48 protein-coding genes, 1 tRNA gene and 1 pseudogene (1 of these 50 running past the window's edge) are annotated in these 57,671 nt (G+C 65.0%); 14 read left to right on the top strand and 36 right to left on the bottom strand.

Annotation, left to right across the window (positions count from 1 at the left end):
* Positions 1-1,906 carry the 3' portion of a putative bifunctional diguanylate cyclase/phosphodiesterase gene (locus MRAB57_RS19610; protein ID WP_077088820.1) on the top strand. 395 nt of this gene lie to the left of the window's left edge, so only the last 1,906 of its 2,301 coding nucleotides appear in the window; the start codon falls outside the window, past its left edge; its stop codon occupies positions 1,904-1,906.
* Here MRAB57_RS19610 and MRAB57_RS19605 read toward each other — a convergent pair.
* The 3 genes from MRAB57_RS19605 to MRAB57_RS19595 all read right to left on the bottom strand — a co-directional run bounded on the left by MRAB57_RS19605 (position 1,893) and on the right by MRAB57_RS19595 (position 4,609).
* Positions 1,893-2,468, bottom strand: a complete 576-nt coding sequence (locus tag MRAB57_RS19605; RefSeq protein ID WP_077088819.1) for a TetR-like C-terminal domain-containing protein — start codon at positions 2,466-2,468, stop codon at positions 1,893-1,895. The two genes, MRAB57_RS19610 and MRAB57_RS19605, sit on opposite strands and share 14 nt — an antisense overlap.
* 142 nt (positions 2,469-2,610) lie before the next feature.
* A complete protein-coding gene (locus MRAB57_RS19600; protein ID WP_077088818.1) occupies positions 2,611-3,147 on the bottom strand; it encodes a GNAT family N-acetyltransferase in 537 nt (178 codons plus the stop codon).
* A 16-nt stretch (positions 3,148-3,163) separates the two neighbouring features.
* Entirely contained in the window at positions 3,164-4,609 is a 1,446-nt protein-coding gene (locus MRAB57_RS19595; RefSeq protein ID WP_108638110.1) for an MFS transporter, read from the bottom strand.
* 529 nt (positions 4,610-5,138) lie between these two features.
* Between MRAB57_RS19595 and MRAB57_RS19585 the strand changes: the two genes are divergently transcribed.
* The 8 genes from MRAB57_RS19585 (at position 5,139) to MRAB57_RS29255 (ending at position 22,890) form a co-directional block, all read left to right on the top strand.
* Positions 5,139-5,519 carry a hypothetical protein gene (locus MRAB57_RS19585; protein ID WP_077088816.1) on the top strand — a complete coding sequence of 127 codons (381 nt, stop codon included), beginning with the start codon at positions 5,139-5,141 and terminating at the stop codon, positions 5,517-5,519.
* A gap of 4 nt (positions 5,520-5,523) precedes the next feature.
* Positions 5,524-6,231 (top strand): Type 1 glutamine amidotransferase-like domain-containing protein, encoded by a 708-nt coding sequence (locus MRAB57_RS19580; protein ID WP_077088815.1) that lies wholly within the window; start codon positions 5,524-5,526, stop codon positions 6,229-6,231.
* A gap of 75 nt (positions 6,232-6,306) precedes the next feature.
* Entirely contained in the window at positions 6,307-16,233 is a 9,927-nt protein-coding gene (locus MRAB57_RS19575) for a BTAD domain-containing putative transcriptional regulator (RefSeq protein ID WP_083743636.1), read from the top strand.
* Between the two features lie 287 nt (positions 16,234-16,520).
* Positions 16,521-17,999 carry a condensation domain-containing protein gene (locus tag MRAB57_RS19570; protein WP_077088813.1) on the top strand — a complete coding sequence of 493 codons (1,479 nt, stop codon included), beginning with the start codon at positions 16,521-16,523 and terminating at the stop codon, positions 17,997-17,999.
* A gap of 3 nt (positions 18,000-18,002) precedes the next feature.
* Positions 18,003-19,373 carry a WS/DGAT/MGAT family O-acyltransferase gene (locus tag MRAB57_RS19565; RefSeq protein WP_077088812.1) on the top strand — a complete coding sequence of 457 codons (1,371 nt, stop codon included), beginning with the start codon at positions 18,003-18,005 and terminating at the stop codon, positions 19,371-19,373.
* Between the two features lie 125 nt (positions 19,374-19,498).
* Positions 19,499-20,470, top strand: a complete 972-nt coding sequence (locus tag MRAB57_RS19560) for a LacI family DNA-binding transcriptional regulator (RefSeq protein ID WP_077088811.1) — start codon at positions 19,499-19,501, stop codon at positions 20,468-20,470.
* Positions 20,471-20,528: 58 nt separating this feature from the next.
* On the top strand, positions 20,529-21,965 hold the full coding sequence (locus MRAB57_RS19555; RefSeq protein ID WP_077088810.1) for an aldehyde dehydrogenase family protein: 1,437 nt from the start codon (positions 20,529-20,531) through the stop codon (positions 21,963-21,965).
* Positions 21,966-22,221: 256 nt separating this feature from the next.
* Positions 22,222-22,890 (top strand): chitin-binding protein, encoded by a 669-nt coding sequence (locus MRAB57_RS29255; RefSeq protein WP_077088809.1) that lies wholly within the window; start codon positions 22,222-22,224, stop codon positions 22,888-22,890.
* 9 nt (positions 22,891-22,899) lie between these two features.
* On the opposite strand, the gene MRAB57_RS19545 is transcribed toward MRAB57_RS29255, so the two are convergent.
* From MRAB57_RS19545 to MRAB57_RS19495, 11 genes are all read right to left on the bottom strand, one after another.
* Entirely contained in the window at positions 22,900-23,331 is a 432-nt protein-coding gene (locus MRAB57_RS19545) for a nuclear transport factor 2 family protein (protein WP_077088808.1), read from the bottom strand.
* On the bottom strand, positions 23,328-23,654 hold the full coding sequence (locus MRAB57_RS19540; protein WP_077088807.1) for a putative quinol monooxygenase: 327 nt from the start codon (positions 23,652-23,654) through the stop codon (positions 23,328-23,330). The genes MRAB57_RS19545 and MRAB57_RS19540 overlap by 4 nt, the downstream gene beginning before the upstream one ends.
* Before the next feature lie 4 nt (positions 23,655-23,658).
* On the bottom strand, positions 23,659-24,588 hold the full coding sequence (locus MRAB57_RS19535) for an NAD-dependent epimerase/dehydratase family protein (protein ID WP_157900636.1): 930 nt from the start codon (positions 24,586-24,588) through the stop codon (positions 23,659-23,661).
* A 1-nt stretch (position 24,589) separates the two neighbouring features.
* Complete coding sequence (locus tag MRAB57_RS19530; protein WP_077088805.1) at positions 24,590-25,096, bottom strand: nuclear transport factor 2 family protein; 507 nt, start codon at positions 25,094-25,096, stop codon at positions 24,590-24,592.
* On the bottom strand, positions 25,089-25,529 hold the full coding sequence (locus MRAB57_RS19525; protein WP_077088804.1) for a hypothetical protein: 441 nt from the start codon (positions 25,527-25,529) through the stop codon (positions 25,089-25,091). Before MRAB57_RS19525 ends, MRAB57_RS19530 begins: the two co-directional genes overlap by 8 nt.
* Before the next feature lie 107 nt (positions 25,530-25,636).
* Positions 25,637-26,314 carry a TetR/AcrR family transcriptional regulator C-terminal domain-containing protein gene (locus tag MRAB57_RS19520; protein WP_083743463.1) on the bottom strand — a complete coding sequence of 226 codons (678 nt, stop codon included), beginning with the start codon at positions 26,312-26,314 and terminating at the stop codon, positions 25,637-25,639.
* A gap of 84 nt (positions 26,315-26,398) precedes the next feature.
* Positions 26,399-26,710, bottom strand: a complete 312-nt coding sequence (locus tag MRAB57_RS19515; protein ID WP_083743462.1) for a DUF3761 domain-containing protein — start codon at positions 26,708-26,710, stop codon at positions 26,399-26,401.
* Positions 26,711-26,817: 107 nt separating this feature from the next.
* On the bottom strand, positions 26,818-28,056 hold the full coding sequence (locus MRAB57_RS19510) for a DUF7373 family lipoprotein (protein ID WP_077088802.1): 1,239 nt from the start codon (positions 28,054-28,056) through the stop codon (positions 26,818-26,820).
* 2 nt (positions 28,057-28,058) lie between these two features.
* Complete coding sequence (locus MRAB57_RS19505) at positions 28,059-28,550, bottom strand: Rv0361 family membrane protein (protein ID WP_077088801.1); 492 nt, start codon at positions 28,548-28,550, stop codon at positions 28,059-28,061.
* A gap of 19 nt (positions 28,551-28,569) precedes the next feature.
* Entirely contained in the window at positions 28,570-30,249 is a 1,680-nt protein-coding gene (locus MRAB57_RS19500) for a serine/threonine-protein kinase PknH/PknJ (protein ID WP_077088800.1), read from the bottom strand.
* Positions 30,250-30,302: 53 nt separating this feature from the next.
* Positions 30,303-31,358, bottom strand: coding sequence for an alpha/beta hydrolase fold domain-containing protein (locus MRAB57_RS19495; RefSeq protein WP_077088799.1), 1,056 nt, complete (start codon positions 31,356-31,358; stop codon positions 30,303-30,305).
* A 102-nt stretch (positions 31,359-31,460) separates the two neighbouring features.
* On the opposite strand from MRAB57_RS19495, the gene MRAB57_RS19490 reads away from it, so the two are divergent.
* Positions 31,461-31,531 (top strand) — tRNA-Cys (locus tag MRAB57_RS19490).
* 12 nt (positions 31,532-31,543) lie between these two features.
* Here the strand turns inward: MRAB57_RS19490 and MRAB57_RS19485 are convergent.
* The 13 genes from MRAB57_RS19485 to MRAB57_RS19425 form a co-directional block, all read right to left on the bottom strand.
* On the bottom strand, positions 31,544-32,686 hold the full coding sequence (locus MRAB57_RS19485) for a zinc-binding dehydrogenase (RefSeq protein WP_077088798.1): 1,143 nt from the start codon (positions 32,684-32,686) through the stop codon (positions 31,544-31,546).
* Between the two features lie 53 nt (positions 32,687-32,739).
* Complete coding sequence (locus MRAB57_RS19480; RefSeq protein ID WP_077088797.1) at positions 32,740-33,141, bottom strand: YchJ family protein; 402 nt, start codon at positions 33,139-33,141, stop codon at positions 32,740-32,742.
* On the bottom strand, positions 33,101-33,913 hold the full coding sequence (locus tag MRAB57_RS19475) for a hypothetical protein (RefSeq protein WP_245835961.1): 813 nt from the start codon (positions 33,911-33,913) through the stop codon (positions 33,101-33,103). The genes MRAB57_RS19480 and MRAB57_RS19475 overlap by 41 nt, the downstream gene beginning before the upstream one ends.
* Positions 33,910-34,791, bottom strand: coding sequence for a vWA domain-containing protein (locus MRAB57_RS19470; RefSeq protein WP_077088796.1), 882 nt, complete (start codon positions 34,789-34,791; stop codon positions 33,910-33,912). The genes MRAB57_RS19475 and MRAB57_RS19470 overlap by 4 nt, the downstream gene beginning before the upstream one ends.
* Positions 34,788-35,756, bottom strand: a complete 969-nt coding sequence (locus MRAB57_RS19465; RefSeq protein ID WP_077088795.1) for a hypothetical protein — start codon at positions 35,754-35,756, stop codon at positions 34,788-34,790. Before MRAB57_RS19465 ends, MRAB57_RS19470 begins: the two co-directional genes overlap by 4 nt.
* Positions 35,747-36,220: a hypothetical protein gene (locus MRAB57_RS19460; protein ID WP_077088794.1), complete on the bottom strand. Its 474-nt coding sequence runs from the start codon at positions 36,218-36,220 to the stop codon at positions 35,747-35,749. The genes MRAB57_RS19465 and MRAB57_RS19460 overlap by 10 nt, the downstream gene beginning before the upstream one ends.
* A complete protein-coding gene (locus MRAB57_RS19455; RefSeq protein WP_077088793.1) occupies positions 36,210-37,076 on the bottom strand; it encodes a DUF58 domain-containing protein in 867 nt (288 codons plus the stop codon). The genes MRAB57_RS19460 and MRAB57_RS19455 overlap by 11 nt, the downstream gene beginning before the upstream one ends.
* A gap of 7 nt (positions 37,077-37,083) precedes the next feature.
* Positions 37,084-38,085: an AAA family ATPase gene (locus MRAB57_RS19450; RefSeq protein ID WP_077088792.1), complete on the bottom strand. Its 1,002-nt coding sequence runs from the start codon at positions 38,083-38,085 to the stop codon at positions 37,084-37,086.
* Between the two features lie 38 nt (positions 38,086-38,123).
* Positions 38,124-38,942: a formate/nitrite transporter family protein gene (locus MRAB57_RS19445; protein ID WP_077088791.1), complete on the bottom strand. Its 819-nt coding sequence runs from the start codon at positions 38,940-38,942 to the stop codon at positions 38,124-38,126.
* A 101-nt stretch (positions 38,943-39,043) separates the two neighbouring features.
* Positions 39,044-39,964, bottom strand: coding sequence for a TPM domain-containing protein (locus tag MRAB57_RS19440; RefSeq protein ID WP_077088790.1), 921 nt, complete (start codon positions 39,962-39,964; stop codon positions 39,044-39,046).
* Positions 39,965-40,003: 39 nt separating this feature from the next.
* A complete protein-coding gene (locus tag MRAB57_RS19435; protein ID WP_077088789.1) occupies positions 40,004-40,543 on the bottom strand; it encodes a hypothetical protein in 540 nt (179 codons plus the stop codon).
* A 29-nt stretch (positions 40,544-40,572) separates the two neighbouring features.
* The gene (locus tag MRAB57_RS19430; protein ID WP_077088788.1) at positions 40,573-41,313 is read right to left on the bottom strand and encodes a TylF/MycF/NovP-related O-methyltransferase; all 741 of its coding nucleotides are present in this window, start codon (positions 41,311-41,313) and stop codon (positions 40,573-40,575) included.
* A gap of 14 nt (positions 41,314-41,327) precedes the next feature.
* Complete coding sequence (locus MRAB57_RS19425) at positions 41,328-42,230, bottom strand: DUF4436 domain-containing protein (RefSeq protein WP_077088787.1); 903 nt, start codon at positions 42,228-42,230, stop codon at positions 41,328-41,330.
* 309 nt (positions 42,231-42,539) lie between these two features.
* On the opposite strand from MRAB57_RS19425, the gene MRAB57_RS19420 reads away from it, so the two are divergent.
* A complete protein-coding gene (locus MRAB57_RS19420) occupies positions 42,540-43,808 on the top strand; it encodes a sensor histidine kinase (protein WP_077088786.1) in 1,269 nt (422 codons plus the stop codon).
* Positions 43,809-43,817: 9 nt separating this feature from the next.
* Here the strand turns inward: MRAB57_RS19420 and MRAB57_RS19415 are convergent, their stop codons facing one another.
* The 3 genes from MRAB57_RS19415 to MRAB57_RS19405 all read right to left on the bottom strand — a co-directional run bounded on the left by MRAB57_RS19415 (position 43,818) and on the right by MRAB57_RS19405 (position 46,983).
* On the bottom strand, positions 43,818-44,621 hold the full coding sequence (locus MRAB57_RS19415; protein WP_077088785.1) for a crotonase/enoyl-CoA hydratase family protein: 804 nt from the start codon (positions 44,619-44,621) through the stop codon (positions 43,818-43,820).
* Between the two features lie 159 nt (positions 44,622-44,780).
* Positions 44,781-46,253, bottom strand: coding sequence for an aldehyde dehydrogenase family protein (locus tag MRAB57_RS19410; protein WP_216823748.1), 1,473 nt, complete (start codon positions 46,251-46,253; stop codon positions 44,781-44,783).
* A gap of 61 nt (positions 46,254-46,314) precedes the next feature.
* Complete coding sequence (locus MRAB57_RS19405; RefSeq protein ID WP_077088784.1) at positions 46,315-46,983, bottom strand: TetR/AcrR family transcriptional regulator; 669 nt, start codon at positions 46,981-46,983, stop codon at positions 46,315-46,317.
* Positions 46,984-47,071: 88 nt separating this feature from the next.
* Between MRAB57_RS19405 and MRAB57_RS19400 the strand changes: the two genes are divergently transcribed.
* Positions 47,072-47,578: a nuclear transport factor 2 family protein gene (locus tag MRAB57_RS19400; RefSeq protein WP_108638108.1), complete on the top strand. Its 507-nt coding sequence runs from the start codon at positions 47,072-47,074 to the stop codon at positions 47,576-47,578.
* Position 47,579: 1 nt separating this feature from the next.
* On the opposite strand, the gene MRAB57_RS19395 is transcribed toward MRAB57_RS19400, so the two are convergent.
* The 4 genes from MRAB57_RS19395 to MRAB57_RS19380 form a co-directional block, all read right to left on the bottom strand.
* Entirely contained in the window at positions 47,580-48,785 is a 1,206-nt protein-coding gene (locus MRAB57_RS19395) for a cytochrome P450 (RefSeq protein ID WP_077090702.1), read from the bottom strand.
* A gap of 22 nt (positions 48,786-48,807) precedes the next feature.
* Positions 48,808-49,668, bottom strand: a complete 861-nt coding sequence (locus tag MRAB57_RS29675; protein WP_425436765.1) for a macro domain-containing protein — start codon at positions 49,666-49,668, stop codon at positions 48,808-48,810.
* 89 nt (positions 49,669-49,757) lie between these two features.
* Positions 49,758-50,963 carry a fatty acid desaturase family protein gene (locus MRAB57_RS19385; protein ID WP_077088782.1) on the bottom strand — a complete coding sequence of 402 codons (1,206 nt, stop codon included), beginning with the start codon at positions 50,961-50,963 and terminating at the stop codon, positions 49,758-49,760.
* Positions 50,964-51,292: 329 nt separating this feature from the next.
* On the bottom strand, positions 51,293-51,952 hold the full coding sequence (locus MRAB57_RS19380) for an HAD-IA family hydrolase (RefSeq protein WP_077088781.1): 660 nt from the start codon (positions 51,950-51,952) through the stop codon (positions 51,293-51,295).
* Between the two features lie 459 nt (positions 51,953-52,411).
* Between MRAB57_RS19380 and MRAB57_RS19375 the strand changes: the two genes are divergently transcribed.
* A complete protein-coding gene (locus MRAB57_RS19375; RefSeq protein WP_157900635.1) occupies positions 52,412-53,335 on the top strand; it encodes a class I SAM-dependent methyltransferase in 924 nt (307 codons plus the stop codon).
* Positions 53,336-53,401: 66 nt separating this feature from the next.
* Here MRAB57_RS19375 and MRAB57_RS28635 read toward each other — a convergent pair.
* Together MRAB57_RS28635 and MRAB57_RS19370 are read right to left on the bottom strand one after the other, a co-directional pair.
* Positions 53,402-53,803 (bottom strand): annotated as a pseudogene (locus MRAB57_RS28635) (cytochrome P450); the annotation flags it as partial.
* 76 nt (positions 53,804-53,879) lie between these two features.
* Entirely contained in the window at positions 53,880-56,429 is a 2,550-nt protein-coding gene (locus MRAB57_RS19370) for an excinuclease ABC subunit UvrA (RefSeq protein ID WP_077088779.1), read from the bottom strand.
* Positions 56,430-56,614: 185 nt separating this feature from the next.
* Between MRAB57_RS19370 and MRAB57_RS19365 the strand changes: the two genes are divergently transcribed.
* Positions 56,615-57,433 (top strand): alpha/beta fold hydrolase, encoded by an 819-nt coding sequence (locus tag MRAB57_RS19365; RefSeq protein ID WP_077090701.1) that lies wholly within the window; start codon positions 56,615-56,617, stop codon positions 57,431-57,433.
* Positions 57,434-57,671: the final 238 nt, after the last annotated feature.

The raw sequence follows: 57,671 nt of genomic DNA, 5'->3' as shown, positions 1-57,671 counted from the left end.
CCTGCTGCTCGACGGCATCCTTGTCGCGGCGTCGCTGTTCGTTGTGTTGGCCATTCTGGTGGCGAGCCACTTCGGCCAGCCCACGCGAATTGTCAGCCTCCCGCGGATGACGCTGGCCGTCGCCACGGCCGTGTACCTGGGGCTCGTGGTCATGTCGGTCATCACCCTCCGCAAAGCCGACGCGGGCCCCAGACTCTCAACGACGCTAATGACGCTGGCGTGGACGGTGATCGCGGTGGCCGGGTTCATCCGCATCTGCAACGACCATCCCGAACAGGTGCCCACAAACCTCGTCATCCTGGGGTGGGCTTGCGGAATGTACTTCATGTCGCTGTCCGCAATTACGTCACGGCCAGGGCCGAACCTCGACCTCGGTTTCTCTCAGCCATCAAGGCTGTCGACCTGGCTGCCATATGTACCCGTCTTGCTGGCGATCGTCGTTGCGACTGTGCACTTTTGGCCCGAAGACCGGGGCGAGGCGTTCATCTTCGGGGTGTGGGTGCTGTTGTTCCTCACCACGTTGACCCGGCATCTGCTTCTGCTGAACCGGAAGGGAAGTCTGCTCACCGCAGTAGCCGACGCCGCGCTGCGGGATCCTCTGACCAGGCTCGCGAATCAGAGACTGTTCGACGATCGGCTGGCGCATGCGGTGCGGCTACACGTGCACCATGCCATTCCGGTCAGCGTGCTGACGGTCAGCGTCGACGACTTCAAACTGGTCAACGATTCGCTCGGCTACGCCGTCGGGGACGAGCTGTTGCGCAGCGTCGCTGCGCGCATCCAGGCCAACATCCGGGCCAACCACACCGTCGCGCGGATGAGTGGCGATGAGTTCGCCATCCTCGTCGAGGACCGCCCCAATGTTGCCCTGCAGGTGGCGGAAGGGCTGGCTCTGTCCTTCAACGAACCCCTCACCATCAAGGACCACCGCATCGACATTCGGTTGAGCATCGGCGTGACGTCGGCCGTGTCCGGGCTCGGCGCCCCGCTCTTGCCCGGCGATCTGCTCAAGCAGGCCGATGCCGCGCGCCACTGCGCCCAACTCGCGAGCTCGACCAACGTGCGGACATTCACCCCCGACATGGATGCTCAGCTCGAGGACGACCCGGCGCACGACGATGCCATCGCCCGCCTGCAACTGTTGGGAGAGCTGCGCCGCGCCATCGACGACGGTCTGCTGACCCTGCTCTACCAGCCGAAATTCACCATGCTGACCGGTTCGGTCTGCGGTGTTGAGGCGTTGGTGCGCTGGCGGCACCCCCGCTTCGGCGTCCTGGAGCCCGCCGAGTTCTTACCCCTGGTCCGCGACCACGGATTGATGGACGCACTCACCGACCTGGTGCTGTCCCGGGCGGTCGCCGATGCCTCGGAGTGGTATGCGGCAGGCGCCGTCGTTCCGGTCGCGATCAACTTGTGGGCGCCCTCCGTCGACGAGGACACCCTGCCCGACCGCATCCTGTCCGTGCTCGACGCGCACGCGATGGCACCCAACTCGCTCACCATCGAGATCACCGAAGATCTGTTGGTGGCGGACCTTTCGAAGGCCCGCACGGTGCTCAATCGCCTGCGCGAGGCCGGCATCCGAGTGGCGATCGACGACTTCGGCAGTGGCTACGCGACTCTCACCTATCTGCGCGAGCTGCCGATCGACGACGTCAAGCTCGATCGGCAATTCATCGCGCCGATCGTGCACGACGAACGCGCCGCGACCATCGCCCGCTCGATCATCGAGTTGGCCAGGGCCTTCGGCATCTCATGCATTGCCGAGGGCGTCGAAGACTGGGAAACGGCCCAAAAACTCAGGGAATTCGGCTGCGATGCCGTGCAAGGAAACTTCTTCTCGCGCCCGTTGCCCGCGTCCGAGATCCCGGACGTCGCGCCGAGCGGGCAACTTATGGCGCAGTAGCGACCGCGCGACAGACCAGCTCGGCAAGGTTGCGGCAGTACTCCTCGTCGACGGGTTCGCCGGTGAACAGTTCGCGCATATTGATTGGTGCGAACAACAACTCCAACAGGCTGAGAGCGTCGACCCCGTCCCGTAATTCGCCGCGTTCCCGGGCACGTTCAACGACGACGCGCAGATTGTCCGAGCGTGCCCGCCAGGCTTCTTTTCGGATGCGCGCCGTCGGAAGGTTGGGATTGGCGATGATGTGGGCGAGCTGCAATCCGCGTCCGGTCTCCGACGTCACGTAGTCGGCCATCCAGGTCGCCAGGGCCAGCAGGTCGGTATGCAGCAAACCCGTGTCGGGTAATTCGAATCTTTCTGTACTGGGCCAGCCGAGCAGCACTTCCAACACCAGCCGGTCGGCGGTTGGCCAATGCTGCTGAATCAGCTCCGGATCCAGCCCGTGTCGGTCCGCCAGCGCCACGATGCTGAAACGGTCCACACCCCAACGGATTAGTTCGTCACAGGCCGCGTCGAGTACGCGCTTACGAAAGTCCTCCGGCACGGGCACGTCAGCCGACATGCGATTCTGGCACCTTCTCTTTCGTCGCCGCTACGGCGGCTGCATTGGACGCAAGCCTGCGTCCGTTGCCGGGTAACCAAATTTCGCGACGGTAAAACGTATGTGGCACAACAAGGCTCAATTAGTCGACGGTCCAATAACTTCAGCTGATAAGGCCGGGAGCCTTTTCTGCGTCGTCCGCACCGGATAAATCGAGCTGCAGCCATGCCACGTCGTGCCACCGGTCGAGTTTCCATTCGACGCGCCGATATAGGCCGGCGTTCACAAATCCGAAGGATCGATGAAACTCATTGCTGGCCTCGTTGGGTTGGGTGATGCCGGCGAACGCCCGCCGATATCCGCGTTCGGTGAGCCGCTGCAGCAGCCGCGTGTAGAGCTTGCGGCCCCCGCCCTCACGATGGCGGTCGGGGTCGACGTAGATGCCCGTCTCGGCCGACCACTGGTAGGTGGGGAGGCGATACAAGGTGTGCCCGTAAGCGAAGCCGATGGCCTGACCGTCGTCCTCGAGAATCAGCCATTCGTGGGTCGTGCGCGCCGCGGTAATGCGCGCGGCCATTTCCTCCACGCTGGGGACCTCAAGTTCCCAACTGATCGCGGTGTTCTCGACGTAGGGGCGATAGATCGCGATGCACGCGGCCGCATCCTGCGCGGACGCCTGCCGCACACCGCTCACGTCCATGCCAGCAGTGTGCCAGTCACCGACGGAGATCGGGCTGCAGATCCGCGTGCACCTCATGCTGATCCAGGCACAGGGCCGCGACCTCACAGGGCACCGGCTCGTCGGGAACGGGCCGGTCGCGGACGAGCGCGGCACAGATCATCGCCGCGACGAAGAACAAGATCGCGCTGACATGCAGCACCCGCGAGAAGCTGGCGTCGGTCAGCGTGCCGGCCGCGACCAGCCCCACCGAGGCCACCGCCGTCAACGCCGAGGTCCGTCCCACGACGTTCTGGATCGCCGCCGCGATCCCGCCGTGCTGGGGCGCTACGGCCGACAGATTGAGCGACGTCAGCGGTGTGATGGTGAGGACCAGACCGGTGGCCACCACGAACATCCCCGGCATCAGGCGGGTCGTGACGTTGAAGCAGTCCGCGGAGGGGTGGATCAGCAGCAGCCCCACCCCGGCCAGCACCGAGCCGCCCATGACGAAAACCCGGGGGCCATAGCGCGCGGCCGCGATGCCGACGTACTTGGCGAAAAGGAACGACAGGATCGGGGTGGGCAACGTCACCAGCCCCGCGGCGGTGGCCGAGTAGCCGGCCACCTCCTGGGTGTACAGCGCGATTGCAATCGAGCCCATGGTGAGCCCGCCGTAGACGAACGCGGTGGCCAGGTTGGCGCCGGCAAAATTGCGAATCCTGAACAGCCCCAAGGGCAACATCGGCGCAGGGGCGCGGCGTTCACAGACCACGAACACCACCAGCGCGACGACCCCGACGATCAACGACGCGTTGACGAGCACGCTGTCCCATCCACGGTGCTGGGATTCGATCAGCGCGTAGACCGTGGCCGTCAGCCCGAGCGCCGATGACGCGGCCCCGGCGACGTCGACGCGAGCGCGTTCGGCGGGTCCGGGCATCGGGCACAGCCAGAACGTGAGCCCGAAGCCGACGGCGATCGGGATCGCCGACAGCAGATAGATCCAGCGCCAGCTGAGGTAGTCGACGGCCAGCCCGCCCATCAGCGGGCCCAGCGCGAAGGCGGTACCGGTCCACGCGGTCCACGTTCCGATCGCGGCGGGCCGGTCGGCGGGGTCGAAGGCCGAGTTGATCAGCGCGACGGAGCCGGGCACCAGAAACGCACCGCCGAAGCCTTGGACGATGCGGCCGAGGATCAACATCAGCGGCGATGTGGCGCTGGCGGCCAGCACGGCGCCGGCGCCAAAGGTGGCCAGCCCGAAGCGCATTACCGGTATTCGCCCGAACAGATCGGAGATGGAGCCGGCCGGCAGGACGGTGGCCGCCAGCGCCAGCAAGTAGGCGCCGACGACCCACTGTTGCAGATAGAGCCCTCCGCCAAGGTCGCGTTGCATGGCCGGCAGTGCCAGGTTCACTACGGCGCTGTTGAGAAACGCAACCATCGACACCATGATCGCCACCACGAGAACTCGGGTCGTCGGAGCGGCGTCGCGTATGTTCACCTGCGATCCTGCGAGGGCACTGTCACCTTTGACTTCGCGCATGAAGGCGCCGGCGGATTACTCCGCCGGCGCCAAAGAATTTCAGTGCGTCGGTACTACCGGCCGCCGCCGGCGCCACCGCCGGAGACCTTGCCGCCGCCAGCGCCGCCGCCCGACACCTTGCCGCCGCCAGCGCCACCACCGAATCCGCGGACCACCAACATGGTTCCTCCTTGCAAGACGATCACCTGTCTCCTCCCAATAAGGAGACACTGGGTGACGGGCTTAGGCTACCCGGCACTTTCACCGCCACAAAGGTTAAAAATCCACATTTGAAATAACGTCAAAACTGCTGATACCAACCGGTTCTGCGGGCGCCAACGGGCAGTGAATTGTTCACCTACCGACCTTGAGAATTCTCGGCGAATTTGTTTATTCGTCACCGTCGGGCGGCGATTCCGCGGCGCCGGCTACTCGCTCGGCCAGAACCGATGGCGCATGATTGACGCTTACTGCCGTCTTGAGCCATCCACCGTGAGGAAAGACCGCGATGCACGACGACGAGGTGCGCACCGCCCTGCAAGCCCACTGGGCGGCGTCCGACGAAAACGAGTTCACGACCGAACACGAGATCTACCGCGAGGACGCGGTTCTCGAGTATCCGCAATCAGGCGAACGCATCCGCGGCCGGCACAACATCCAGGCGTCGCGCGAGGCCCAGCCGAACGCCAAACGCTTCACCGTGCGCCGCATCCAGGGCGGCGGCAACCTGTGGATCAGCGAGCTGGTGCTGCGCTACGACACCGAACCGTTCTACGTGGTCAGCGTCATGGAGTTCGACGGCGTGCAGGTCGTCCGCGAGACGCAGTACTTCGGCGAACCGTTCGAGCCGGGGCCGTCTCGCGCGCAGTGGGTCGAACGGATCGAGTGACACGGTGACCGAGACCGCCCCGCAGCTGCAACCGCTTTATCTGCTGGCCGACAGCCAGCTGCTGTTCTGGAAGCGGCAGGGCCGACCGCTGCTGCAGTCGGCGCTCGACGGCCTGGCTCGCGACACACCCCTGCGCGCCGCCTACATCGGTGCGTCCAATGCGGATCGCCCGGAGTTCTACGAGATCTTCGAAGGCGCGATGGACGACGTCGGGATCACCGAGCGCCGCATGATCCTTTCCTCGTTCGGCCCAGACGACCGCGATTTCCTGGAGCGCGCCCAGCTGATCGTTCTCGCGGGCGGCGACGTGCGGCTGGGCTGGACCACGTTCGAGGAAAGCGGCATGAAGGAAGCCATCGTCGGCCGCTACAACCAAGGGGCGGTCCTGGTGGGCATCTCCGCCGGCGCCGTGCAGCTCGGACGATACGGAATCGTCGAGAAAACCGACTCCCCCGCGACCGAATTGCTCGAGGTGTTCTCGCTGGTACCGGTGGTGATCGACACGCACGACGAGGCAACCAACTGGGAGCGGCTGTCGGGCGCGATTCACACCCTGCAGGGCGCGGCCACCGGGATCGGAATCCCATCGGGCGGCGGGGTCATCGCGCACCCGGACAACACCATCGAGCCGCTGCGTCGTGCCACGCACGAGTTCTTTTTCGACGGCACGCAGGTCACGGACTCTTTGCTGTTCGCTGATGACGGCGACTGACGCCTTGAGATTTGCCAGCGCGGCCTTTACTCGTTCTTGACTGCGCATTGAATTGTCTTACGGACGATGTCCTACATGAGTACGCTTCCATGCGTGGAACTGGGGGTTTTGGGACCTCTCCAGGTCCGACAGGATGGCACGCCCGTCGCGATCCCGGGCGCTAAGCCGCGCGCCATCCTCACGATGCTGGGTTTGCACAGCGGTTCGGTCGTCTCGGCCGCCACGCTGGTCGAGCTGCTTTGGGACCGCGACCCGCCCCGCACCGCCGACAAGGCCCTGCAGACCCATATCTCCGCGCTGCGCCGCACCCTCGGCGACGGCCTGGTGCTGACCGAGGGCATGGGCTGGACCCTGGCCGGAACCGAGGTGGATGCGTCGCGATACACCTTGGCCGCTCGGTTGGGCCGGCACGCCGCCGCCGCGGGCGACGCCGGCCAGGCCGTCGCGCGCCTCGAGGAGGCGTTGGCGCTGTGGCGCGGCACTCCCGAGCTGCCCGACAGCCATCGGGGGGTGTCGGAGAAGACGCGCTGGATCGAACGTCATGCCGCGCTCGTCGAGGATCGGGCCGACGCGCTGCTGGCCACCGGGCGGGCCGCCGAGATCGTCGGCGAGCTGGAGGCCTCGGTGGCCGACGCGCCGCTGCGCGAACGGCGGTGGGGGCAGCTGATGCTCGCCCTCTACCGCGCCGGCAGGCAGGGTGACGCGCTGGCCGCCTATCAACGGGCGCGGTCGCTGCTGGCCGACGAGCTGGGGATCGATCCCGGCCCGGAGCTTCGGCGGCTCGAGACTGCGATCGTCGCACAAGCTCCATCGCTGGATACGCCTGTGGCACAACAGCTTCCGTCGGTGATGCGGGCCGTGACCTTCCTGCTCACCGACATCGAAGGATCGACGGCCGCCTGGGAGGCAGACGCCGACGCGATGGCGGTGGCGCTGGCGCGCCACGACGAGCTGGTCGAGCAGGTGGTCACGTCGCGGGGGGGAAAGCTGATCAAGACGCGCGGCGAGGGTGACGCGACGTTCTCGGTCTTCGACCGCCCGTCCGCCGCCGCCGCGGCCGCCCTCGAGTTGCAAGAGGCGATCGGCCACGAGCCCTGGGAGTTGCGCGAGCCCATGCGGGTTCGGGTCGCGCTGCATACCGGCGAGGTCGAGCTGCGCGACGGCGATTACTTCGGGCGGGCGGTGAACCGGGCCGCGCGGCTGCGGTCGCTGGCCGAGGGCGGCCAGATCCTGTGCTCGGGTGCGACCGCCGAGCTGGTCATCGATTCGCTGCCCGACGACGTGCTGCTCACCGACCTGGGGATGCGCAAGCTGAAAAACCTTCCGCGTCCCGAGCACGTCTTCGAGCTGCGGCTGGAAACCGCCGACGATCGTCCTGAGCTGTCGACGGGGGAACCGCCGATGGAGCGTCCCGCCCTTCCCCCGGTGCTCGTCGGCGCCGGCCCGTTCGTCGGGCGCGGCAACGAGCTCGAACAGCTGCTGCTGGCATGGCAGACCACCCTCACCAGCGGCGCGCACACGGTGCTGATCGCCGGCGAACCGGGTGTGGGCAAGACGCGGCTGTCCGGCGAATGGTCTCAGCAGGCATACGCACAGGGAGCGGTCGTGCTGTACGGCCGCTGCGACGAGGACCTCGGTGCGCCGTATCAGCCCTTCGCGGAAGCCCTGCGGTCGCTCGTCCCCTGCATCGGCGCCGGCCGGCTGCGCGCGGTGCGCGGCGTCGAGGCGCTGCTCCCACTGGTCCCCGGGCTGGCCGACGTCTTGCCCGATGTCGCGCCGCCGGCCCGCTCTGACCCCGATACCGAACGCTATGCACTTTTCGATGCCGTCGTCGCATCCCTGGAAATCGCTTCCGCGGCGGCTCCGGTCGTCCTGATACTCGACGACCTGCATTGGGCGGCCAAGCCGACGCTGCTCTTGTTGCGGCATCTCCTGCGCTTCGGCGACCACGCGCGCGTGCAGATCGTCGGCACGTACCGCAACACCGACCTTGACCGCTCGCACCCGTTGGCAGCGACGCTCGCCGACCTGCACCGCGACGGCACGGCCAACCGGCTCAATCTCAGTGGCCTCGACGAGGACGATGTGACCGCCTACGTCGCCGAAGCAGGCTACGACGACGAGGAACTCGCCCACGCATTGGCGTCGGTGACGGGCGGTAACCCATTCTTCCTTATCGAGGCTTTGCGCCACGTCGATGAGAGCGGCGGCGTCTGGGATCAGAGCACGTTGCCCCAGGGAGTACGAGAAGCCGTGAGCCGCAGGCTATCCCGGCTCCCGGCGGACACCAACAAGGCGCTCGCCGCAGCAGCGGTCGTGGGCAGCCGGTTTGCCTTGGAGTTGGTAGAGCAGGTAACCGAGCAAGACCTCGTCGACGCGTTCGACGAAGCGTGTAAGGCCGGCATCGTCATCGAAGAGCCAGGCGGTTACTACCGGTTCAACCACGCCCTCGTGCGGCAGTCGCTGCTCGCCGAGCTGGCATCCGTGCGCCGCATGCGGCTGCATCAGCGCATCGCCGCCACGCTGGAGACCCAATCCGGCTCCGACGACGAGCTGCTCGCCGAACTGGCTTACCACTACTTCGAATGTGCTTGGGCGGGAAACGCGGTCAAGGCGGTCGAGTACTGCCGCCGGGCCGCCGACCAGGCGATGGCACGGCTCGCGTATGAAGGTGCGGCCGACCTCTACGACCGGGCGCTACACGCGCTGGAAGAGATCGACGACGAGCTGCCCGACCGCGGCGATCAGGTCGCCGAACTGTTGGTGGCGCGGTGCGAGGCTCTGCTCGCCGCGGGCGACGTGGCTTCGGCATTGGGTGCGGTCTCGCAATTGCAAGACGCCACAGTCGATTCGGTCCGGCTGTCGGCGTGGGCGACATGCTTCGACGGCGAGCTGTCGATGCTGATTCACCCCGAGCGGTTGGACCAAGTGGAGACCGCGTTGGGCGCGGCTGCCGCAAAGCTGGCCGAACTAGACGATGCCGCGGGCGAAGCCAAAGCGCACACCGTCCGGGCCGGGTGCCTCGCACGGCTGGGCAGGATTGGCGACGGCGAAGTAGCCCTGGACGACGCATTGACCGCGGCCCGACGCGCGCGAGAGCATCGGCGCGTCAATGCGGTGCTGGCCCAGGCGCCGCTTGCGGCGTTGTGGGGACCCAACCCGGTCCCGCGCGCGGGTGGGCGATGCCTGGACGTGGTACGGCTGCTGCGGATTACAACCGACTCGCCCGCGGTCGAGGCGACGTCGACCCGCTGCCAGGCCGTGTTGGAGGGGTTCCGCGGACGCACCGCGGCGGCCCGACGGATGATCGAATCGGCCCGCCGCTCGGTTACCGAGCTCGGCCTGCGTCATGCCCTTGTCGAGGTCGAGCAGTTCGCCGGCATCGTCGAGCTCGTCGCCGACGATCCCGCCGCCGCGGAGTCACATTTGCGTAAGGCCTACAACGGTTTTCGCCGAATGGGCCTCGACGCCGACACCGCCGAGACGGCCGCGCTGCTGGGTCGCACCTGCCTGGCGCTGGACCGAGACGCCGAGGCCGACGAATTATGTTCGGAGAGCGAGCGTCTGGCCGGCCACGCGTTGAAGGCGTCGATCGCCTGGCGGACGTTAAGGGCGAAACTACTGGCGCGCCAGGGCGACCACGCGGAGGCACGCCGAGTGGCCGAGGCCGCGGTGAGTCTGGCCGAGCGGACCGACGCCTTGGTCGACCACGGCGACGCATGTCTCTCGCTGGCAATAGTTTTGGAGGCCGCCGGTGATTCACCGGGGGCCCGAGCCGCCGCAGAGCGCGCGGCCGATCTTTATGAACGAAAAGGGGCTGCCGCGCTGGCTGACAGGGCCCGTGGCGTTCTGGGCGCGCCGGTGGTGCCGACCGCACCGGCCCCGCCCGAAGCACCGAGTGTCGGGACCAATGCTTGCGTGCTGGTGGCCGACCAGGTAATCGCCTTGGTCAACCGCGAGGCATTGGACGAGGTCGAGCAGCTGTTTGCCCCACGCGTCTCGGTCGAGAATCGCCGGAAGATCGTCGGGTTTGCGAGGCGGGAGATGCCGTCGGGCCAGTGGCCGCGAGATATGCGAAATTATCTGCAGTCGGGCATCGTGCGATACCGCCACACGCCGGTCGCGATCCGTGGCGAGCGTGTTGCCCTCTTGCGACTCGAAGCGGGCACTGCGGACGCGAGTTCCGGTGCCCCGCAGGACGAGATGCTCCAAGTAATCGGCCTTGACGAGGACGGCCGAATCGCTCTGGAAGTCTCATTCGACGTCGAAGACATCGACGCCGCGACGGCAGAACTCGACTCCGCGCATGCCCGGCTCGAGCTCGACACCGAATGCGTGCGAGTGGGCGAACGTGTGATAGCCGCCATTCATCGCAAGGACTGGGATGAGTTCGAGCGGCTCTTCGCACCCAATGTCTCGATCGAGAGTCGCCGCAAGATCGTCGGCTTTAGGGTCCCATCGGTGGTGGCGCGACGTGAGTTAAGGCGTGATGTCGAGATGGGCGCCACGCGGATCGACTATGTCATGGTCGCCGCACGAGGCGAGCGGCTAGCTCTGTCTCGATTGGTGTCGAGTACCGCCGATACAAGCCCTGGAGCGCCGCACGACGAACTTCTCCAGCTATACGGCCTCGACGAGGAGGGGCGAGTCGCGCTGCAGGTGTGGTTCGACGTCGAAGACATGGATGCCGCGATCGCCGAACTCGATGCCGCGCATGCCCGGCTGGAATTGGACAACGCGTGTACGCGAGTGATTCGCAAGATAGATGCCGCATACGATCGCGAAGCCTGGGGAGAGATCGAGCAGCTGGTCGCAGCTGTCATCTCGTTGGAGAGCCGTCGGAAGATCGTCGGTCTCGAACCTCACGAAGATTCCTATGACGAATGGGAAAGGCAGGCCAAACAATTCCGCGAAATCATGGCTCCGGTGCGCCACCGCCACGTGATTCTCGCCGTCCGTGGCGAGCGCCTCGCTCTCACCCGGCTGGAAGTGGGACCTGCAGATCTGAGCCCTGGGGCCCCGCGGGACGAATTTCTGCAGCTATACGGAATCGACAAGACGGGCCGCCTTGCACTGCAGATGTGGTTCGACGCCGAGGACATCGACGCCGCGACAGCCGAACTCGATAAAAGGCATGCACGGCTCGAGGGCGAGGACCGCGAGGCACCACGGCTGGAAAACGAGACAAGTCAAATGGCCGAACACCTCGTGGCTTGCTTCACGGCGCGCGAGTGGGACGCCATGACGGAAGTGCTGGCCGACGACTTTCGCTATGACGATCGCCGTCACGTCGTGGGAGCGGGAATCCGCCATGGTCGCGGCTCCTACGTCTCAGACTTGCGGACAGCCGCCGACCTGTGGGTCGCAAACATACCGACTGTCATCGCCACCCGCGGGGAGCGCCTTGCCCTCGGAAGTCTTCGCTTCACGGGCCGCGAAAAGGGGTCCGAGGAATTCCTCTCCGATCTGCTCATCATCGCCGAGACCAACACCGACAATCTGATCGTCGCAATCGTCACGCTCGACCACGACGACTTCGACGCCGCCATCGAGGAGCTCGACGCCCGCTACATCGCCGGCGAAGCGGCGGCGAACAGGAGCACCTGGTCAGCGATTACGAGGGCCTACGCCGCAATCGACCGGCGTGAGCTCCCGTCAACGACGGCGCAATGGGTGAACATCGACCACCGAAAAGGGAGGGCATTCGCACCGGGCGATTTGATCCCCTACGTCCAAGCGACCTGGGACACCACGCCGCAATCCAGGATTCATATCGAGGCCGTGCACCGGCTGACCGGTCGCGGGGCGGTGGTCACCAACGCAATGACCGGTAGCTCGCGAGACGGCTTCGACGCCGAGTGGCGCGAAGTATTTCTTCTGACTCTCGAGGGCGACAATATCGACCGCTGCGAACTGTTCGACGAGGCAGACCTGGACGCAGCGATCGCGAAGTTCGAGGAATTAAGCAGGCCGACACCGCGGTTGGAGAACGCGGCGAGTCGAGCGAACACACGCATGCATGCGTACTTCTCGGCCGGCGACTGGGACGGCGTGGCGGCCACGCTAGATGACGACGTTTGCGCCGAAGATCGCCGTCGGGTGGTGAATGCAGAGACACAACGGGGGCGAGGTCTCGCGATCGACACCCTGCGGCAGGCCGCCACACTCGGGGTCACGCACGCGACGTCGAACGTCGTTGCGACCCGCGGAGAGCACCTCGCCCTCACGCGTGCGCGATTCTCGCAGGACGACGCGATGCCGGAGACATTCCACGTCGAGGTTCTCCAGCTAATCGAGAGTTCACCCGACGAACGGTTAACGGCGATCGTCATGTTCGACCTAGAGGACTTCGAGGGCGCCGCCGCCGAACTCGACGCCCGATACCTCGCCGGCGAAGCGGCCGAGTACGCGCCGACATGGTCGGTCATCGCTAAGTCCTTTACATCGATGAATCGGCGCGAACTGCCCTCGACCACACCGAATTGCCAGAGCATCGATCATCGCCGCGCGGCGACGTTTGCGCCTGGCGATGTGCTCGCATACATCCAGGCCGGATTCGACCTCGACGAACACATGTCCCGCTACTTCGAGACTGTGCACCGGCTGAACAACCTCGGAGCTGTCGTCACGTATGCCGCGCACGGGACTTCGCGAGAAGGTCTTGATGCCGAGTGGCGCGGGGTCACCGTCTACGCAATCGACGGCGACATGTTCAGCCGCGTCGAGATTTTCGACGAGGCCGACCTCGACGCCGCGCTCACGAGATTCGAGGAATTGCAACCGAATTCACGGCGACTGGAGAACGCGGCCAGCCGCGTTACTGAACGCTTCCTGAGGTGCTTCGACGCCCGCGATTGGGACGTGGTCGACGCGATCGTGGCCAGCGACATGTGCCATGACGATCGCCGCCGGATCGTGGGTGCCGGGGTCCGGCATGGTCGGGACGCCCAGGTCGAAGACATGCGGGTGCTCGCTGACATGGGAATGCACGCGACGGCCGAGGTCATAGCGATCCGCGGGGAACGCCTCGTTCTCAGTCGTAATCGTGGCTTGAACATCGATTCTCAGCCGGAGGCCTTCCTCATGGACGTGATCGATGTTGCCGAGATCGACAGCGACGGACGGATCATCGCACTCATCACGTTCGATCCCGGCGACATCGATGCGGCGTTCGCCGAACTCGATGCTCGCCACCTCGCCGGCGAAGCCGCACCGTACGCACGCATGTGGCAGCTCGCGATCGACACCCTCGCCGAGGTCAATCGTCACGAGGTAGGGCCGATACTGAGGTCCCTCGCATACCAGGACCATCGACGAGTTCCCTTCGCGGCGGAGGGTTTCGGAAGGGCCGTCGAGGCGCTTTGGGCTCTCGTACCCAATGCCCGCTACTGGATACCCGTGATCCATGCGCTCGATGCCCATGGGATCGTAGCCAGCCTCGTCATCGAAGGTACGGATGTGCACGGGGGCGAACTGCAGTGGACCCGAACCCTTGTGCAGCTCCTCGACGAACCGCGGTTCGAAGTTTACGAAGAAGACGATATCGAGGCTGCGCTTGCGAAGTTTGAGGAGTTGCGGCCGCGGCAGCGGCGACTGGAAAACGTGGCAACTCGAGTGAACGAGCACATTTGGGCATGCATCGCCGCCCGCGACTGGGACGCGACAACCGCGAGCATGGCCGACAACATGCGCCACGACGATCGCCGGCGGATGGTGGGTGCTGGAGTCTTGCAGGGTCGGGATGCCCAGATGCAGGACATGCTGGCGATCGCCGAGATCGCTGGGCGTCCCACGATTGAGGTCATCGCAACCCGCGGGGAACGCCTCGCACTCACTCGTGCCCGCTTCGAGCCGCAGGCATTCCTCATCGAGCTGCTGGCCGTTATCGAGAGCGATGGCGACGAACGTTTGGCGGCGATGGTCGCGTTCGACCTCGACGACATCGATGCGGCCTTCGCCGAACTCGACGCCCGCTACCTCGCCGGCGAGGCGGCCACCCATGCGCAGACGTGGTCGGCGATCGCAGGAATCAGTGCCGCCTTCAATCGGCACGAACTTCCCCCGATGACACCGGATCCGGTTTACGTGGATCATCGACAACTCGCATGGGCCGAGGGGATCGATCTGGCCGCAGCCATTCGTGGCTTCTGGGACATCACTTCAGACGCCAGGGCGTACATCGAGGCGGTGTATCGACTGGACGACCGCGGAGCCGTCTTCACCCAAGTGCTCAAGCTCACCTCAAATGAAGGCTTTGACGCCGAGTTGCCGATGATTTACTGCTTCACCGTCGAAGGCGACTTGATCAGCGGCGTCGAGGTTTTCGACCTGGCCGACATCGACGCCGCACTCGCGCGATTCGAGGAATTGCACCCGCAGACGCAGCGGCCGCAGAACGCGGCGAGCCGCCTGCTCGAAAATTACCTGGCCGACTTCGCGATCCGTGATTGGGCCGCTATGGAAGAACGACTGGCGGAGGATTTTTTCTCAGACGACCGCCGTCGCATCGCCAACGCTGGTATCCGACGCGGTCGGGATGCCGAGATGGCGAATTGGCGGGCGACCAGCGAGGTATGGATGACCAATGCCAACTCGTTAATGATTGCGACTCGCGGCGAGCGCCTCGTACTCGGCCGTTTCACCTTCACCGACCACGACCAGCAACCGGACGCGTTCCAAGCCGCCGCCCTGGCCGTCGTCGAGATCAACAAGGACGACCAAATTGCGGCGAGTATCACGTTCGACCCCGACGATGCCGATACGGCCTTCGCCGAACTCGATGCCCGCTACCTCGCCGGCGAAGCGGCCAACCATTCGGCCACCTGGTCGGTCGTCATGGATGCCTATGCCGCACTCAATCGAGGGGAAATCTCGCCGACGGCAACGGACTTCGTCGACATCGACCATCGGTCGGGTGCAACGGTCGGACCTGGGGACCTGAAGGCATGTCTCCGTACCGCGCTCGAAGAGACGGTGCACGACCACATCTACGTCGAGGCTGTCCATCGACTGACCGACGTCGGAGCCGTCGTCAGCCAAAAGACTTCCGGGACCTCACGCGAGGGCTTCCATGCCGAGTGGCCAATCGCCGCCGTCTTCACAGTCAAGGATGATTTGCTCAGCAGAACCGAAATGTTCGACGAGACTGCCGTCGACGCTGCAATGGCCCGATTCGAAGAATTGCAGCCACGGACTCGCCAACTCGAGAATGCGGTAAGCCAAGTGGTAGAACGGTTTTGGTCGTGCTTGGCGACCCAAGACTGGGCCGCGATGGCCGAGACGATGGCCGACGATTTTTCGTCGCATGATCGCCGTCGGGTTGTGAACGCCGGTGTTCTGCATGGTCGTGATGTCAACATCGCAAACATGCGAGCGGTCGCCGACGTCGGGTTCGAGGGCCTCACGTCGTCAGTCATCGCGACGCGGGGCCAACGTCTCGCCCTCGCTCGTATTCGGTCCTCGGCCCATGGGTTTGAAGCCGGGGAGGTCAGCGCCGACATGCTCGGCACCTTTGAGGTGGACGCTGACAACCGGCTCACCGCGGGCGCCATCTTCGACTCCGACGATATCGACGCGGCCCACGCCGACCTCGACGCCCGCTACCTCGCCGGCGAAGCGGCCAGTAACTCGGCCACATGGTCACTCATCACGGGGCTGTACGCGGACTTCAATAGGCAAGACCTTCCCACAGCGGACTGGATTACCATCGACCACCGACGCGGTTCGCCATTCGCTTCCGGCGACTTGGCTGCATCGATCCGCGCGTCATTGGACCTCACGCCAAACCTCCGCATCCGTGTCGAGTCGGTGCACCGGCTCAGCAATTTAGGTGCGCTCGTCACCAATGCTTCAAGTGGGACGTCGCGCGAAGGCTTAGACGCCGAGTGGCGGATGGTCCAACTGCTGACAAATGAAGACGGCCGGATCAACCGTCTCGAGATCTTCGACGAGACGGACCTGGACGCCGCGCTCGCCCGGTTCGAGGAACTACAGGCGGGGTAACCACCGATACCCCTATTTTGGCAGGTCAGACCGCTTCCCCAGCGGCGAGAAGCTGTGAACTTGAAATTCTTGTCAAAACCACACGAATTAGGCATCTGTGTACTAGCGTCCACTCCAGCGACATCGGGGGTTCGAGGGGCGCCATAAGTTGAGCCCAACTTATGGCACGTCACATAAATTCCAACGCGAAAGCGATTTGGGCTGCGCGAAAAGCCATGCGAGGGTGGCTTTTTGGGTGCTCCCATGCCGCGTAACGAATATTGGCATGACGCGGAGCGAGGCTGAAAATGGTCGCACTCGGAAATATCAGCGAATGGCAGCCGCCAAGCGGTCCACTCACCATGTGGTCGGCCGTGCCGGCGGCGCGCGAGGCCGCTCGCACTGCCCGGCGAAGCGATCTACCGCCCAGTTACCAGCAGGTACAACATCTTTGGTCTTCCTTCCACGGCACAGCCATGAACCGGCAGCTACCGCGGCTGATGGTCGTCTCGTGGGAAATGCCTGGCACGTGTGACATTGCGGCAATGACCGCGGCGGTCAATGCGCACGTCCATCGTCACGACACCTACCACAGCTGGTTCGAATTCGAGAACGGCGCCATCATCCGCCGCACCATCGACCGCACCGCCGTCATCAATCTCGCCCCCACGTCACTGGGACATAAGACGACCGAGCAAATGCGCACGCACGTCTTGACGACGACGCCGGAAACGCTCGAATGGGGTTGCTTCACCTTCGGCGTCATCCAGCACGCCGACTACTTCTCCTTCTACGCCAGTGTCGACCACCTGCACATCGACGGCCTGTCCGCGGGCCTGATCTTCTTCGACATTCACCTGATGTATCAGGAACTGTGCGGCGGCGGGCGCGAGCACACTCCCCCGACGCCTTCCCAGGTGAGGAGTTACCGCGACTACGTAGCCCGGCAACGCGAGAAGGTCGGGAGTCTGACCCTGTCGTCCTCCCAGATCAAGGACTGGATCGCGTTCGCCCGCGAGACCGATGGCAACTGGCCGAGCTTCCCGCTGCCCCTTGGTGACACGTGGACCCACAGCAGGGGCGATCTGCTGACTGTCGAGTTGTTGGACGCGGCCGCGACGGAGGCTTTCGACCAAGCGTGCCACGCGGCCGGAGCGCGGTTCATCGGCGGAGTTCTGGCATGCGCCGCGTTGGCCGAGAGTCAACTGACCGGCACGGAGAACTACCACGGCTTCACCGCCAGGGACACCCGCACGCCGGGCATCGACACGATGACGGTGGGTTGGTTCGCAAGCATGGTTCCCGTCAGCGTGCCGACCACGAGCCACTCGTTCGCCGAGGCCGCGCGGGCAGCCCAGAAGTCGTTCGACGCGGCCAAAGACCTTGCCGGAGTGCCGGTTGAGCGGGTCTTGGAGTTGGCGACACCAGACGAGTTGGGCATCAAACTGCCCACTTGCTTGCCGATGATGTTGTCGTTCCTCGATTTTCGCAAGATCCCCCTCGCCGGGTTGTGGGCGGAGACGAACTTCGGCACCTACGGAGACAGCCTGTCCCACGGTGGGATCAACATGTGGATCAATCGGCATGCCGAAAGAACCACGGTGACGCTTTCCTTCCCAGACAACGAAGTAGCGCGCGAGTCGGTGCACCGCTACATCGCGACGTTGAGCCAGATGTTCGGGCGAGCGGTAAATACTCCGTACCAGCCGGGCGTCGTTGCGAACGACGACATTTCCGACGTGCTGGCCGCCCTAGCGCCGAATACAGATGATGACGAGGCGGCTTAGGCCATGACTAATGTGCTGGATCTGACCGACCAGACCCTGTTCCTCGGCGAGCGGGCGACCAGCACCACCAATGTGCTGCAATGCATTTGGGTATACGACCGCGGCGTCGACGTCGACGGTCTGCGCCAGTTTCATCGCCACCTCCAACGGGGGCGACTATGCCGCCGCATCGAGTGCTCGCCGTTGCCATTCGGTCGCCATCGCTGGGTAACGGCCACTGAGCAGTCGGATCTCGAGATCGTCGCGACACCGCGTCCGCGCAGCGAAATCGACGCCTGGTGCAGCGAGCAAGCCAGTAAGCGGCCCGATGCCGAGCACGGAGCCGGATTCCACCTTGCCGTGCTGCCCTTCACCGATGGCGGCGCCGCAGTGAGTTTGGTTGTGCCGCATTGCCTCACCGACGGTGTCGGGCTGTGCGAGGCGCTGGCGGATGCGGCGGTGGGCCGTGAGGACACAATCCGTTGGCCCGCAGCGGCATCACGGCGGCGGTGGCAAGCGATGCGACAAGACGCGCGCCAAACCAGCCGCGACATACCCAAAATCGGCGGCGCCCTTTTCGGCGCGGCACGATTGGCCCGGCGTGGCCGCGACAATGGCGTCGCGGTCACGCCACCCAAACGGCGACCCGCGCCACCGCGCGAACCTGAGGAGCCCGCCACACTCCCGTTGACGACGATCTTCATCGACGCCGACCAGTGGGATGCCCGCGCACACGCCCTCGGGGGGACCAGCAACGCGCTGCTCGCGGGATTGGCTGCCCACCTCGCCCGCGGCGTAGGGAGAGTCGCCGCGGACGGCACGGTCACCGTCGGGATGCTCGTCAACGAGCGCACCCCGGGCGATACGCGCGCCAACGCGATCTCCAGCGTCGACATTCCAGTCGACCCCACTCCCGTCACCACGGACCTGCACGGGCTCCGCGGCGACATCAAGCACGCGCTGATCCGCCATCAGGATGTGCCCGACGAGCGGTGGGTACTGCTGCCCCTCGTTCCCCTGGTGCCAAAGCGGGTCTTCAAGCGATTGCTGAGCGTGGCCACCGGCAGCGCGACCACCGTCGCCTCGTCCAACCTCGGTGTCATCGACCCGGACGCCAACCGACCGGACGGCACGGACGCTGACCACTTCGCCATAAAGTCGCTGTACGTGGGAGTCACCAACTCGACGATGCACCGCACCAACGGCACTCTCGGGTTGGCGTCGGGACGAGTCCGCGGGCAGATTTTCATCTCGATCCTGAACTACGAGCTGGACCGGACCAACTCGAACGAGGAGTTGCGACAACGTGTTTCAGCCGCGCTGAAAGACTTCTCGCTGACCGCGACACCGGGCTGGCATACCAGCAGCGATTCGACTTCCGCGCTGGCGGGGTAATTCCGTCACCGACGCGACCTGAAATCATTGACAGGCCGTGATGTAATCCAGGCCGGTAGTCTGCCTACACGCCGAGTAAGGTGAGTCGGATTTAGTCGTCGCACGAGGTCAGCCGGGAGGTCGATCTGAGCGTGAAGGGTAGGCCCACCAAGGCCGACGTTGCGCGAAGGGCGAACGTGTCGACCGCGACCGTCAGTTACGTGCTCAATAACACTGTCGGGCGCACCATTTCGGTGCAGACACGCGCCGCGGTCCACAATGCGGCCGCCGAACTCGGCTACCGCCCCAACCTCGCCGCCCGCAATCTCGCCCGCGGCAAGAGCGGCGTGATCCTCTACATCGTGCCGAGCCTCGCCGGCGGCGAGATGCCCATGCAGGTGGGCACACACATGACCACCGAGTTGACCCGTCGCGGCATCATGCAGGTTCAGCTGTTCGAGACCGAGCAAGCCGACACCATCGCCGACGCCATCAACCAGCTCCAGCCGATCGCGGTGACAAGCTTGTTCCCCTTGGGCCGCAAAGCATCCCACGCGGTCCAGGACGCCGCCATCCCCCACATCTGCGTCCACACCCAGCCGGGGCTCGGGGATCCGCAGTATTCGGTCGGGCAGATGCGTGTCGACCATCTCGTCGAACGGGGCCATCGCAATCTGGCGTTCGCCTACTCGGGCGACCGTCGGTGGCGTGCGCTTGGCGACTACTGGATCGACGGCGTCCGGCGCGCCGCGCGCCAGCACGGGCTGCCCGACGTCGTCGTGGCGGCGGTGACGCCCGACGACAGCGCCACGGTGGTCCGTGATCTCCACGCGGCCGGCGTCACCGCGGTCTGCACGCAGAGCGACGAGGTGGCCTTCGTGATTCTCGACGGCATCCGACGCGCCGGGCTGCGATGCCCCGATGACCTCGCGGTCGTCGGGGTGGACGCCACGGCCTTGTCGCCGTTCAGCATCCCCGCGCTCACCACGGTCGCGTTCGACCGCACGGCGATCGCCGACGTGGCCCTGGCAGCGGTTTTGGCGGAACTGGGTGTGCCTGAGGACCCACCTCCGGCCGCAGGCGACATCGCGACGCTGGTCATCCGCCAGTCCACCTGAGCCTTCGGCGGCTCACTAGACAGCCGGAAGTTACGCGCGTAACCTCTGTCGCGCAACGATGCATCCTGGCGACGAAGGGCCAACCTTGACTAGCACCGTGATTCCGGTCTTCAACCCGTCCAATGAGGAGCAGATCTTCGAGGTCCCCGACTCCGACCAGGCGGCCGTAGACGCGGCGGTGGCCCGGGCCCGCGAGACCTTCGAGTCCGGCGTGTGGCGCAAGGCGCCCGCGTCGCACCGGGCGAACGTGCTCTTCCGCGCCGCGCGGATCATCGAGGAGCGCAAGGACGAGCTGGCCGCGCTCGAATCCCAGGACAACGGCATGAACCTGACGGCCGCGGGCCACATCATCCCGGTGGCGGTCGACATGCTGAAGTACTACGCCGGCTGGGTCGGCAAGATCCACGGCGAGTCGGCCAACCTGGTGTCCGACGGCCTGCTCGGGACCTGGGAGACCTACCACACCTTCACGCAGCTCGAGCCGGTCGGCGTCGTCGGCCTGATCATCCCGTGGAACGGGCCCTTCTTCGTCGCGATGCTCAAGGTCGCTCCGGCCTTGGCGGCGGGGTGCAGCGCGGTGTTGAAGCCCGCCGAGGAAACGCCGCTGACGGCGCTGAAGCTCGAGGAGATTTTCCGCGAGGCGGGTCTGCCCGACGGCGTACTGAACGTCATCACCGGCTACGGCGAGACCACAGGTGCGGCGCTGACCGCGCACCCGGACGTCGACAAGATCTCGTTCACCGGCTCGACCGAGGTCGGCCGGTTGATCGTTAAGGCGGCCGCGGGCAACCTCAAGCGGCTGACGCTCGAGCTCGGCGGCAAGTCGCCGCTGATCATGTTCGACGACGCCAACCTGGACAAGGCGATCATGGGCGCGGGCATGGGCCTGCTCGCCGGCTCCGGGCAAAACTGCTCGTGCACCTCGCGCATCTACGTGCAGCGCGGCATCTACGACCAGGTGGTCGAGGGCCTGGCCGGGTTCGCGCAGATGCTGCCGATGGGCGGCAGCGACGACCCGGATTCCGTTCTAGGGCCGCTGATTTCGGACAAGCAGCGCACGCGGGTCGAAGGCATCGTGAACGACGGTGTGGCCGGCGGCGCGCAGGTGATCACCGGCGGCAAGCCGATGGACCGCAAGGGCTACTTCTACGAAGCGACGATCGTCACCAACACCACACCCGACATGCGGCTGATCAAGGAGGAGATTTTCGGCCCAGTCGGCTGCGTGATCCCGTTCGACGACGAGGACGAGGTGCTGGCCGCCGCGAACGACACGCACTACGGCCTAGCCGGCACCATCTGGACCGAGAACCTGTCTCGCGCCCACCGCGTCGTGAATGAGCTTCGCGCGGGCCAGGTTTGGGTGAATTCCTCGCTCGCGGCCGACCCGTCGATGCCGATCAGCGGCCACAAGCAGTCGGGTTGGGGCGGCGAGCGTGGCCGCAAGGGCATCGAGGCCTACTTCAACACCAAGGCCGTCTACATCGGCCTCTGACCTTGCCTTTCGTCCATTAGCGCCGCTCGGTGGGTAATTTCGGTTGCAGCGCATAACGATTGTCAAACAATCTGCTGGGCCCGGCGATTCGCTGGGGCGCTTTGAAAGTTAGTGCCATCAGCCGTGACACGGCGAAGCTAAGTTGCCCATCGTCGCCGGGTGACTTCGGCCGAGAGCTGACCGAGACATACGTTACTTAGCCTCAGAATCCGTCGGGGGCGCATGTCCACGGATCTCGAGGAGACAGGTAACGATCTTGAAACTGAAACAAGTTGTCGGCGGGTTAACCCTCGCCGGCGCCGTTGGCGCGGCGGCCATTGGGGTTGGGGCCGGCGCCGCGAACGCCGATCCGGCGTCGACACCGCAGGCTCCCGCACCGCACGAACCGGGCGGCCCAGGTGGTCCCCCGCCTGGCGCACCGGGCGGACCCCCGCCGGGCGCACCGGGCGAACACGGTCCCGGCGGACCAGGCGGGCCAGGCCAATTCGGCCCGCATGGTCCCGGCGGACCGGGTGGCCCTGGCGAATTCGGCCCACACGGTCCGGGCGGGCCCGGCGGACCGGGTGGCCCTGGCGAATTCGGCCCACACGGTCCGGGTGGACCGGGCGGGCCCGGCCAGTTCGGCCCGCATGGTCCGGGCGGCCCCGGTGGCCCAGGCCAATTCGGCGGGCCGGGCGGGCCCGGGGGTCCGTGGCACGGGGATGCCCAGCGCGGCTACTTCCACCAAGCACCGTGGGGCGACGGACCCGCACCCTGGGGTGCCGGTGAACCTCCGCGTCCGGCATGGGGTGGACCGCTACCTCCGCCCGGAGGACAGTGGACGGGTGGTCCCATCAACTACTGGGGATACCAGCAGACCCCCACGTGGAATCAGGGATTCAACCAGTGGGGCATCGACTTCTTCGGAGTCTGGATCCCACTGTAAGGGGCGGCTTTACGCGGTGCCCGCTGTGTCGTTTGGCGTAGCGGGCACCTCGCTTAGCAATGCGGTGAGCGCGGCCGGATCCTTGTAGTACACGTCGAGGTCGACGATCTTGTCGTCGCGCAGCGTATAGACCTCGATCAGATCCATCGTGACACTCTTGCCCGTCGCATGGGCGGTGAATGTCAACGAAAAGCGCAATGCCACGGCGCTTTCACCCAGCGGCTCCGAGGTGAACGGTCCCGGGTCGAACGTCATCGCAGCGCTCATCTTTTCCAGCAACTCGCGAAATCCGCTGAGCCCGTGGTAGTCGCCGCTGTACGGGAGACCACCTGATTCGCGGGCGACGAAGTCGTCGTGCAGAAGGCGGCCCATCTCGTCGAAGTCACCCGCACGCACCGCCGTGCTGAACCTCTGCACGCTCGCCACTTTCGAGTCGGTCATGTGAACTCCTCGAGCTGCGCCGACACGGGCTCTTGGCCCGGGCTGACGTATTGCACGAGCTGCGGCATGCCCTCAATGAGGCTCAGGTACTTGGGGATTGACTCCTGCACCCAGGCGGTCTCGCCGTGGGCGGTGCACGCCGCTTGGTCGCGGTACACCTCGACGACGACGTAGGCGGCGGGATCCTCAACGCTCTTGGCGAACGCGTAATACGCCACCCCCGGTTCGTTGGCGAGGGTCATGGCGGTGACGTGGGCCATCAAGTCCTCGAAGGCCGGCGCGTTTTCGGCCGGCACGCGCAGGTTGGCGATGAAGGTGATCACTGGGCTACACCTTCGCCGGTTCGCCGATGACGTGGTGCGAGGTATTCAGCCGTTGGGTGGCCGCCTCGATCGTCCGCCGGACGCCCTCGCGGATAGAAACTTTGTTGGGCCCAAGCAGTTCGAGCATCTTGGTGGTGTCGGCCCAGATCGGCCAGGCCTTGCTGTTCTCCACGAAGCTGGGCTTCTTGCCGAGGATCTCGCCGGCGATCTCGCAGTACTCCTGCGTCGTGACGGCCTCGGTTCCGCCGACGTTGACGATCTCGGCGCCCACCCTGGCGATACCGGCTGCGGCAATGGTCTTTTCGACGTAGTCGTCTTCGAAGAGCGGTGTGTGCACGTTGCGCACGCCGGGGTACACGCTGACGGGCTCGTCGCGGATCATCTGGTCGATGCGCTGCGTGACGCCGCCGCCGCGGGGGCCGTAGAAGGAGAAGATGCGCACGATCGCCACCGGCAGTTGGTAATCGACGCTGAGGTGCTTGAGCAGGAATTCGGCCGCGATCTTGCTGGCGGCGTAATTCTCCGCCGAACTGTGCAGCCCGTACGGGTCGTCCTCGCGCAGCGGCCGCTCCCCCTGGTACTGGTACAGCGAGCCGGTGCTCCCGTGCACGAACGCGTCGCAGTCGCGGTACCGCCTGGCGAGTCGCCCGGTGGCGCCCGCGTTGACCTCGTACGCGGTCTTCTGGGTCGGCGGGAGGACGGCGTAGTTGATCACCACATCGACGGACTCCGGCAGCGCCGACAGGTCCGGGTTGGCCAGATCGAAGGAGATCGGTTGTGCGCCGGCGCGTTCGAGCATCCGGCTCTGTTCGGGGTCCGAGAAGCGGGCCACCGCGAACACCTCGTTGGACTTCGCGAGCTCGGCGGCGACCGGGAACGCCACTACTCCGCTGGCGCCGGTGACGAGGACGCGCTTTCCGGAAAGCTGTTTCATGTCAACCTCTTTCATTGGATGTGCGGCGGGCGAGTCTGGCCGCCGCGGCGCGCAGCCGTCGCGCGTCATAGAGGGTCAGCAGCGGGGTGACGACGTCCTCGCGCAGCCGGGTGAGCCGCGACGACTGGAGCCGCCACTGGCCGTCGGCCTTCACGTACTTCTCGTCGTAGTGGCCGTAGCCCCTGAGCGTGAGCATCGGGATCAGGCGCACGACGTCGTGCAGCGCCCAGGTCCCCCGCGCGGTCGTCGGCGACGTCAGCGAGATCTCGGGTGCGTGTACGTGATGCACCGTGGCTTGTGAAGGCCTGCCGAGTGTTTGGCGCGTGTAGGTGACGAACTCGTCCGCGCCGACGACGACCCGGGTGGCGGTATCGACGATCTCGCTGACGAAGTCGTCGGCGAACAGCGCGCGCCACGCCGCCCACTCCTTGGCATCGAGCTGGCGGCAGTAGCGGGCCTTGAGCTGTTTGATCGACTCGATTTCCAGCAGTGTGGCCGCGTCATGCATCGGCGCCTTCTTGCATGGCGTCGGCCTGGTAGCTGCCCATGAACTCCATCGGCACACCGCCCATGCGGCAGATGAACAGGTCCACACCCGGCAGTCCGGTGTCGAGCACGGTGACCTCGTCGGTGTGTTCGCGCGCCTTGGCTTGCACCGTGTCGTAGTCCTCGGTGAGGAACGACAGCGCGGCGAGTCCTTCGGGAACCGACGAACGCAGTTGTTCCGGAACGTCGAGCACCTCGACCAGGCCGGCCTCGCCGCTGCCGACGATGGTCACGTCGGCGCCAGCGGTCGGCGGCCAGCCCAAGGTCTTTTCCAGGATTTCGCCCGGCACCGGGAAGCTGTACTGGACGTCCATGCCCACGACGTCGGTCAGAAACTTGATGAACGTGCGGGCCGAATGGCTGAGCATCACGACGTGGTGGAGATGATTCGGCAACTCGGTACCTCCTGGCGGCGGGGCTTGAAACGGATGCTAGCCAGCGCAGACACCTCGGCACCAGAGTTTGGCGAACTTTTTTTCCTGGGCAGAAAAAATGTGGGACGTCAGTCGCGCGACAGCATCCGCTCGAGCCCTACGACGACCACGTCCAGGCTGAACTGGAGTTGGGCCTCGTCGTCGGTATCGTCCCCGCGCGCCGCGACCACCTGGCGCAGCATCGGGAAGCTGCCCTCGACGGCGCCGCCGAGGGCGGCCGCGACCTCGTCGACGTTCGGGTGCACCGTGCTCTGCGCCAGGAAGACGGCTTCGCGCCCCGCGGCGTGGCCTAACTCGGTGACCAGGCGCAGCGCGTGACCGGCGTCGCCGACCGAGAATCCGGCGTCGACCAGTTCCTGTAGCACGCGCTCGACGGGCGCCAGCGCTCCAATTCCGGTGGGCGGCAAACGAAAGTAGGTGGCGAGGACGCCGAGTTCGACGACGGCGTCGCGCAGCGCGGCGCAGTAGGTGCGAAGGACGCTGCGCCAGTCGCCGCCCGCAGGCAACGCGACGCGGGTCAGCGCCGACTCGAAGACGTCCAGCGCGACCAGTTCTCGCAAGCCGTCGCGATCGCCGACGTGATAGTTGAGCGCCTTGGGGTCGACGCCGAGCACGTCCGCCACCGCCTGCATGGTCAGGGATTCCGGCGCGAGGCCCCGCGCCGCCGACACGATGCGATCGCGGCTGATCCGCCGCGGGCGGCCCCGCTGCCGGGGCGTCATCGCGAGGTCTTGCGCGTCGGACACGGCGAACCTTCCGTCACTGCTGGGCAGCACTCTTGAGGTATGCCCACGATACTGCGACCGGCTGCGTCGACCTTTGGAGCTGACTCAGTTGCTGATCCACTGCTTGACGCCGCCGTGCCCCGAGCAGGTGCCGCTGTGGTGGGTGCTGAACGAATAGTCACCGTCGCGGCAGATTGCGGTGGCTCCCGCAGGAGCTCCACCACCCACGAGGCCGGGTGCACCGCCGGGCGGCAGGCCCGACGATGGGCTCGGAATGCATTGCCCGTCCGAGTTCTGGTAGTAGCCGGTGCCGCAACCAGCCAAAGTTGTGACCGGCGCGCTCGTGACGAGCGACGGTGCCGCAAAAAGTACGCCTGCTGATGTGGCCGCTAAGGCGACGAGAATTTGTATCCGCATGTCACACTCCGAAAACGTGATCGTGAAACTAACGGGCGCCCACCCCGGACGGCAGCGTAATGCGCTGGTAGGCCCTTTCGCATCAGAATCGGCAGAATTTCGGCCAGCTATCCCATCAGGATCTTGTACTGGGCCGCCATCTGTTGTTGCGCATTGTCGAGCTGACGGGCAATGGTTTTGATGGTGTAGCGGCCCGCAGTGGCCAGGCACCAGTAACGAGGCACCAGACCGTTGGATCCGGCCACGCGGGTGCATTGGCTATCGGGCAGGCCGGGCACTGGCGAAGCCGATTGGGACGCAGGCATTTTCGCGGCAAGGTCGCCGTACGCCTTGGCGAGTGTCTGCGCGGCCGAGGGATCTTTCGCTTGGTAGACGGTGGGCAGGTTGACCGAAACGTAGTCCACGCCCGCGGCCGAGAGCAGAGGCCCTGTTTGGACGGGGTCGGCTTCGAGGTGCAGCGCACCCGCCGGCGGATAGGCCGCACCGGACGTCGACGTGGCCTGGTCGGCGGGCGGCGGCAGGGTGCGAGCGACAAGGCCCGTGGGATCGACTGCGAGCGTGGGGAAATCGGTGGGGTCGGTCGCTTTGAAGCTGTCGATGAGGGGCACCTGCTGATCCAGGGTGTGACCGGCGAGTTGGGCTTCGCAGTCCGGGCCTGCCGCACACCGCGCGATCTGGATGAGCAGGTAGGGGCCGTGCGCGCTAAGCGCGGTCAGTTCACGCACCGTTTGGGCACCCTCTTGGAACGTCAGCACCGTGCCGGTGGCCTCGGGATGGCCGGGAATGGGCAGGGGCCGTTCGGGTTCGGTCACGATCGGGGTGGCGCTGGGAATGCGGGGCATGTTCCTTGCCGCCGTCGTCATGTTCTGGGCCGCCTGGGACGCCTCGGCGGGGTTGAGGAACCGAAGCACCGTATTACGCAGTGACATCTGCGGATTCGGGCCCGGGATTTGTCGCTCGGAGACGAATCCGACCACGAACGGCAGGTTGTAAGCGCCCCCGGCGATCGGCGGCCAGATCGCGCGCGACAGGTCTAGCGGCACGGCGATGATCGACGCACCGGACGAGTTCGCGCCGACCAGGGTGGGATCGACTTGCCAGGGACCGACGACGTAGGGGGCCATTCGCCGGCCTTCGACGAGTCGCCCCACGTCTTCGGAGCCGGCGTTGCCCAGCGCGGGCTGCGGTGAGGTCGGATAGTTGCCGGGGTCGAGCTGCGACACGTTCACCGGGGCCGCGGAGCCGGGCGGCGCATGGGTGGTCGCTTCCCCGTTGGTGGTGTGGCTGCAGCCCAGGAGCAGGGCCAACAGGGCTATCGAGTTAATCTGTGCCAGAGCGGTTTTCATCATTATTCTGTCTTGCAGATCTTCCAGCCGTCTTCGAGTTTCAACGGCAAGCTGACGACCTGGGAGCCCAGGGTTTCGCTTTGACCGGTAAAGGTGGCATCGGCGGTGTCACCGGTGATGACGATCGATTTGATGTCCTTGATCGTGGTGATGCCGTTTTGGGCGCGGCCCTTCTTGACGTAGTTCATCACGGTGCCGCTGAATTTGTTGCGCATCGCGACGCACATCAACTCCAAATAGGCGTCCCAGTTTTGGGTGTTGTACGAGTCCTGGAACTCTTTCAAGGTCTCGCGGATCTGGTCTTCGGCAGAGGGCTTAGCCGAGGGGGCGGGTGCCACCGGGCCGCCAGACGGGGCCACCGCCGTCGCCGACGTTGCGGCACCGCCGTGTTGGGGCAGCGCGGAGCCGCCGGTGACGGTCGTGCACGACGCGGTCAAGGCGACGGCGACGCCGATGACCCCCACCCGGGTAATGACCGGCACGAAAATGTTCATCGCGCTCCCCCTAGCCCCTTCACTGTCGCGGCACCTTGTTGGCGGTGGCGTCGGCCAACGACATGACATCGGTGCCACCGGCGGCGCGGCATTGGCGGATGTCGACTAAGACGTTGCCGCGCACCAGCATTCCTCGTTGGCACGATCCACCGCCGCGCAGGGTCGCCGTCAGGCTCAGCACCCCGGCGGTGGTCAAAGGCTGGCCGAAGTCCCAGGTCTGGGGAGCGACGCCCGGTGCGGTTACGGTCACGGATTTGCCGCCGCACAAATCCCACTGCCCGTGCAGGTCGGCCAGCAATATGCCTGCCTTGTTGCCGGGAAAGGCGATAACCGCCTGGGTGACGCTGTCTTGCCAACCCTGTTCGTTCATGCCGCGCAACGTCTGTACGGCGACCCCCGTATAGCCGCTCGGGCCGTACACGCTCTGTTGCGCGGGCGCCCAGGCGCCCACACATTGCTTGTTGTCGATGGTCGCGGAGTCGTCGGAGAGGCTGGCGCTGTCTTGCTCGAGAACCAGCGGACCCCCATCGGCCCCAACGGGTAGCTGGGCCGCGGTCAGCAAGATGGAGCGCAACTGAGCAGGAGCGACATTTGTGGCCGCCGGCCCCTGCGGCGGCGCCGATGCCCCCGGTGACCCGGAGCCCGAGCCGGCCTCGGGGCGCGACCCCGCGGGCTCGGGCCAGGCCAGCACGGTGACCGTGGCGACCAGCAGCACCACGCCGGCCAGGGCCGCGCCGATCAGGCCGCGTCGGCGTCGGCGCCGCGGCGGCTCGGGCGGTCGCTGTTGCCAGGGCGGCTGCGAGGTGTGCGGGTATGAGTGGACGTCGCTGCTGGGTACCGGCGGCAACGGCGCATAACGGTTGGGATCGCGCAGCGCCGAGGCGGCGGCGTTGGCGAGCGCACCCGCCGACTGAAACCGTGCGGCGGGATCTTTCGCCATCGCGACCGCGATCACGTGATCGAGGCCGTGCGGCAGGGACGGCACCGCGTCGGTGACGCGGGGCGGCGGGGTGAACATGTGCGCCATCATCACGGCGGCCGCACCGTTGGTCGCCTCGAAGGGGGTATGCCCCGACAGCAGTCGAAACAGCGTGCAGCCCAACGAATAAATGTCGACGCGGCCGTCGATGCGGCCGTTGGACAGCACCTCGGGTGCGGCGTAGCCGACGGTGGCCAGCACCGCTCCGGTGGCGGTCAGCCCCACGTCGTCGAGGGCACGGGCAATCCCGAAATCGCCGAGCAGCACCCGCTCGTCGGCGCCGACGGCGCCGGAGAGCAGGAAGTTGCCCGGTTTGATGTCGCGGTGGATGACGTGGTTCGCGTGGGCGAAATCGAGCGCCTTGGCCACCTCGGTGATGATGTGGACCGCGCGGTGCGGCGTCATGGTGCCGGCGCGCAACGCGGCCTCGGCGTCGGTGCCGTCGACGAACTGCATCGCGATCCACAGCTGGCCGTCCTCGGTTTGTCCGCGGTTGTAGACCGACACGATCTGCGGATGTGCCAGGGCGGCCGCGGTGTCAGCCTCGCGGACGAAGCGAGCGCGGAAGTCCGGATCGCGCGACAACTCGGCCGACAGCACTTTGAGCGCGACTTGGCGGGGCAGCCCGGGATCGGCGGCCAGATACACCGCACCCATTCCCCCGGTGCCCAGTACCGCCTGGATGCGGTAGCCGCAGACCAGCGCCCCGTTTCTCAGCACCCATAGACCCTACTAAGCGACGCCGTCGTTTCCGACGGATTCTTGGGTGCGAGCTAGCCGAGGCTTTTGGCGAAGCCGCTCAGGTCGCGCACGCTGGCCGCGAAAACCTCGGGCATGACGCCCGCGAAGATCAGGTCGCCGCCATGACAGGTGCCCGCGACCAACCTGCCCACCGCCGGCACCCCCGCGCGCACCAGGCGCCGGTAGTAATCGAGCCCCTCGTCGCGCAGCGGGTCAAGCTCATTCACCGAAATCACATGCGGCGGGAGACCTTTGAGGTCCGCATCGGTCGCGACGCCGGCAAAACAGGTGGGATCGTCCGCGTGCTGATTGTCGGGGTCGTAGATCGAACCCAGCATCTCGGCTTGCTGAAGGTTGATGAAGTAGCCGTCGCACTCCCGCATCGAGGGCAGCTCGTCGGGCGGCTCGTGCCACCGGTTCGACAGGAACGGGCATTGCGCGTAGAAGCCCGCGACCTCGTGCAGCCACCCTTCGCGTTTCGCCTTGTGCGCCACGGTCAGCGTGAGATTGCCGCCACCGGACTCGCCGTTGACGATCAGATGGCTGATGCCGAGTTCGGCGCGATTCGCCGCGGCCCAGCGCACGCCGGCCGCGCAGTCGTTCAGCCCGGCGGGAAATGGATGTGGCCCGAGCTTGCCGCCGGAATTGCGGAACTCGACGCCGACGACGACCAAGCCGGTGCTCGCGAAGTGCTCGCGCAGCCGCATGTACGTCGCGTCGGCCGCGCTGGCGATGGCCATGCCGCCCCCGTGCAGGTGCACCACACCAGGCCACGGACCCGCACCATCGGGGCGGCTGATGTACAGCGTGACGTCGTTGCCGTCTAGCCCGGTGATCGTCGTCGTCGTGGTCGTCACGCCGGTCGCGTCCGGGACGCCCGAGGCGAATGCGCCGAGCACGGCGCCGACGCCCTCCTCGCACATCGCGGCGTACCCGAGGCGTTCCTCGAGCGGCGCATCGATGGTGATCGGCATCGTCGGCATGTTGCCGTCGAGTCCCATCGACGCGAGGGCTGCGACCATGCGCGGATCCGACCGAGGGTCGGTTCCAAGGCAACAATCCGGATCAGCGAGGCGACCGTTGGTCATTTTGCGACCTTACTGCGGACGCTGCGCCGACGGCAGACCAAATGATCGGGCCGAGGAAAACACTTGGCCGCCGCGACGTGCGCTGGCATCGTGGCCCTTCGTGCGGGTGTGGCTGAGCGGCTAGGCAGCGGCCTGCAAAGCCGTATACACGGGTTCGAGTCCCGTCACTCGCTCTATTTGGGTCGTTACTCGGCGTGCGGGGTTACCAGGAACTTCTCCCCCGTCGCCCGCTTGACGTAGGCGTTGAACGCGTCGGGTTGCAGCATGCCGGCCAGTGACACCTCGCGGGTGTAACTGCTGGCGAATGTCGTTGTGAGTTCGGCGGCCACCCGGGCGCGCAGCCGTAGAAAGGTCTCCGCGCCTGCGTTCTGAATGAACGGGGTGAGCAGCCACCCGCCGACGCCCCACGCCATGCCGAAGTTTCGGTTGAGCACCGTCGGGCTGGTGTCGAGTGCGCCGTAGATGTACACCTGCTTGTGCACAGTCGACCCATAGCGCGAGTATTCGGCGGCGGTCGCGTTGGCCGCCTGTTCCATGCCGGTCAGGATCTGGCTCGCCAGCGTCCCGCCACCCGTGGCGTCGAACGCGAGCGTCGCCGACGTCGCCTTGAGCGCCTCGACGAGATCCGTTGCAAACGACGGCGATGACGAGTTGAGGACATGCGTGGCACCGAGCGACTTCAGCAGCTCTTCTTGCTCGGGTTTGCGGACGATGTTGACCAACGGTATGCCGTCGTGCTGACAGAGTTTGACCAACATCTGGCCGAGGTTCGACGCCGCCGCGGTGTGTACGAGCGCTGAATGTCCTTCGCGCCGCATGGTTTCCGTCATGCCTAGTGCCGTCATGGGATTGACGAACGACGACGCGCCGTCCCTGGCCGTAGTTCCCTGGGGCAGGACCAAACATGCCGAGGCGTCGATCGCCCGGTATTGCGAATACATCGCACCGCCCGCGATCGCGACCGTCTTTCCGACGAGCGCTTGTGCCGCTTCGGAAGTCCCCGCGGCCACCACGGTGCCCGCGCCCTCGTTGCCCACCGGCAGCGACTGGTCGAGCCGGGCCGACAGCGCGCTCACTGCCGCCGCTGAGATCGGGGCGGTGACGACCGGACGCTCGGGCGTTCCCGCAACGGTCGCGGTGCTCATGTCCGCGCTGGCGACCAGCAGGCCTAAGTCGGACGGGTTGATCGGCGAGGCCTCCACCCGCACGACGACTTCGTTGGGGCCCGGGGTGGGAACAGGAACCTCACGCAGCGAAAGTTCCAGCGTCCCAGTGGACGTCACCAACGAGCGCAACTCCAGTGCTTCGGCGGGCAGATCTGCGGTCATGTGCGGTGCCTCGTTCCTGTTGTGGACTTCGTCGTTGTCAACGCGCGATGTGGCTAGGAATCTTCCTGCTCGACGGCGTCGAGGTAAAACCATCGCCCGGCGCGACGTTCGAATCGACTGCGTTCGTGCAGGCTGTCGGGCCTCCCGGCGGACTCGAAGCACGCCGTGAATTCGACTTCACCCCGGTCGTCGTCAGGGCCGCCGGCGGCGGTGTCGATCACCTGAAGGCCGGTCCAGGTGATACGCGGGTCGACGGTCACGTCGGCCGGCCGGGTTCGCGGGTGCCAGGTGCGGAACAGGTAGTCGGCGTCGCCGACGGCGAATGCGGAATACCTGGACCGCATCAGCTGCTCGGCCGATGCGGCCTGCGACGCACCATCGTGCAGCGGTCCGCAACAGGTGCGGTAGCTCTCGTCACTGCCGCACGGGCACGGCGGGCCGAGTAGGTCGTCCACGTCGTGAGCCTGACAGGCCCCTACGAGGTGTCCCCGGGCGGTAGTGCGCCCGCCGCGTCCTGCAGCACCTGCTGCAACTTGTCGAGCGGATCGCCATCGGCCGGATGAAGCGGGCGCGGCGGTATCTCCCGCCCGTCGGGCGTGACGGCGACGGGCGCCGGCCACCTGCTTCTCCCATAACACCGACCCGGACGCGCAGCGGTGGGGCCGGTAGTTGCTCTTGCGGTGCGGCTGTCAACGCAGCTCGCTTGTCTTCCAATCGTCTTCGGGTGTCGTTGCGGATGGCCCGCCGCTGCGCGTCCGGGTCGGTGTTATGGGAGAAGCAGGTGGCCGGCGCGCCGTCGACGACGGTGAGTGCGCTCCCATACCGGTCGGACGCGCGTCCCGGGTCGCCCGCCGTCGCGGCCCGGTCACCCTGGGTTTCGCGGACCAGTTCGAGGTTGACCCGCGCCGGGCAGGAACCGGCGGCGTCGGTGCGGGCAAGGGCGTCGGAGAAGTCACCGTCGGCGTCGGCAAGTCGGCCTTCGAGCAGGGCCGCGACACCCGCCGCGAACGGCGCCTTGGCCGGTTCCACGATGTTGACCACGCGGAGGACCGTCGCATCGGTCCGCAGCGCACTCCCATCGCCGCCCGCGAACGCCGAGACGGCAGAATTTCCGGCGACGACGACGGATATCAGCTTGGCCGCAACCAACAGTGCGGCAATGGTCAGCGGGGCCGAGTAGATCAGGAGCCGCCGTCGCAGCCGCAGCCGTGCCGGTGTGGGCGTCACGTTGTCAGATCCCGTCGCGCGATGCGGCCCCGGCGGAACTGGCGAACCGATAGGTAGATTTCGACGATCAACAGTGCCGCCGCGAGCAGTGCCGCCAGCCAGTACAACTCGGTCGGTTCGGTCGTGTCCGAGCGGATGCCCGGCGCCTCGGGCAGCAGCGGCCCGAAGGTCTGGCCGGGATCGCGGTGCACATACGGCACATCGAGTTGTCCTGCGATTTGCCGTAACTCGGCTTCGTTGATCGCGTCGCCGCGCCCGTAGCCCAGCACCGCACCGCCGGCCACCGACCCGTGCGTGAGGTCGAAGTCACCCTGCGGCGCGCGCGATCCGGGCGCACCGGAACCGAAATAAAACACTACGTTTCGGGAACCCGGATACTCTTGCGCCGCCTGCATCAGCTGATATCGCAGTACGGTGTTCGCCGCGGCGGCGTTGACGTCTAGACCACCCTGCGCGGAGCCGAAGGCGGCGATGACCGGGCGCAGGCTCCAGACGTCCGCGGACAGCGGCCAATCCAGCGCAACCCGCGACGCGAAGGTGATCAGCGCGTACCGCGCCGCCGGGTACTGCTTCAACAACGCCGCGATGTCGTTGTTTTCGGCACCCACTTCGACCGACCGATCGACGATCAGGAACACGTTGAGGTTCTCGCCAGCCGCCGGCATTGTCGGCGTTGGCTTTTCATGGATCGCCGGTCGGGTAGCCGCAACAAGGACGAGCAGCACCGCGAGAGTTATTCCGCCCCAACGCAACACGGCGCGGACACGTCGCGTTCCGGCCGAGACCAGCACCTGCCGCAGCGAAACCAGTCGCGCGAAGGCGAGCGCACCCGCGACGACCGCAAAGATCGCCCAGGGCAGCAGGGGCTGAAACGTCATCGGCGCAACACCAACAGGACCACCGACAGCACGGCCGCCGACGCCAGCGCGATCGCCAGCGGTATCACCGGCACGTCCGAAGAGTCCGCCGTCACGACGGTGCCGTCGGGCAGCCGCGCCGGTGATGTGTTTGCCCGGACCGCGTTGAGGGCCGTGGTCACCGATGCCGGTCCCGGTGTCACGTATCGGCCGCCGGTTTGGTGGGTGAGTGCGACCAGTGCGCCGCTCGCGGGTGAGGGGGCCATGTCGATCGCGTTGAGTTGGATCCCGGCGCGCATGGCCAGGTCGCGCACGCCGGCGTCGGCGAACAGTGCGGGCCGTCGCTCCCCGGCGGCACGAAGGTCTGAGGGCCCGAGATAGATCACCGAACGCCGGTGCGTGCTGCGTCGTCCAGTAACGGGAAATCCGGAAATGCACAGCGCTAGAAGATCATTCACGCTCGCGGCGTAGTCGGTGTAGGGCACCAGCGGAGCGAACGACGCCGACTGCGCCTCGTGGGCGCGCGCGTACTCGCCGAATCGCGCCGTCACGTACTGATGGTCGCGCGTGAGCGGGACCACGCGGCGGCTGACCGAAGTCAGGCCGACCTGTTGGGTTTCGGTGGTCTGCCGTGTGAAGTGGTCAAGCAATTCGCTCGTCGCCGCATCGGTCACCGGCTGCCCGACGCACAGCATGATGTCCTCGGGGTGGGCGGCGTCGAAATCCTTGTCGATTCCGGTCGGACGGGCCGACGCCCAGTCGACAGCGCCGAACATGATCGTCAGCACGACGAGCGTCACGACAGTCGACAACGAGCGCAGCCGCGCCGCCCTCGCGTACTCAGGAAGCCGAATCAGGCGTGCGACGTTGGCCAGCGGGCGCAGCCGCCTGCGCGCGGCGGTCATGGGCAGGAACACCGCCAACGCCACCGCGGCGACGAAGCCCGCCAATCCGATGGCCGCCACCGGCCACCACCTCAGGTCCACGATTGGATCAACTCCTGCGCGCCGGCCGCCACATCGGAAACGTCGACTCGCGTCTCGGCGTTGAATTGTGCGTCTCCGAGCCGGGTCAGCAGCGGCACGGCGGCCTCAAGGTTCTCCCCCGCCATGGCGCCGAGATGCAGGTACTGGGCCCGCGCGCCGGTGGCTTGATGCAGAAAGCTGCGCACTGTCCCGCCAATCGCCGCACACGCCTGCGGCGCCGACATCCGCCCGGCAGCATGCTCGTCGGTGATGCTCTGCACGGCGTGCGCGAAGCGACGGCGGAGCCACCGGGCATGCAGTCCCCGCACGACGGGAATGCGCCGCAGCCGATGCGACGACAGCGTCCACACGAAAAGTACTGCATACCAAAAGATCACGATTACGACCAGCAATACCGCTATCAACAGCCACCACCACGAGTACGGCTGCGGCCCAAAGACGTGGTGCAGCAGATCATCCGGCACGGGTGGCCGCCTGGGTGAGGCCGACGAGTTGACGCCGGACGTCATCGCTGCCCGCGACCGTCGTGTGCGGGATCGAGTGGTCGGTCAGGAATTCTTTCAGGCGGTCGCGGCGAGCGTGCTCGGCGCGGCGGTACGCGGTGACGACCCGCGGCCCGAGGTCGGCACCGTTCAGCACGAAACGACCGGAGCTGACGTCGTACCCGTCGATACCGTCGCGGCCCACCGCGGGCATGTCCGACACCATCGCCCACATGACGTCGTGTTGCCCGCGCAACCTGGCGAGTACGGCGCTGAGCCGGTCGTCGACCTCGGGTTCGTCGGACACCACCATGATCAGCATGGAGTGTCGATAATGCGTTGCGACATAATCGAGTTGAGAGGTGACGTCGCTAGCGCCGGGATCAGACATGGCGTGCTGGTACCACCGGTGCAGGAGTCCCTCGATGTGCGTCTCGCCGCGCCGCTGGGGGACGTTCACCGAGCCACGGCTGTCGCCGTAGACCATGCCGATTTGATCGGAGCGCCGCAGGCCGATCAGCCCCACGGCACCCATGATGTGCGCAGCGATGTCTCGCTTGCACTCGCCGCTCGGGGCGAGCGCCGACATCTTGCGACCGGCGTCCGCGACAAGCAGGATCTTGTGGTGCTTCTCGGAGACGAACCGTTTGACGAGTACGCTGCCCGAACGTGCGGAGGCCTTCCAGTCGATGTCGCGCACATCGTCGCCGGGAACATACGGGCGCAAATCGTCGAATTCCAGACTGCGCGTGTGTAATAGCGCGTAGCGACCGCCCTCCAGCAGTCCGCGGGTGTCGGTGCCGAAGTACGCTTTCGCGCGGTTGAGGTGCTTGCCCAACGTGACCTCAGCGCACGCGGACGGCCCGAAGGACGGCGTCGATGACGACCTCGGGGGTGACGTGGGCGCTGGACGCTTCGAATCCGAGGATGAGCCGGTGGCGCAGCACCCGATGCGCCAGGTCCGCGATATCCTCGGGCAGCACGTGAGCGCGGCCGGACAGCACCGCCTTCGCCCGGGCCGCCTTGCAGAACGCGATCGTGGCGCGCGGGCTGGCGCCGTACTCGACGAGGTGAGCGATCTGCTTCGGCAGCGCGTTCGCGGGATGGCGTGTCAGATCGACCAATTGGCTGGCATACAGCATCAACGCGCGGTCCATATGGACGTGGCGCACCACCTGCTGCGCGCGCAGGACGTCGTCCAGGCTGACCACGGGCGTGCTGGGGTGGTCCGTGTCGTAGATGCCCGCGTCGATTCGCGACATCACTTCCACCTCCTGCTCTGGAGAGGGGTAACGCACGATCTCCTTGAGCAAGAAGCGGTCCGTCTGGGCCTCGGACAGCGGATAGGTGCCTTCCTGGTCAACCGGGTTCTGGGTGGCGACGACGAGAAATGGATCCGCAATGCGGTGTACCTGTCCGGCGATCGTGGTCTGCCGCTCCTCCATCGCCTCGAGCATCGCGCTCTGGGTCTTCGCACTCGAGCGGTTGATCTCGTCGAGCAACAGGATGTTGGCGTGCACCGGACCCAGTTGGGTGACGAAGGAGTTGGTCGCGGAGTCATAGATCTGTGTGCCGACGATGTCGCTGGGCAGGAGGTCAGGCGTGCACTGGATGCGGTGGAAGCGGCCGTGAATGGACTCCGCGAGCACCTTGGCGGCGGTGGTCTTCGCCAGGCCCGGCACGCTTTCGAGCAGAATGTGGCCGCCCGTGAGCAGTCCGATCAGCAGCGACTCCCGCAGGTCCCGCTGCCCGACAATCTTGGCGGTGAACGCCTCGGAGATGGCATCGACAATTTTCCGAATGCCGTCGATTTCGCGCTGATCTGGTTGCGTGCGTGCTGTAGTCATACGCCCGCGGGGATACCCGGACGCCGGCTTTCCACACGTCAGGAGCCGCTGGCCTGGAGGCGTTCCTCCTGCAACCGCTCCTTGCTGCGCAGCAGTCGAAGCAGCGTCACCAACAGCAGACCGCCGACCAGGTTGCCGATCACCGTGTACGTGAACCAGCCGAGCCAGTTCAGATAACCGAAGGGTGCTCGCCCGGATACCAGGACCCCGAAGATCAACAGAGAATCGAGGATCGAATGGAACAACCGCAGACCGGCAAGGAGAAACGCCACTGCAATGGCCGCCGCGATCTTGGCCGGCACGGAATCTGTGCCGTGCTGCATCCGGGTCATCAGCGTGATCGCCATACCACCGAGCACTGCGAGTGCGACCGTCTGTGCCGACAGCGGCGCGGTAACAAAGTGGGCGGCCGATTCAATAGTCTGGGCGTGCAGCTCAGGAAAGCCGGTCATGATCAGCCACATGATGATCCAGCCGCCGGCCAGATTGGCCACCAGGGTGCCGCCCCAAAGCTTAAGCAGCTGACCGACGCTGGCTCGTTTGGCGGCCACGGTGGTGACGGGCACCAGGAAGCCCTCGGTGAAAAGTTCGCTGTGGCCGAGCAGCAGGGCCAAAAAGCCGATCGAGAATGCCAAACCGGCCAGCAGAGGCTTGTGGGTCGAGTCGAGGACGGACAAGTAGGCCAGCACGCCCAAGGCGACTTCGGTGCCGCCGAAAAAGCCGGTGACAACCACCGCATGCCAGCTACGGTGCAGGCGCTGGGTGCCCTCGCTCAGCATGCTTGCAAAGGCATCCTCGAGCTTGTCCTCGATAGGGCTAGCAGAAGCTCCCAGCTCGCGCTGGGTCTTCTCACTCATGAAGTGCTGTACGGGTAACGGTCATTTGGCTAGCAGGGATACCCACTCCCGCAGCCCTGAAGACGCCTGCCGGTGTGAACCACCCCACCGCGGTTCTGCGTTTATCGAGGTCGCTGCGTGCGGTGCGCGGCTTGCACGTCGGCGTTGGCCAGGGTTTGTGCTTGAGCGGCCAGCGTCGATGCGCGATTGGCGTCGGCAAGGGCTTCGGCGGCATTGCTTGTTTCCGTGCTGTGGGCCGACGCGAGGGCCCGCTTCGTCTCGTCGAGTCGTCCTCGCGCGTCGGCGCCGACGCTTGCGTGATGTCTCGTTATGTAGTCGGAGATTTGGCGGACCCTGGCCTCGGCCGTTCCTAGAGCCGGGCCCAAAGAATCCACGCGTCCGCCGATTTCGCTCTGCCCGCCGTTGGGGCCTGGCTGCGGTGCGGCGTGCTTGCGGCGGCGGCGCGCGCGAAGGAGCAACAGCACCAGCAGGATAACGATCACGATGACGACGAAGATGACGGCCACGGCGATCACGATCGGCAGCCAGTTCCGCTTTGGTGAGCTTGGTGCGCTCGTCGGTTTGTCGAGTCCGGTAGCCGCGGCGACGGCGGCGCCGCTCCAGTCCTTGACGCCCACTGCCGGCTCAATCTTGTTGCTCTGCAGGCTGCTTAGTTGGGCGGCGGTGAGGCCGGGGACCTTCGGCGGGACGCTCAACGCGTACTTTTTGGTGTTGGTGGCCACGGCCAGCAGGACGTCGTTGTCCCCCATCGCGCTGGCGCTGCGGGTTTTGTCGGCCCAGCTGTCAGGCTGGTACCTGTTGAAGTTGTCGACATAGACCACCCACAGTTGGATGTGCCTGTCTTGGTAGAGCCGGTCGATCGCCGAGTTGATCGCCGCCTTATTGGAGGTCGTCAACACCGCGCTGTTGTCGGTGAGGTGATCCAAGAGCTTGGACGGCGGTTGCGCGCCGGCGGGGGTTGCCAGCAGCAACGCGCCCGTGAGGATCGTCAGGACTACACCGAAGAGGCGAACAATCCGCATACCGGCAATCTAGTCCGCTTGCGGCCGAGGCTCGAACCGCTAGGTGTGGACTTTCCAGCCCGCCAGTGGGGTGGGAGCCGCCACGGCCTTGGGGTCGCTGAACTCGATGTAGAAGTCGCCCTGCTTCACGGTGCTGGCGTAGGCGATATAGCCGTGAGCGGTTTGGCCGTTGGTGACGGTGCCCGAGCGCAGGGGCGGCGTCTTATTGATCGCCTGATAGCTGACCGCCGAAGAGCCGCCCTCGGTGTCCCGGTACGGGTCCTGCTTCCACGGGGTGGAAGCGGCGGTTATATAGGTCTCGCTGTAGCTGAACGGTGTGTCGGATTTGCCGACGATGGTGAGCTCGATGACGTTGCAGCCGGTCCCTCCGGCGCAGGACGAGACCCAGTTCGCGTTGTTGAGCGTGACATCGGCGGTCGCGGTGCTGTACTCCGTGACGTGGATGCTGGTGCCGGATTTTCCGGTGGGGAACGGCGCCTGCGTCGTCGTCGGATCGGCGTTACCGTGGGGCGCCGTTGCGCACGCGGTGATCGCCAGCGATGCCGCGAGCGCTGCGCTTGTGCGAGTACGTGTGGCCACCCGCAGACGATAGCGCGCGACGCACGACCTCAGGCGATCTGGGCGACCGCTTGTTCGAAGCACTGGTTATAGGCAAGGTAGACGGCCTTTTTGCCGGTCGAATCGAGAAACTCCTGGAATGCCTTGAACTCATGGTTCTCGGCGCCCGGGTAGTTATAGAACTCGTCAAAGACGATCACCGTGCCCGGCACGATGTTGTCGGCCAGCTGGTCGAAGATGTCCTTCGCGGACGCATAGATATCGCAATCGACATGTAAGAACGCGATCGGCGTGGATTTCAGAACCTCTTCTTTGAACCGCGGGAGGGTCTCGTGGAACATGCCCTTCACCAGCGCCACGTTGTGCAGCACCGGCGGCATCCACCCCTCGACGTTGACCCGAAAAGTCCCTTCCGGCACGGTGATATCGGTGCGAGCCCATTGCTCGGGCAGCCCGTCGAAGGAATCGAATCCCCAGATGCGTTGCTCGGGGTTGAGCGCGGCGATGAAGTTGATGGTCTTGCCGGTGCACACGCCCATCTCGATGTAGGCGCCTCGCAGCGTGACGTGGTCGGAGCCGAACTTGAGCACCGCCGCATCGGTGTTCAGCGCCTCCGCATCGCCGAAGTGCTCGGCCACCACCTTGCGGGCGGCCGGCGAATCCCGATAGTCCTTGTCCTTCGGGTAAAAATTCATAATCTGATGCCCGGTGTGCCATTCCTCGCTGACGGTGGGCATCTTCACCAATCGGGCCCAGTCGAACCCGGTGCTCTGCGCATACTCCGATGTCATCGACGGCGACCGCGCTAATCCGTCCGCCGGTACCACGTGACGAAGAAGATGATCATCGCCACCACCAGCGCTATCAGCGCCCAGAGCACCAAGGCTTGGTCAATCCAGGCGCCCGTCGGAGGCGAACCGGGCAGGAAGTTGCGGATGGGGATGATGGCGAACAGGACCGCGGCAAACCACGTGACGAACGGCGGCAAGAAGGCCCGCTTACCGGTCAGCATCAAAATGGCGACGGTCACCGCCAGGGTAGGCAGGGCGAAAAGAACCAGGCAGATCCCCAGGTCGAAAATCAGCGGGCCCTTGGCTCTGTGCAGCGAGATGACCACGCTGTCGCCCTTGTCCGAATCTTGGCTGGCTTCGCCGACGCGCCTGACGCTCACGTCCCAGCCGTCCAAGGCTCCGGCTACCTCGACACGAGCGGGTATGTATTTGCGATCGTCCCCCGACCCGACCAGTACGTCCGCGGACAGGGTGTCGGTGGAGTAGGAGTCGAACGGCCAGTTGTTGGGATTGCCGTGCGCCTCGATGGTGGTGGCGACTTGCGCCGGCGACTTACCGGCCGGGTAAAGCAGGTCGCCCAGGTCGTTAGCGGGATCCATCCGCACTGCGGTGTCGGTTTTCAGCACCTCGAGGCGTTTGTCGAACATCGAGTCCTGCGGGATCACAAGCACTTTCACCGTGAGGCGATTCGCGACGGTCTTGAGCTCGTCCAGGCGAACGAGGACAACGGTGTCGTCGGTCGAATTCAGGTCCGCTTTGAGTGGGGCCGAGGAATCGGCCAGCAAATGGAAACCGAACAGCGAGCCAACGTAGATGATTAGGAAGGCCAGCAGAAGGGCGAAGCCGATCAGCTTGCCCTTCTTACGCGGCCTGGGCGGCGACGGCTCGGCGGGCGGCGCGGGCGCGTCAATGGTCATTGATCACCACCAAGTATGAGAGACCGAGGAGCTTGGGACCGAGCGTTGAATTTGTAGGGCAACCTGTTTTTAGCAACCCTGATCGTAGTGAACCGTTGCCGACTGCGCGACCGAATGCCAGGAACGAGCAAACCTATCTCCGGCGGCCGCCGCAGGGACATTGAATGCGTATCCGACGAAATTGGATCGCCCGCCTTGATGCCCTGTTGGACGCGTCCAATCCGTCGACCGCGACGATCGCCGAGAGCGCCCTTCCTGCCGCAAAACGGCGGTTATGATGCCGCCATCGCGACACGACAGGAGCCGTCCATGTCCAAAGAGCATCAGCGTGTGGTCGACCCGCGAGCACACCAGGCTGAGCCGGACGTCGGGCGGCCGTTGCGGGTAGGCATTCCGCTGCAGGTCGGGTTGCGGGCGGTGTTGATTGCCTTCATCGTGGCGACGTTGCTATGGGAGCCGCCGACCCGGCACCACTTGATCTGCATGGACGTTGTCGCGGTGTACGTGGTCGCGATCGGATGCTGGACCACGTGGGCGCTGCGACGCCGGGAGCCCACGACGGTGTCCACCAGGACCATGGTGACGCTGCTCGTGCTGACCGCCGACGTCACCGTGGTGTCCGTCCTGTCGGTACTCACCGGCGCGACGTCACCGCAGGCGTGGACGTCGGACGTGATGAGGAATGGTTTCTTTCTGATCCCGTTGATCGCGGCGGCGCAGCTGGATCCCATCATCAGTGGGGCGGTCGCGATTCCGACGTTGTCCGTGTTCACGCTGACGTGCTGGATCACCAGGACGTCCAACGGGGAGCCCTGGGCGTCGATTCTGTTGAGCTCGCTCATCTTGGCCGCGCTGGCCGGCGGCTCCGTCGTCTTGTCCCTGATCCAGCGGTCCCGGGTGGAAATGATCACGGACTTGGCGCGGCAGCGAAGCCAGCTGCTAGAGGAGCTGCTACTGGTGGAAAAGCGTGAGCGGCAGGCAATTTCGGAACGTCTGCACGATGGCGCTCTTCAGTATATTTTGGTTGCGCGCCAGGACCTCGAGGATGCGCGGGAGGGCTCGGCCGATGCCGCCGAGCGTGTGGCGTCGGCGCTCCTCGAATGTTCAGGCCTGCTGCGCGATGTGGTCCGTGAACTTCATCCGGACGTGCTGCTGCGGCTGGGGTTGAAATCGGCGCTCTCCACACTCGCGGACAGCCTTGGTGCCCGCGCGGGGCTCACAGTGAGTTTTGACGCGAGCAGTTGGCCCGATGATCTGCGCACCGAGGCCGATGACGTGCTGTACAACGCGGCGCGTGAGGCGTCGACGAACGTCATCAAACATGCGCATGCGCAACATGTTTGGATCGATTTGCAACAATGCGACGGGTCGGTGTCGCTACGTGTTGCCGACGACGGCGTGGGCATCTCGGCGGCGACGATCGCGCGCAAGGCGGACGAGGGTCACATCGGAATGGCGTCCATGCGAGCGCGAGTGCTCGCGTCCGGGGGCCACTTCGACGTGCGCGCGACGTCGCCCGGAACCGAACTCGCCATCTCCATACCGCTACGACCCGTACGTCAACTCGTCGCGGCGTAGGCGGCTCAACTAGGCGGGGTCGACGAAGACCGGCTGCTCCCCCGACATTCCGGCCACCACGGCGGCAAGTTGATTCGGCTTCCCGATCAGGCCGGCCTGCAGCTCGGATTCGCGCACCAGGGCGGCAGCAGCGTCGTCACTGACCCACGTCTCGTCGTAGAGGCGCTTGGCGGCCCGGACGGCGTCGGGAGATTTCTGCGCTACTTCTTCGGCGAGTTCCAGCGCCGAGGCCAGCGGATCGTCACTTGTTCGAGTCACCAGTCCCAGCGCCAAAGCGTCCGTCCCAGAGACGATTCGGCCGCTGAACGTCAGCTCCTTCGCAACGTCGATACGTACCAGTCGCGGAAGCGTCTGCGTGATGCCCATGTCGGGAACAAGGCCCCACTTGACCTCCATGATGGACAGCTTCGCCTCCGGCGCGGCGATCCGGATATCGGCGCCCAGGGCAATCTGCAGACCGCCGCCGAAGCAATTCCCATGAATCGCGGCGATGACGGGTGCCGGCACCAAGGACCAGTCGTAGGCCACGCGCTGAGCGAAATTGGCCAGCCGGTCGCCGTCGCGTTCCAGCAAGACGCCGGTGCCGCCCTGGCCGGACATGAAGCTGGCGACGTCGAGCCCTGAGCAGAAACTCTTCCCCTCGCCGTGCAGCACGACCGCGCGAACCGAGGAGTCGTTCGCCAGTTGCGCGGCGGCGCCGGTCAACGACTCGAACATTGCTTGGTCGAGCGCGTTGTGCTTGTCGCTGCGCACCATCGTCACGATCGCGACGCCGCTGGGACCTACCTGTACACGAACTCTTTCTTCGCTCATTCGTGGCAACTTACCGGGGCGTCGAACTGGACAATCGGGGTCATCTACCAAGCGTCTCACCGATGGGCTTGAGGCTTTCGGTGATGGGCGGCACGGTGACGGTCACGGTGAGTTCGCCGACGACGTCAGTGCCTTTCTCAGCGATTAAGCCAGTTGCGTTCAGCCGACCGGTACCGCGATGGTCTTCGTCTCGAGAAACTCCGCGAGTCCGGCCGCGCCCATTTCCCGGCCGATACCCGACTGCTTGTATCCACCGAATGGCGCGTCCGGAGCGAACCACACTCCGCCGTTGACGCCGACGGTCCCGGTCCGTATGCGCCGCGCCACCGCCATCGCGCGGTCGGTGTCGGCGCCATACACACCGCCGGACAGACCGAAGATGGAGTTGTTCGCGATCCGCACCGCGTCGTCGTCGTCGTCGAACGCGATGACCGCGAGCACCGGCCCGAACAATTCGTCCTGCGCGACCTCGCTGTCGGGGTCGACATTGGTGAGCAATGTCGGAGCGTAGAAGAACCCTGGCCCGTCGATCGAATGTCCACCCATTGCGAGCTGAGCACCCGCCTCGATCGCGCGCTGGACCATGCCGTCGACTTTTTCCCGTTGCGCTTGGCTGATGAGGGGTCCCATGTAGTTGCCGGGCTCAGTTGGATTGCCCACCTTGACATTCGAGAGGTGAGCCTTGACCCTTTCGACGATCTCGTCGTGGCGGGAGCGAGGGACCAGCAGCCGGGAGGTGATTGCGCACCCCTGCCCGGCGTGGGAGCAGATGCTCATCGCGGCGATGAGCGCGGGCATCTCGATGTCGGCGTCGTCGAGCAGGATCAGCGCCGATTTCCCGCCGAGTTCGAGGAACACTCGCTTCACGGTCGGACTGGCCGCGGCCATGATCTGCCGACCTACCGGCGTCGAGCCGGTGAAGGTGATCATGTCGACATCGGGATGAGTAGTCAGCACCTCACCGACGGCGACCTCGGATGAGGTGATCACATTGACCACTCCGGCCGGCATGTCAGTTTCCGCGGCGATGAGTTCTCCCAAGGCAACCGCGAGAAGTGGAGTCTGCGGCGCACCCTTGAGGACCACCGTGCAGCCTGCCGCCAGCGCCGGAGCGAGCTTGGCGAGCGCCAACTGCATCGGGTAGTTGTAAGCGACGATCGCGGAAACCACGCCAGCGGGCTCCCGTTCGACTGAACGGCGGTGCATCGCTCCGCGTGACTCGTGCTCTCCGAGGTCCTCGGTGAACGCAAACTTCTCAGCCAGTTCGGCGTAGTAGCCGAGCACGGAGATCGGGTCGTCGAGGGCCGGCCCGGCGACCAGCATCGGTGTGTGACCGCACTCGGCGATGGTCAACTGGCCTAACTCCTCGCGGTGGCGCTGGAGCGCCTCGTGAAGTTGGCGCAAACACTGGACCCGCTTGGCCACATTCGTGGACCAGTCGGTGTCGTCGAATGCATGCCGCGCCGCTCGGATCGCGCTCTCGGCGTGCTCGACCGTCGCGTCGGGGGCCTCTTCGATGACACTTCCGGTTGCTGGGTTGATGGAGGGGTAATGCCGACCCGGATCCACCAGCTGGCCGTCAATAAGCAACCGTCTCAAGACTTTTCCCATCCGACCTGGCACGCCAACCATCGCCGCGCCACATCATGCTCCGATATGACGGCACAAGTGTGTCGCGAATTGTTTCGATTCGTCAAGCTTTGGTTCCGCGGCCCTTCGATGCACGGCGTGCTGCTGCTTTGCGGCCACTCCTTTGCTGTGGCTTCTCGCCGGCGCGTAGCGCCGCGGTGACCAATGTGTGCAGCCAGCGTTGCACGCGGACTGCGTCGGCGGGAGCCAGGTTCCAGTCTCTGAGCAGGATTTCGTATGAGGCGACGCTCCAAAGGACGTCCAGAGCTGCGGCCGCGGTCGCTCGATCGGTGTCAGCCCAGTCCGGAACCTCGGAGTCGACAGCTGACCTCAGCGCATTCAGACGGTCCGCGTCGAGCGCGGGGAACTGCGCAGGCACCACGGCCCACGGCGTCACGGCGAACTTTGCTACAGCCGAGTACACCCGGCCGGTCACCTCGGGCAGACGGTCGAGTGTGAGCCCCTGATAGCTGACTCCTTCCTCCTCCACGAGCTGATCGGCCAGGGCAGCGTGCAGTACGGCCTCCGAGGCGAAGTGCCGGTAGACCGTCCGGCGGCTGACGCCTGCCTGGTCCGCGACGGCCTGGATTGTCACGCTTCCCCAATCCCAGCTGGGCAGCTCCCGAACCAACTCGGCGGCGCCGGCGATAATTCGCGCACGGCTCTCCGCAGCGCGAAGCCGCCGAACCGGACTGTCATACCGGCGGCGCGACATATCCACGCCCTCGTCCATCTGTGCATCGTAGGCCTCGGCGCTTTCAGATTCATTGACCGGCGACGTCTCGGTGTTACAGTGCCGAATGGTCGAAACGCAGCAACAAATGGCAATCGATCCGACCGAGTTGCGGGGACTGCTCGACCGGCACGCGATCACAGAACAGATCTACCGCTATTGCCGTGCGGTGGATCGGCTCGATATTCCGTTGGGGCACTCGGTGTTTCACGAGGACGCGACCGCGGACTACGGGGAGACGCTCTATCAGGGCGACGGCCGCGGCGTCATCGATTTCATCTGCGCCTCGCATCTGCTGACCCTCAACCATTCGCATCAGGTCAGCAACACCATCGTCACTCTCGACGGCGACCACGCGGGCAGCGAAACCTATTTCCATTCCGCGACACGAATGATGCAGGAAGACAACGTCATTCAGGTCCGAGTCTGGGGCCGGTACCTCGACGAGTGGTCGCGGCGAAATAGCCAGTGGCGCATCGACAAACGCCTGACGTTGTTCGACTTCGACGAGGTCCGGGAAGTCACCGAGATGGCCAGCCGCCCCGCCATCCGCGACCGCACCGATCCGTCTTACGCCGTGCTGAAAGGCTTGTGATTTATCGGGACGCCCGTATCGGCACGTTGGCGTAGCCGTTGACGTTGGTCATCGCGACGCGCCGGACCTGGTCCGCGTCGACTTCAAACCAGGGCAGCAGGTCAAGCAAGTAGTCGAGAGCGATCTTGCTTTCCATCCGCGCCAACGCCGCGCCAAGACAGCTGTGAATGCCATACCCGAATCCGAGGTTCTGCGCTTGCGCGCGGTCTCGGTTGATATCGAAGGTGTCGGGATCGGTAAAGGCGCGTTCGTCGCGGTTCGCGGAGGCCGGAAGAAGCATCACCGGCTGATGGGCCGGAATCGTGACGCCGTGCAGCTCAACCTCTTTCAGGCTGTAGCGACAGTCGTACTGAACCGGGCCGTCGAAACGCAGCACCTCCTCGACGGCGGCCGGGATCTGGGAACGGTCGGCGCGAAGTTGTTCCCATTGATCTCGGTCCCGCGAAAACAGCATCATCGCGCTGCCCATCAGCTTGGTGACCGTCTCTGCGCCCGCGCCGCCGAGCAGAATGCAAAAGCCGACGATCTCGTGGTCATCCAGTGTCGTTGCGGTGCCGTCGTCGCGGTCCACCTCGGCAGCGATGAGCGCGCTGATCATGTCGTCGTGGGGTTCGGCGCGGCGCTGCTGCACGACGTTGTAGTACATCAGGCCGTGTTCGGCCATCGCCTGCTTGCCGGCCTCGCTCATGCCTGAGCTACCCGCTTCGCGCCCCAAAATCAGGTCTTGGAAATGCCTGACCGCCTGGCGGTCCTCTTCTGGCAGGCCGAGCATCGTGGCGATCACCTCGACGGGGAAGTACGCGGAGAAGTCGGCCACCGCATCGAACGAGTCGGGATCGAGACGCGAGAAATACCGCTCGATCGTTGCGCGCACCATGGGCTCCAAGGACATGACGGCTCGCGGAGTGAAAACCTTGTTGACCAAGCCACGCATGCGGCGATGCGCCGGCGGGTCCAGGAATTGGACCAACGTTTCGCTGATGACGTCGCCGCTCGAGACCTGGTCCAACGTGACGCCGCGAGCCGACGAATACGTCTCGAAATCCTTGAATGCCGCCGCGACGTCTTCGTGCCGGCTCAACGCATAAAAGTTGAGATCCTCGCTGCGGAACACCGGCGCTTCATCACGCAGCCGCCGGTAGATCGGGTACGGGTCATTGAAGAACTCAGCAGAGAACGGATCGAACGCCACGGTCGAGGTGCTCACCGACACATCATGTCCTACGCGGTCACCTGGGCGATAGGGGCGGATGAGGGTGGCGTATCCCGCTGCCCCAACCGACTTCCCAACCATCGCTGTCATCAAAGCCGTCGGCATAAGCGATGGGTAGCATCCCTTCAACTTCGACGAGTTGCATCAGATCTGCGAACCACGAGACATACTCAGGGTCGTCGGAGGTCGGTGCATTTTCGGGCAGCGTTTCCATAATGAGGTCGGCAACCGTCTGGGGACTCACGGTCACCGTCACCTTGCCGCCGGCGAACTGCTTCAATGCACCTGTCGAATAGTGAATGGCGGCATCGGGATTGACGACGCCCAGATTGTTGGCAGTCATGATCGCCACCCGCCAATGAAGTCCCGAAGCACTCATCCCGGGAAGAGCGCGCACCCTGTGGTAGCCCCGATCGTGCACGGCTCGGACCCCTTGCAAGATCCGGATCGCCGTTGAGACCGTTATCCGCGTAAGCAATTCCGTGTGTGCCGTCGGGTCATAAGCCACCAGTCTGACTTCGTCGACCTGCGTATCGGCCGCGGCAAGGGTGTCGATTGCCGCGCGGACGGCGTCGCGTAGCGGCCAACGGTAGACGCCGGCACTGATGAGCGGGAACGCGATACTGCGGGCGCCGAGTTCGTCGGCAACTTCCGTCGCACGCCGATAGCAGGACTCCAGTAGCGAGCGGTCACGCTGCCCAGCGGCATAGTTCGGCCCGACCGTGTGAACGACCCACCGAGCGGGCAGGTCACCCGCGGTCGTCCATCCGGCGTCGCCCGTGGCCAACCCACTCGGGAACCTCTCGACGCAATCGCGGAGGATCGCTGGCCCACCGGCACGATGGATGGCGCCATCGACGCCGCCACCTCCGCGCATTGCGTTGTTCGCGGCATTGACACGACATCGACATCTTGCTTCGTTATGTCACCAAGGACGGCCGAGATGTCTGGCATACCGCCAGTAAATCACCGCCACTTGCGGACGGCCGCTATCGCGGTCTTAAGTCCGGGGCGGCGCCCCGGCTCTAATTCGTCGAACATCCGCTCACTGCGCGTTTCCGGTGCATTGTCGGCGGTGTCGCGCAGATACCTATCCGGCAGCGACAGTTTGGCGATGGTGCGCCACGTCTTGCCGTACTGCATCAGGAAAGGGCCTGTGGTGTAAGGCAAGTCATACTTGTCGCACAACGCGCGCACCCGCACCGAAACCTCGTGCAGCCGATTGCTCGGCAGATCGGGAAACAGGTGGTGTTCGATCTGATGGCACAGGTTGCCGCTCATGAACCGCAGCGCGGGCCCGGCGTCGAAGTTAGCGCTACCCAGCATCTGGCGCAGGTACCACTCGCCCTTCGACTCGCCGACCATGTCGGTCTTAGTGAATTTCTCTGCGCCATCGGGGAAATGGCCGCAGAAGATCACCGCATTGGCCCAGACATTGCGGATGGCGTTGGCCACGGCGTTGGCCTTCACTGTTGATTTGTAGCTGGCCTTTGGCGACAGCGAGGTGAGCGCCGAGAACGCGATGTAGTCCTTGAACAGCTGTCGTCCGGCCTTAGTGGTGAACTCGCGCGTCCGCTGACGAACGATGTCGCCTTCCGGCCCGTCGTCGAAATACTTCTCCAAATCGACTGTCTGCAAGCCGATTCCCCACTCGAACCCGAGGGCGAGCAGCGCGTTGTACAGCACGTTGCCGATGTTGTAGCGCTGCCAGGGTTGGTCACGGGTGACGCGCAGGATGAAATAGCCGACGTCGTCGTCCATGCCGAGGATGTTGGTGTACTTGTGGTGCCGAACGTTGTGAGCGGAAACCCAGTGTTTCGACGCCGCACCCATGTCCCACTCCCACGTCGAGGAGTGGATCTCGGGATCGTTCATCCAATTCCACTGACCGTGCATGACGTTGTGGCCGATCTCCATGTTCTCGACGATCTTGGCCACGCTCAACGTCGCGGTTCCCGCCCACCACGCCCAGCGCTTCGAGCTGCCAGCCAGCAGGAGCCGACCGGCCACTTCGAGGGCGCGCTGCGCACCGATCGTGCGGCGGATGTAGCGGGCATCGCGCTCCCCCAGCGAATCCTCGACGTCCTGGCGGATCGCGTCTAACTCGACGCCTAGGTGCTCGATGTCGGCGTCAGTTAAGTGCGCGAACGCCGGTACATCAGTAATCGCCATGGTTTCCTCCCCCCGTGTTGGCATCGCCGCAGCGCCGCCGCGAGACCACTCCACTTGATCGCTTAACGCGGCTAACGGTTCCGTGGTTCCGTCTGGCCGACAGACTTACGTGATGCACAGGTCCGCAGGTGAGCGCGCCTAGGCTTGCAGCAGAGCCACAGGCGTGACCAGGAGAGTCTCGTATTCGTCGCCAGCGGCACATGGATTTCTTTTTCAGCACCACGGTAAGTTCGCCAACGACGTCAGTGCCTTCCTCAGAAATTGAACCCTGCAAACCATGTAATCAGGCATCTCATTGACGGACCTTGTGTTTCCGGAATGGAATGCCGTCAAACGCTTTCGGTGATCAGCAAGTCGATATCACCATCGCTGACTTTGACGCTAACGCAGGATAGATCGGTCACGACGACGTCGGCGTCCGCAAGTTCGGCGGCGCGGTGAGTAGTCGTGACGGCGAGCACTTGCGCCCCCGCGGCTCGGCCGGCGCCGACGCCCGCGGGGGCGTCCTCCACCACCAGACACTCGTGCGCCTCGACGCCCAACGCGGCAGCCGCTTTGAGGTAGCTCTCGGGGTTTGGCTTGCCGTTTGATACATCTTCTGCGCCGATCAGCAACTTCGGAGCTGGAAGCCCCGCTGCCGCTAGACGAGCAGCCATCAACGAGCGTGGCCCGGATGTCACGGCGGCCCAGAGACTATGAGGCAGCGCATCAAGCAGTCGGCGTGCTCCGGGTAGCTCCAGGACTCCATCGAAATCAGCCAACTCTTGCAGAGCGAGTTGCCGAGCCGTCGCTGCGACTAGGTCGTGGGGTCCGACGAATCGCGCGACAGTATCCTCGGTCCGCCTGCCATGACAGACCTTGAGCACCTCTTCGTAATCGACGCCGTATTCCTTGGCCCAGGTACGCCAGGACTGTTCGACTGTGGCGGTTGAGTCGATCAAGGTGCCGTCGATGTCGAACAAGATCCGCTTGCCGCGCAGCACCGCCATGGACTGCAACCGTAGTGGGGGTAGGACCCGCACATCGAGGATGCGCCCTACGAAACACGGGCTCCCGCGGCCCTCACTTGACATCAGCGCCGTGCATGCGGCGCCAGGGTTTCTCGGCGGGAGCGGCCGGTCTCGGTTTGCGCCTGACGTTTGGTGGCCGGCGACAGCACGTCGAACCGGTTGGGTCGTCTGCGGGGAAAACCGCACGTCAAGTCCCCTCGTCCAGACACCGTCAAGGAGATCGGTTGCGCCCCTTCGCCACCGTGAACAGCGTTGCTACTACCCGGCTTTAGCACCGTTGTACAGGCGAATGGAACTAAATGAAGCGACTTGGTCGGACATCTTCCATTTGCATTGTCCTGATATCATGCATTCAATCAACTGCGTAGTGCCCCTGCCTGCCGCTACCCAACGACGCCGCGTCAGGTGTCTTCAGCATGGGCGACGAAAGGATTCTTGGTGTCAACAGCCACCAAACGAGCTCAATACGATTTGATTTATGAGACTTTGCAGCATGGAACAGCGGCTCTGAACTTCACAATGTCGCTATTTGAGAGAAGTTATAAATCTCATTTTCCTGACCGCATTCACGAAGTAAACGTTCTTTTAGAAAATGCGTGGAAGTATTTGCTGGCAACCGTCGATGGGCGCGAACTATATCAAGTGTGTACGGAGGTGCATCAGCAATTCTTCACGTCCGAAGGATTCGGATCATGGTTCAGCGAGGGCTACTCGACGTATAAGTCACAGCGCAAGCCTATCCAAGACTTCAACAACCTCGCCGGCGCCATTGCAGGCAGCAAAGTACTCGACTTCGGCAGTGGCCGTGGTCATTTAGCTGCACTGATCGCCCGCGCCGGCTTTGACTGCTACACCACCGACGTCATGGACTACCGCGGCCCGGAGGCGGGCGCTCTGCCGTTTCGGCAGATGGCTTCACCTATTGATGTCCCCTATGCGGACGACATGTTCGACAGTGCGATCGTCAAGACCGTCCTCCATCACGTTGATGAACCCGATCTGATTCCCCTGTTAATCAATTTGCGTCGTGTTGCACGGCGGTTGATTATCGAGGAGGACACCTACGCCGTGCCCGCAGCGTCACTTGGAGCCGCAGCGGGACAGATCGAGCTAGCCGAATTAAATAAACTGACCGCGAGTGAACAATTTCAGACGCTCATACTCATTGATTTTTTTGGCAACTCGGTCGCTCAAGGCCTTGTCGATATGAATTTTGGATTCCAGTTCAAGCGCATTAGCGAGTGGCATTCGCTATTTGATAGCCTCGGCTTCCGTATCGTGGACACAGAAATCGCGGGCTTCCGTCCCGGCAATATTCACAAATGCTGCCAGGTTCGCTTCGTTGTCGACCGCAAGGAGTAGGTTTCCGGCACGACATCTGGCGGGGCACCTAGCTCTTCGGTCACCTGCGCACCGACGTTCATCTGCCTGGCGGTCCTCTTCTGGCAGGCCGAGCATCGTGGCGATCACCTCGACGGGGAAATACGCGGAGAAGTCGGCCACCACATCGAACGAGTCGGGATCGAGACGCGAGAAATACCGCTCGATCGTTGCGCGCACCATGGGCTCCAAGGACATGACGGCTCGCGGAGTGAAAACCTTGTTGACCAAGCCACGCATGCGGCGATGCGCCGGCGGGTCCAGGAATTGAACCAACGTTTCGCTGATGACCTCGCCGCTCGAGACCTGGTCCAACGTGACGCCGCGAGCCGACGAATACGTCTCGAAATCCTTGAATGCCGCCGCGACGTCTTCGTGCCGGCTCAACGCATAGAAGTGGAGATCCTCGCTGCGATAGACCGGCGCTTCATCACGCAGCCGCCGGTAGATCGGGTACGGGTCATTGAAGAACTCAGCAGAGAACGGATCGAACGCACCGTCGAGGTGGCCATCGACACATCATCTACTACGCATCCTTGGCGAGACGGTTAAACCATTTCGCCAAATACGGCGCAGTTCGGCTGTGTTTCGCACGTGCAACCTCATTCGGCGCGCCGGCCGCAACGACCCGACCACCGTCGTTGCCGGCTCCCGGCCCTAGGTCGATCACCCAGTCCGCGCCCGCGACCATCCGCATGTCGTGTTCGGCCACCACCACGGTATTGCCCGCGTCGACTAGGCGGTGCAGCTGACGATCGAGCAGATCCACGTCGGCGGGATGTAGCCCCGTGGTCGGCTCGTCGAGGACGTACAGGGTATGTCCACGGCGGGGTCTCTGGAGTTCGGAGGAGAGCTTGATCCGCTGCGCCTCGCCACCTGACAGCTCGGTCGCGGGCTGTCCGAGGCGGAGATATCCCAATCCGACCTCACGCAACGTGTTCAGGCTCCGCGCAGCCTTCGTTACGTCGGCAAGAAAGTCCGAGGCCTCATCGACGGTCATCGCGAGCACGTCGGCAATCGTGCGATCGCGGTATCGCACCTCGAGTGTCTCGTCGGAGTAACGCGCTCCTTGACACGTCGGGCAGGTGCCGTATGTGCCTGGCAGAAAAAGCAATTCGACCGAGACGAACCCCTCACCCTGACAGGTGGGGCAGCGGCCTTCGGATACGTTGAATGAGAACCTGCCCGCTGTCCAACCACGGCGACGGGCCTTCGGAGTCGCGGCGAATTCGTGGCGCACGGCGTCGAACAAACCGGTGTAGGTCGCCAGTGTCGAGCGCGGAGTGCGTCCGATCGGACGCTGGTCTACGGATACCAGCCGATTGATCTCCTCGACACCTTCTGCCGTCACGCCGACGCTCGCGTCGCGATCGAGATCGGCGATCTCGGTGTCGGTTTCGTCGTCATCGGATGCGGCCGGCTCGGCTGCGCGTCCCGTGCCGAGGTGGCTGTTCACGACATCGCCGAGGACCTTAACAACGAGCGTTGACTTGCCCGATCCGGACACCCCGGTGACGGCGGTGTACATACCAAGTGGCAGGTTCACGTCGAGGTCTCGCAAATTGTGGAAGCAGATCCCGCGCAGCCGCAGCTGCCCAGAAGGCGTCCGGGATTGACGGGGCAGCGGGCCGGCCCCGTCGAAAAGGTATCTGCGAGTGACGGATTCCCCGACGTCGGCGAGACCTGGCACTGGCCCGCTGTAGAGCACATTTCCGCCAAACTCTCCCGCCCCGGGTCCGACGTCGACGATCCAATCGGCACGGCGCACCACGTCCATGTCGTGCTCGACCACAAATAACGAATTGCCCGCGCGCCGCAGGCGATCAAGCACGTCGAGTAGCGGCTCGGCGTCGGCGGGGTGCAGTCCGGCCGACGGCTCGTCGAGCACGTAAAGCACGCCGAACAACCCGGCGCGCAGTTGGGTGGCCAGCCGCAACCGCTGCAATTCGCCGGGCGACACTGTCGGAGTGCGGCGACTAAGCGTCAGATACCCGAGCCCGAGATCGATGAGTACCTGCAGGCGTGCGACCAGGTCGGCGGCGATCATTGTCGCGACTTCCGTCAGCTCACCGGATTCTGTCGACTCGTACGCGGCGGCGGAATCGGTCCGAGAAGCCGTTGGGCGCAGGGTTTCCGCAAGGTCGGCCAATGGCATCCCCGCGTAGTCGGCGATGGTGCGCCCGGCAAACGTCACTTTGAGCGCCTCCGGCCGCAGCCCGGAACCATCGCATACGGGGCACTCGACGCTGTCGACGAATTGGAGCACCCGGCGACGCATCATCGCGCTGTGGGAGTTGGCCAGCGTGTGACGGACGTGGCGTTCGGCGCTGGAGAACGTTCCGTTGTAGTAATAGTCGGCCTGCACTGGGTGCTGGCTCGGATCGATTTCGACTGTTGGCTGCTCATCGGTGAACAGGATCCAATTACGCTGGCGCTTAGGAAGTTTCCGCCATGGCTTGTCGATGTCGTACCCCAGGGTGACCAGGATGTCGCGTAGGTTTTGGCCCTGCCATGCGCCCGGCCATGCGGCAACGGCACCTTCGCGGATGGTCAGCGACGGGTCTGGTACCAGCGTCTCTTCGGTCACCCGATGAAGCCGTCCCAGCCCGTGGCATTCGGGGCACGCCCCAACGGCGGTGTTCGGGGAGAACGCGTCGGAGTCCAGTCGTTCCGTAGCGCCCGGCGGGTAGGTTCCGGCGCGGGAGAACAACATCCTGAGCAGGTTCGACAGCGTGGTGACGGTGCCGACCGTCGACCGCGACGTCGCCGAACCGCGGCGCTGCTGCAACGCGACGGCGGGCGGTAGACCGGTGATGTCATCTACCTTTGGCGCGCCGGCTGGCAGTAGCAGGCGACGGGCGTATGGGGCGACCGATTCGAAGTAGCGGCGCTGGGCCTCGGCATAGATGGTCCCGAAGGCCAACGACGATTTGCCCGATCCGGAGATCCCGGTAAACGCGACCAGAGCGTCGCGCGGCGCTACGACGTCGACACCCCGCAGATTGTGGACCCGCGTCCCGTAAACGCGCACGCAAGAGTCGAGTTCGTCCGTGGACCGGTCAGACACTCCTGTCATCGTGCTCGAACGAGTACCCGTGCTGCAGCCGAGCAAGCATGATGTTTGCTGCCGGGCAGCGCGCCCACGGTGCCAATGAAAATCCCTCTCCGAGGGGAGCTTGCAGGAAAAAACTTGTGGCTTGCGGTTGACTGTCACTCGATCGCGGCGAGCGTCCGCGAAAGGCGACTGCGAGAGGGATGAGTATGCCTACCATCACCACGTCGGACGGTGTCGAGATTTTCTACAAGGACTGGGGCTCTGGCCAGCCGATCATTTTCAGCCATGGCTGGCCGCTGACGGCCGACGACTGGGACGCGCAGATGATGTTCTTCCTGCATCAGGGCTATCGGGTGATCGCTCACGACCGGCGTGGGCATGGCCGATCCGACCAGACTGGGAACGGCAACGACATTCAGCACTGGGTGGCCGACCTAGCTGCGTTGACCCAGCAGCTCGACCTGCACGAGGCCGTCCACATTGGGCACTCCACCGGCGGCGCCGAGGTGGCCAGCTATGTGGCGCGCCACCAGGAGCGGGTCGCCAAGGCGGTATTGGTGTCCTCCCCGACACCGAGCATGTTGCAGACCGAGAACAATCCGGGCGGGCAACCCCAGGAGTGGTTCGACGCGGTGCGGGCGGGTGTCTTGGGAAATAGATCGGAGTTCTTCCGCGCGGTGCCGGAGGGTCCTTTCTACGGATTCAACCGAGCGGGGGTGGAGCCGTCCGAGGCAATCATCGCGAACTGGTGGCGACAGGGCATGTCCGGCAGCGCCCAGGCGCACTATGAGACGGTGTTTTCCTGGCTGCAGGACTACACCGAGGATCTGCGCGCGATCACCGTTCCCGTCCTGGTGATGCACGGCGAGGACGATCAGATCGTTCCGTTCACCAGCGCGGTGCCGCGAGCGGTCGACCTACTGCAGAACGGCGCGTTGAAGACCTATGCCGGCTACCCTCACGGCATGCCGACAACGCACGCGGATGTCCTCAACCCCGATCTGCTGGCGTTCATCGCGACTTGACCGGCACCGTCAGACCAGGAATCCGGCGAAGTCGAAGACGGCGTAGGGCCAGTAGTACTCGCAGTGTTCTGTCATGTTGTGCCTCAACTGATTCCGCATTGGCGTCGGAGGCAGAATTGGACACGGCGGTAGGCTCGCGTCCGTGGTAGTGAGTGCCGGCCACGCTCGACTCCCTCATCTCGGGAGTGTCAAGGGTCAACCGAAGTAACTGTCAAACATCAGCCGAAACACTGTCAGG

Origin of the sequence: Mycobacterium rhizamassiliense, assembly GCF_900157375.1 — a bacterium.
GTDB classification, from domain to species: Bacteria; Actinomycetota; Actinomycetes; order Mycobacteriales; family Mycobacteriaceae; genus Mycobacterium; species Mycobacterium rhizamassiliense.
The sequence above is the reverse complement of the archived record's forward strand: the minus strand, read 5'-3'. Positions and strand labels throughout refer to the sequence as shown.

What these genes read in the sequence shown, in the direction of transcription:
- MRAB57_RS19605 (WP_077088819.1), bottom strand. Translation starts at nt 2,468, where the DNA reads ATGTCGGCTGACGTGCCCGTGCCGGAGGACTTTCGTAAGCGCGTACTC.
- MRAB57_RS19600 (WP_077088818.1), bottom strand. Translation starts at nt 3,147, where the DNA reads ATGGACGTGAGCGGTGTGCGGCAGGCGTCCGCGCAGGATGCGGCCGCG.
- MRAB57_RS19585 (WP_077088816.1), top strand. Translation starts at nt 5,139, where the DNA reads ATGCACGACGACGAGGTGCGCACCGCCCTGCAAGCCCACTGGGCGGCG.
- MRAB57_RS19575 (WP_083743636.1), top strand. Translation starts at nt 6,307, where the DNA reads ATGAGTACGCTTCCATGCGTGGAACTGGGGGTTTTGGGACCTCTCCAG.
- MRAB57_RS19570 (WP_077088813.1), top strand. Translation starts at nt 16,521, where the DNA reads ATGGTCGCACTCGGAAATATCAGCGAATGGCAGCCGCCAAGCGGTCCA.
- MRAB57_RS19565 (WP_077088812.1), top strand. Translation starts at nt 18,003, where the DNA reads ATGACTAATGTGCTGGATCTGACCGACCAGACCCTGTTCCTCGGCGAG.
- MRAB57_RS19555 (WP_077088810.1), top strand. Translation starts at nt 20,529, where the DNA reads ATGCATCCTGGCGACGAAGGGCCAACCTTGACTAGCACCGTGATTCCG.
- MRAB57_RS19545 (WP_077088808.1), bottom strand. Translation starts at nt 23,331, where the DNA reads ATGACCGACTCGAAAGTGGCGAGCGTGCAGAGGTTCAGCACGGCGGTG.
- MRAB57_RS19535 (WP_157900636.1), bottom strand. Translation starts at nt 24,588, where the DNA reads ATGAAACAGCTTTCCGGAAAGCGCGTCCTCGTCACCGGCGCCAGCGGA.
- MRAB57_RS19530 (WP_077088805.1), bottom strand. Translation starts at nt 25,096, where the DNA reads ATGCATGACGCGGCCACACTGCTGGAAATCGAGTCGATCAAACAGCTC.
- MRAB57_RS19515 (WP_083743462.1), bottom strand. Translation starts at nt 26,710, where the DNA reads ATGCGGATACAAATTCTCGTCGCCTTAGCGGCCACATCAGCAGGCGTA.
- MRAB57_RS19510 (WP_077088802.1), bottom strand. Translation starts at nt 28,056, where the DNA reads ATGAAAACCGCTCTGGCACAGATTAACTCGATAGCCCTGTTGGCCCTG.
- MRAB57_RS19505 (WP_077088801.1), bottom strand. Translation starts at nt 28,550, where the DNA reads ATGAACATTTTCGTGCCGGTCATTACCCGGGTGGGGGTCATCGGCGTC.
- MRAB57_RS19495 (WP_077088799.1), bottom strand. Translation starts at nt 31,358, where the DNA reads ATGACCAACGGTCGCCTCGCTGATCCGGATTGTTGCCTTGGAACCGAC.
- MRAB57_RS19485 (WP_077088798.1), bottom strand. Translation starts at nt 32,686, where the DNA reads ATGACCGCAGATCTGCCCGCCGAAGCACTGGAGTTGCGCTCGTTGGTG.
- MRAB57_RS19470 (WP_077088796.1), bottom strand. Translation starts at nt 34,791, where the DNA reads ATGACGTTTCAGCCCCTGCTGCCCTGGGCGATCTTTGCGGTCGTCGCG.
- MRAB57_RS19450 (WP_077088792.1), bottom strand. Translation starts at nt 38,085, where the DNA reads ATGACTACAGCACGCACGCAACCAGATCAGCGCGAAATCGACGGCATT.
- MRAB57_RS19445 (WP_077088791.1), bottom strand. Translation starts at nt 38,942, where the DNA reads ATGAGTGAGAAGACCCAGCGCGAGCTGGGAGCTTCTGCTAGCCCTATC.
- MRAB57_RS19440 (WP_077088790.1), bottom strand. Translation starts at nt 39,964, where the DNA reads ATGCGGATTGTTCGCCTCTTCGGTGTAGTCCTGACGATCCTCACGGGC.
- MRAB57_RS19430 (WP_077088788.1), bottom strand. Translation starts at nt 41,313, where the DNA reads ATGACATCGGAGTATGCGCAGAGCACCGGGTTCGACTGGGCCCGATTG.
- MRAB57_RS19425 (WP_077088787.1), bottom strand. Translation starts at nt 42,230, where the DNA reads ATGACCATTGACGCGCCCGCGCCGCCCGCCGAGCCGTCGCCGCCCAGG.
- MRAB57_RS19420 (WP_077088786.1), top strand. Translation starts at nt 42,540, where the DNA reads ATGTCCAAAGAGCATCAGCGTGTGGTCGACCCGCGAGCACACCAGGCT.
- MRAB57_RS19415 (WP_077088785.1), bottom strand. Translation starts at nt 44,621, where the DNA reads ATGAGCGAAGAAAGAGTTCGTGTACAGGTAGGTCCCAGCGGCGTCGCG.
- MRAB57_RS19410 (WP_216823748.1), bottom strand. Translation starts at nt 46,253, where the DNA reads ATGGTTGGCGTGCCAGGTCGGATGGGAAAAGTCTTGAGACGGTTGCTT.
- MRAB57_RS19405 (WP_077088784.1), bottom strand. Translation starts at nt 46,983, where the DNA reads ATGGACGAGGGCGTGGATATGTCGCGCCGCCGGTATGACAGTCCGGTT.
- MRAB57_RS19400 (WP_108638108.1), top strand. Translation starts at nt 47,072, where the DNA reads ATGGCAATCGATCCGACCGAGTTGCGGGGACTGCTCGACCGGCACGCG.
- MRAB57_RS29675 (WP_425436765.1), bottom strand. Translation starts at nt 49,668, where the DNA reads ATGCGCGGAGGTGGCGGCGTCGATGGCGCCATCCATCGTGCCGGTGGG.
- MRAB57_RS19385 (WP_077088782.1), bottom strand. Translation starts at nt 50,963, where the DNA reads ATGGCGATTACTGATGTACCGGCGTTCGCGCACTTAACTGACGCCGAC.
- MRAB57_RS19380 (WP_077088781.1), bottom strand. Translation starts at nt 51,952, where the DNA reads ATGGCGGTGCTGCGCGGCAAGCGGATCTTGTTCGACATCGACGGCACC.
- MRAB57_RS19370 (WP_077088779.1), bottom strand. Translation starts at nt 56,429, where the DNA reads ATGACAGGAGTGTCTGACCGGTCCACGGACGAACTCGACTCTTGCGTG.
- MRAB57_RS19365 (WP_077090701.1), top strand. Translation starts at nt 56,615, where the DNA reads ATGCCTACCATCACCACGTCGGACGGTGTCGAGATTTTCTACAAGGAC.